This window comes from Rhizobium sp. GR12, from assembly GCF_036596185.1.
GTDB lineage: Bacteria > Pseudomonadota > Alphaproteobacteria > Rhizobiales > Rhizobiaceae > Agrobacterium > Agrobacterium nepotum.
Genome location: NZ_JASXTH010000016.1, coordinates 1 through 54290, shown reverse-complemented (window position 1 = coordinate 54290; position 54290 = coordinate 1). Strand labels below are relative to the sequence as shown.

The window sequence follows — 54290 nt, the reverse complement described above, 5'->3', positions numbered from 1 at the left end:
TCCGGCGCGGCGCCGTCATGGCGCGGCAGGTCGAGAAACAGCACCTCCGGGGCAAAACCTTCCGTACCGGTTCCACCACCCGTGCGCCGTTCGTCCGCAGCGCCTGCGAAAACGGAGAGGCCAGCGGAAAAGGCGCGCGCTTCCACCTGACGCACATTGCCGTCTTCGATCCGGCTGACCAGAAACCGTCCTGCCGGAGCTTCCGCAAAAACGCCTTGCGGAAGGCGGATGCAATCGCCGGGTTCCAGAGCGATATCTCCAGGCGGCAGGGCAAAGCGCAAGCTGCGCCGCGCCTGCCGGTTGTCGCGCAACAGGGCCTCAGCCGCCGCTTCCGCCGTTTCCGCCGAGAGGGCAGCGTTGAGATCGAGCCGCATCACCCGGCTGCCGGCATCATCGATGCGACGCGAACGCACGCTGGCCTGCTCGTAATCAAGCGCGGGATTGAAGGAGGTCAGCACGGCTTCAGCAGCGAAATCGCTGTCATGGCCGCGATTTTCCGACCACAACGGCTCGTCCTCCAGATCGGCGACCAAGGCCACGTCACGAACGGGCAGCACCGCCGAGTTGCGGGAACGGAAGCGCAGGGTTCCGCCATCTTCAGTGGCATCCACCTGAAACGCGGCCATCAACGGTTCCAGCAGGTTGCGGGCGGAGGTGACGTCGCCCTGCACATAACCGGTCAGGTCGCCGCTGACGGCGGAGACGTCGAAACCGGAAAAGCCGTGATCGGTGAGGATTGCCGCAATCGTATCCGCAAGCGTCGCGGTTCCGAGCCTCCCGTTCAGCCAATGGCCGGTGCGCCAGTTTGCGCCGTCGCTCCAGGCCGCTCCATTCTGCGGAAAGGCCGGAAAAGGCCGCGCATCCCAGGTCCACAGGTAAACCCGGTTTCTGTCCACCATCGCGGCATCGTCTTCGCCCGTCCAATGCTCAAGATGTGCTTCCAGAAACCGCCGCTGCTGGCTGTCGGCGCGGCCCCTGCGGGAAAAATAGGGAAAGGCGTTTTCCGCCGATTTCGGATCGGGAAAGACATTCGGGCGCGTCGCACTCTTGTCCACCGCCGGGCAGCCGAGTTCGGTGAACCAGACCGGCTTCGATCCCGGAACCCATGCGGTCGGTGTGGTTTTCTCTGCGCCCTTCACCCGCTCGTAGTGGGCGTTCAGCCACCAGTTTCCGATGTCCTTGTAACGGAACACCCATGGCTTGCCCTTCAGCCCATCGGTGATGGCCGTGCGCCGCCGCGCCACGCGATCCGCGTCGCTGGCGTAATACCAGTCGAAGCCTTCGCCTGCCGTCATCGCACGGCGGAAGACGCCAGCATCGTCCGGGCCGCTCATGCCATCAGGATTGCCGTTTGCGACGTCCTCATCGCGCCAGTCGGAAAGCGGCATGTAATTGTCGATGCCGATGGCGTCGATATCGGGGCTTGCCCACAGCGGATCGAGATTGAAGAACACGTCGCCCGAACCGTCCGCCGGCTGGTAGCCGAAATATTCGCTCCAGTCCGCGCCATAGGTCAGTTTCGTCTCCGGCCCGACAATGGCGCGCACATCCGCCGCCAGCCGCACCAGTTCCTCCACGAAAGGAAAGGCATCGTTGCGGTCGCGCAGGCCTGTCAGGCCGCGAAACTCCGAACCGATCAGGAAGGCGTCAACGCCGCCCGCCTTTGCCGCAAGTGCCGCGTAATGCAGCACCATGCGGCGATATCCTTCTTCGCGGTTGCAGAAGGTGGAAATTTCCGCCCGTGCTGCCTCGCTGCGGTCGGGCGAACCTGCCCTACCGGGGGCCGGAAAACAGGTGATGCGCCCGCGCCAGCCATAGGCGTCCTGCTCGCCTTTGCCATAGGGGTCAGACAGGCCGTTGCTGGCCGGCACATCCATCATCACGAAGGGGTAAAGGCAGACCTTCAGCCCACGCGCCTTGAGGTCGGCTATCGCCTGCACCACGCTCGCATCATCCGGCGTGCCGCCATAGGCCGGTCCGCCATCGTGGTGGCTTACCAGATGCGCCTCCCCACGTGACAGGCCGGCGACGGACCACGGGGCGCTTTCCCGGTCGCGGTCGGCCACTTCCACGCCCGGCAGAATGCGGCATTCGCCCGCCCGCATGTCAGTGCCGAACCAGCTCACCACAAGGGCCACATTGCGAAGGTTGGGGCAAAGCGCCTGCAATTCGTCGATGGCCGCCTGCCAGTCGGTCGAAGCCGTAAGACCGTTGCGGTTCATGATGCGGCTTTCACCCAGGCCGGTACGTTCGGAAACCTGCGCCGTGGCGTAGCCGTGTTCCGTCGCACCGGGGATGATGGTGATGGCACGGATGGCTTTTTCCAGCCTTCCGACCGGCCGCACCACCTCGAACTGCATGAGCGGAATGCGATTGCCATAACCGTCGAGCGGCAGGCGTTCGAACACGACATAGGCCAGCCCCCGAAAAGCCGGCGCGTTGCCCGCGCCCTGTTTCGCCTCGATCAACGGATCGGGCAGCTGGGTTTCGCTGCCGGGATAAAAGCGCATCTCGATGTCTGTCAGGTCCAGTTCCCGCCCATCGGCCCAGACGCGCCGCACCATGGCCGCTTCGCCTTCGCATAGCCCGACGGCAAGATTGGCGAAGTATCGATAGGTTTCCACCTTCGGGCCGCGATTGCCCTTGCCGCCGCGGCGTTCCACCTCCACGCTTTCCTCGAAGCGCGTCGCCCAGATGAGCGTGCCGCCGATCCTCGCCGTGCCGTAAAGCCGGTTGATGGCGGCGCCCTCGTCCGCACCGGGAATCCGCGCCGTCGAAAGCCTTGCGCCCGATACGGTCCGTCCGTTCGAAAGCAACGCACGGTCGACGGCATTGCCCGCCAGCGCACCGGCCGCGCGGCCGATAACGGCTCCTAGAGGGCCGAAAACGCCGCCGAGTGCTGCGCCCGCCGCCTGAAAGATAATGGTCGCCATGGGTCGCCTCGGAAAATATCAGGGATCGGGAAAACGGAAGACGCCGGCAATGCGCCGCTTCCAGCCCGGAACGAGGGCGGAGCGCACCACCGCCGCCTGTTCATAGGCGTGGATGAAATGTTGCTGTCCGGCGAAGATGCCGAGATGTTTCGCCGCCGCGTCGCGCCGCCAGCGGAACAGCAGGATGTCGCCCGGCATCGCTTCGTCCATGTCGCGCACGGTCGCGAAATAGCGCTTCGCCGCCGCCATCAGCCGGTCTTCGCCGCCGCGCTCCGCCCAATCAGGCGCATAGGGCGGTGGCAGTTCGGGCTCTTCGCCATAAAGCGTGCGCCAGATGCCCCTGACGAGGCCGAGGCAATCGCAGCCGACGCCCTGCAATGACGCCTGATGCCGGTAGGGTGTGCCAATCCAGCCTTGCGCCAGCGCCAGCACTCTTTCTCCAGTCCCGTTCATGGAAACAACGCCTTGCCATCATGGGTCTGGCTGCCGCTGGCGTAGGAATAGGCGAAGTCCGCGCCCGGCAGATGCGGAAAGCCGCGAAAGTTCAGATGATTGGCGAATTTCGTCTTGCAGGTCGCAAAGCTCTTGTCGCATCCGGCCGTGACTTCGAAAACGTCACCCGGTGACGGCGCCTGTTCCGGGGCCAGCCAGAAGGACAGAAGCGTGTCGCCACCGCGCTTCTCGTGCCCATCGAGATCGAAACTCTTGCCGGTGAGCCGTCCGCTCAGGAACCTCATCTTGCCCCGGCTGAAGAAACCGTCCGTGAAAGCCTCAAGCCCTGTCGCCAGCAGATTGCCCGCCGTATCTACGCCCGTAACCTTGCCGCCGCCGGTAAATCGCTTGAGATCGACGCCGCATCGCCTGTCGCCAAGTGCGGCATCGCAGCGCCGCCCATAAACCCTGCCCTGCGGCTGGCCGAGGCGATGGGCGATGCTGCGCAGCTCGGCGCGAAATGCGCCGCCCGCCCGTGTCACCTCGCCGATTTCCCGCATGTTCAGCAACAGATGCTGTTCGGGCACCTGCCAGTTGACGAGGAACAGCGCCACCTGCGCGCCATCGAAACGCCCGGCAGCGAGATCGTTTTCCGAAATCGCCTCGCTGGAAAAACCGCCCGCCACCTCGCCCGCACTCGCGCCCAGCCCAACCTCGCTGTCGCCATCGCTCGCCCCAAAGCCGCTTGCGGCCAAGTAGGCCGTACCGCCGAAGGACAGGGTCTCGTCATGGTCGGTAAAGCCGATCAACACACCGTCCTTCAGCGTCACCTGCCAGCAATGGCAGGTGGTGGTGGCGTCGCCTTCCAGATGTTCGGCAAGGGCGGGAGGAATGGTCTTCATGGCAGGATTTCCATCAGTGGAATGGAGGGAATACGCCCCGCCTCGAAGGCAGTCAGGTTGATGTCGATGCGATCGATCGCGAACCGCACCGGCACGTCGAATTCGTAACCGGCGCGGATGGCTACGCCGGCAGGCGGCACCTGCCCAGCGCGAAACGTCACCATGCCGGTTGAATGATCGACCGAAAAATCCGTTGCCGAGGCTTTCACCCCTGCTATGGAAACGACGACAGAACCCTCGACCGGCTTTTCCAGCCGACGGGTGAAGGCGCCGCCCGCATCGGCATAGGTCTTCAACAGCTGAAAACTTGCAGTCATGCCATCGCCGGTGCCGATCCGCTGGTCGGTAGCGGCGGGTGTCGCGCCTGGCGGGCAGGATTTAAAATCTACCGGATCGCGAAAACGGAAGCCATAAAGTTCGCCGCGACGCGCCTCGAAAAAGGAAAGCACCTCGTAAAGATCGGCGACGGAGCGGATGCCGGATCCGGCGTCATAGGCGCGTCTGGCATTCTTCCAGCGCTGATTGCGGTTCTCCCGCCCGTTGGAAAGGTTGACGATATCGGTCCGTCTCACCGGCCCGCCGCTGGTGCCGAGCGCCAGCCGCAGCGGAAACCGCACTTCATGAAATGCCGCCATGTCGTTGTTCCACGAATCTTTTTGCTGTGTTGGGAAATACGTCGCGCGCCCGAAGGGGCGTGCAGCGCCTCACAATCCGCGCTGGCCGCGCCCGACACTGCGGGCGAGCATGGCGGCAATCTGGCCTTCGCTTTTCCTGAAGCTCGCCGCATCGGTCGCAGTCACATTGAAGACGATCTGCGCTCCGCCGCCGCCTGCGGGTGCAGCAACACCCAGAGCCCCATCCGAACCGCGTTTCAGCGGCAGGATGGCCTCCGCGCCCGCCTCGCCCATCAGGCCTAGCCCCGCCCCCATCGGAAAGAAGGCGGGGCTGGAGACGACGCCGCCATCCGCAAAAGGCGTGATACTGCGTCCCGGCACCCCGCCATCGGCGAAGGCAAACAGCGAGCCGCCACCGTTCAAAAGCCCGCCGACGGCATTGCCGATCATGCTCTCGAGCGGCTTCAGCCCGGCGGAAAGCGCCATGCCGGAGAGCTTTTGCCCAAGGCCGCGCAACACATCGTCCAGCCCCTTACCGCCCGTCGTCGCCGCCTGCATGGCGGAGGTCAGCGCCGCCCCGAACCGCTCGGAGCGCCGTTCGAGATCGCCCATCACATCCGCGAGCGCTTCCGCCTCCTCGCGGCTCCCCGCAATCGATCCTTCGCCTGCCATCGCGCTTGCCTTTCTGATTCAAAACGGAGCCGTATATTTTTGAATTGCCCGGTGGTTTTCACGAAAAAATGCGCCTCCAAAAAAAAGAAACCACAATTCACCCATCCGGAAACCGCCGTATCATCGCCTCCATCGCCGGACGGTCGATAGTGCTGGAAATGGCGCGTGTGCCGCCTGTCATCGCGAAGAACTCCCTTGGTGTCAGCCGCCAGAAGGTTTCGGAGGAAAGCCGCAGCAGGCAGAAGCCGGTGTGGATCACCGCCTCCCAGGGGAAAGGACGCGGTGTCACACTCTCCGCCTCGCCTGCTGCGGCGCTTAGGGGTCCGGTGGCGTCTGCCCTTTCGGACCGGCGAAAGTCGCGGTCAGAAGATCGGCGACGATGACGGCGTGGCCGGCGATGCCGCCCTCGACGGTGGCGGCGGCGACATCCTCATCGGAAAACACATTGCCCGCGCCGCGCAGACCCGCGCCGATCACCCGGATCATATCCGCCGCCTTCATGCGCCCGCTTGCGAAACGTTCGGCGAGTGCAGTGAGATCATCGGCCTGAAAGGCGGTTTCGAGTTCGGCAAGCGCGCCGAGCGTCAGGCACAGAATGCGCCGCTCCCCGTCGATCAGCGCCTCGATCTCGCCGCGATGACGGTTGGCCCGCCCGTAACGCAATCCCTGCGGCATCAGATCGCTCCGAAGGTGAGGAGACCGGCCGATTCCAGCGCGATCTCGAATTGCACTTCTCCATCATGGCGGCCGGAATATTCGAGCGCGACGATCTGAAACGGCCCGGCGACGGTGCCGAAATCGGGAATGACAATCTGCCAACCCGGAATTGTGCCGGCGAAAAACGCGCCGCGTACCAGCGCATCGCTTGCCAGATCCTTGAAGATGCCGGAAGCCGTCAGCGACGCCCGCTGCACGCCGGCACCGGCCAGCAATTCTCGCCAGCGCCCAGCACTTTCACCGTCCGTTATGTCCACGGTCTGGGCGTTGAACGCCAGCCGCTTGGTTCTCAGCCCCGCCACGGTCGTGTAGGCACCGGAATTGTTGATCTTCAGCAGCAGGTCCTTGCCCTTTTGCGCCACCATTCGTGTTCTCCTTGTTGTCTCGATTGATGTTGCCGCCCTGCTAAAGGCCTGCTACCAATAGCTTTCCAGCCCCTCGCACTTCCGATTTTCATCATGTCCGATGCCTCCCCTCCCACGTCTCGTGCGCGCCTTATCGGCGTGCTTGCGGTTGGGCAGGTCGTCAGCTGGGGCACATGTTTCGACATGCTGGGCCTGCTCGGACCCAGGATCGGCCAGGAACTGGCAATCACGAACGAGATCGTTTTTGCCGGCCTTACCGTCATGATGACGATAAGCGCGCTGTGCGGACCGCTTCTGGGAAGAACTCTCGTGCGCCACGGCGCAGCACCCGTCCTTGTGGCGGGTTCGTTGCTCTTCACCGCCGGTTTTATCGTGCTGGCCTTTGCAGGCGGCGTAAAAAGCTATGTCCTCGGCTGGGTCGTGATGGGTTTTGCCGCAGCCTGCGGCCTGACGACGGCTGCCCACACCGCCGTGGTGGAGCGTGTCGGCGCTGAAAGCGGACGGTCGCTGACGCTTCTGATGTTGTTTACCGGGCTTTCGGCGGCGATTTTTCTGCCCGTCACAGCATTCGCAAATCAGCACTTCGGCTGGCGCAGCATCCTTTTCGGGTATGCCTGTCTGCAATTTTTCGTTCTTCTGCCTCTTTACGTCTTTGCTCTTCCCGGGCGACCGACGCGCAGAGTGGCGAAGCCGAAGGACGCAACCGCCATTTCACCGGCGCCTGCCGATACACGACGCGCCTTTGTGCTTCTGGCGGCAATGACGACGATCAGCGCCTTCACGACCTTCGGCCTGTCGCCGCTCCTGCCCTTGCTGCTGGTGCAGGCGGGCGCTTCGCAATCGCTTGCCGTGCAGCTGGCGGCCGTGCGCAGCATACTTGCCATCACGGCGCGCGGGCTGGATTTTCTGCTCGGAAAACACGGAGGCCCTTTCGTCACCGCCGTGATCGGCTTCTGTCTGCTGCTCGTGTCCTTCATCCTGCTGATCGTTTTTGCCCCGGCCATGCCCGCTTTCATCGGCTTCATCGTTTTCTTCGGCTTTGGCGCAGGCGTACTCACCGTCAGCCGGGCCGTATTGCCGCTGGCGGTATTCTCCCCGGAGCAATACGGCCTTCAGGCCGCGCGCATTTCCCTGCCGCAGAACCTTGCCATTGCCGTGGCCCCCGTCATTTTCACGCTGGCGCTGGATCGTGGCGGGGTATCGGCCATGCTGACCATTGCCGCCGTGCTGATCGGCATTTCGTTTCTGCTGCTGATCATCCTCTGGAGAGCCGTGCGCAAACAGGCTTCCTGAGCCGGCCCTATTCCGTCACCGCCCTGAAACGCATTTCCGCAAGGAAATTCCGCGTCTTCGGCTCGCGCCGCGAGCGGGTGGAGAGAAATTGCAGATTGACGAGCGAGATGCCGGTGAGCGGAAGGGCTGCGTCGTCGAGCAGGATTTTCACCCGCTCGGCGATTTCCTCCGCACGTTTGCGGCCATTGGCCTCACCATATTTGAAGCGACAGAAAATGCTCCTCGGCCTTTTCCGTCGCCGTCGAATAATCGCGGCTTTCGAGATCGCCAATGACGATTGAGGGCAAGAGCCCGCGCGGCAAAAGCCGATCAACGACGCCACCTGGGGTGAGCGCCACCAGCGCGACATCCCCGGCAAGCCGCACGAAGATTGCCTTTAGAAGCGGGTTTGCGGCGCTCACGGGCTTTCCTCCTCGCAGCGACAGACGATGAAGCGGCCGGTTTCGTCCGGGTCCATCACGGTGCGGATCGCCAGAATACGCCGGCCCTTGCGAAAGCGCATGCCGGCGGCGATATCGCTGCGCCAGGCCAGCCAGACGCGGTGGGTTATCGTCACGCCCTCGGCGGAGGCCCGTTCGTGGGACGTATCGGACACGGGTTCGATCGCGGCCCAGAGCGAGCGCAGGACATTCCAGCTTTCCGCAGCACCACCTTGCCCATCCGGCGTTTGCGTGCGCACGTCCAGTTCCAGCCGCGCCGTCAGCTTGCCGTTGTCGAGAAAAACGAGGTTCATGGCTTAAAGCCCCACACGGCAGAAAGGCGACACCAGCCGCTCATAACCGGCGGGAACACCAGCCGGCTGGTTTTCCAGAGCAACGGCGCCACGAAAGGCGAACATCTGGGCCACATGCATCAGCATGGCTCGTTTCAGCGTATCGGGCACATCCGTTCCCGCCTCGCCATAACCGGCAGCGAAGTCGATTTCGATGCCGTTCATCGCCCGCCCAGGCGCTGGCGGATCGCGCAGCCACAGCCTTGCGGGCCGCGCCTCGCCGTCGAGCAATCTGTCGGCGGCGGCGATGTCGGTCGCGCGCCCCTTACCATCGAAAACGACAATCGTTTCGATGGCTTGCACCGGTCCCTTGCCAATCGGAATCACGCCGCTCGGCGGCCATCGGTCGAGATAAAGCCGCCATGTCTGACGTATGAGGCAAAGCCCGGTCGTGCGTTCCAGATGTTCGCGGGCGGTACGGATCAGCGCGGCGAGAAGCGCGTCCTCATCGGCGGTATCGAGACGCAGATGCGCCTTGACCTCGGCAAGCGTCAGCGGCTCCGCCTGCGGCGGATGAATGAGGGCATAGGTCATGGGGTCTCCGGAGAAGATGGCAATCGCGTGAGTGAGTGAGTGGGTGGGTGCCACTTGTTTCTTCTCCCCGCCGGGGAAAAGGTCGCGGCAGCGGGATGAGGGGGCGAGGTCGGTGATAGATCGAGAGGTTGCCCCTCATCCGGCCCTTCGGGCCATCTTTTCCCCAAGACGGGGAGAAGAAACGGGCCGAGACATCTACCTTCAACTCACCCCGAACTTCACCAGCTTGATCGCCTCGAAGTTCTGCACGCCGCCGCCCACACGTTTGGTGGTGTAGAACAGCACATAGGGTTTCGCCGAATAGGGATCGCGCAGGATGCGGACGCCGGTGCGGTCGACGACGAGGTAGCCGGCGCGGAAATCCCCGAAAGCGATGCCGAAGCTGTTTGCCGTAACGTTCGGCATATCCTCGGCTTCCATCACCGGGAAGCCCATCAGCGAGGCGGGCTGGCCGGCAGCGGCTGGCGGATGCCAGAGATAGGCGCCGGTCGTGTCCTTGAAGCGGCGCAGCGCCCCTTGCGTCTTGCGGTTCATCACGAAGTTGCCGTTCTGGCGATGACCCGCCTTCAGCCCATAGACGGCATCCAGCAACACGTCCATCGGCCCGGCGGAAGCAAAGCCGCCCGCAACACCGGTCGCGACATAACCGATATTGCCCCAGCTCCAGTTGTCGTTGGTAACGGCCGTATAGGACAGGAAACCCTTCGGCCTGTTGACGCCGTCGCCGGTGACGAAGGCGGCGGCCTCCTGCTCGGCAAAGGCGATATCCACTTCCGAAGCGATCCAGGCATCGATATCGACGGCCGCGTCATCCAGCAGACCCTGCGTGGCCGCAGGCATGGCGTAGAGTTCCATGGTCGGGAAGGAAAGTTCGGCCAGCTGCGGCGTCGCCGTCTGCGGACGGGCCGCCGTTTCGGAGACCCAGCCGGTTGCCAGTCCGCCGGGCGAAAACGGCTTTTTCAGCACGGCGGTGGACACCTGCCGCACGGTCGCCAGTGATCGGATCGGCGAAATCGCCGTCATGCGGCGGCCGATCTCGCCATCCGTCTCGGTCGGCAGCAGAAAACCGCCATCAGCGCCGCTTGATCCGGCAAAGGCCTTGGCCTCCAGATCGCGCAGTGCACCCTCCTCGCCCCGGCGGATATAGGCCTCGAAGGCGGCGTTGTGCTCATCCATATCGGTGGAGTGCGCCTGCTTGCGGCCAAGTGCCGGACGCGCCTTCTTGAGCGCCAGATCGTCCATGATCCTGCGGTTGTCATCGAGCGCCTTGTCGATGCGGTCGAGCTTGTCACGGGTCACGACATCAGCGCCCATCTTGCGTTCGATATCGGCAAGCCGCTGGTCGTTGGTGTCGCGGAAGACCTCGAACGCCTCCATGAATTCATCGAAGGCCGCCGTCATCGTGTCGGGCACGGCCTTTATCTGCGGTGCAACCGTCATTGCGGCCGGTCTGGTGGTCTGGTCTGTCATGTCGCCATCCTTGTGTCGGAAGTGTCTGTCGGGAAGTCAGCGTTTGAAGGCGGTGTCGAAAAGCGAGCGCGCGGCGCGGCGCATGGTGCGCACCAGTTCGGTCTCGCGGTCGCGAAAGAAGCGGGCGTGCTTGACGTCGGAGACCCTGGCCGACGGCAGCATCGGAAAAGTCACGACGGAGATTTCCCAGAGATCGGCTTCCAGAATGCGCCTGACGCCGGAACGTGCCGCCTTGCCGGAACGCCCCTCCTTACTGGAACGTATAGTGCGAAAACCGATGGACAGCCCGTCCAGCGCGCCCGTCTTCATCAGCGAATGCACCTCGCGGGAGCGGGCGACGCCGGGGGCCAGAACGCCCTCGACGTAAAGGCCGCGCTCATCCTCGCGGATGGTGCGCCATGCGCCGATAGGCTCGGCCGGATCGTGCTGATAGAGCATGCGGATGCCGGCCGCGCCGCGTTCCTCGATCGAGCGGCGGAAAGCACCGCGCTCGATCACGTCGCGACCGAGATCGACCTCGCCGAAGACGCTGGCATAACCGGAAAACGTGCCGTCGCCGGATATGCCGCACAGTTCCAGATTGGCGAATTTGCGCGTGGCGGGGCGCGGCCCGCGATAGACGTGCATGGGAAACTCCTGCGATGTGAAGAAAGGGGAGCCGCGTGGAGGCTAAGCGCGCGGACGGGCGTTGTAGCGGTCGGCTACGCGCACCAGCAGGCCAAGCCCCCACCAGGCCACCATGCTGGCCGCGGCCGAGCCCGCCACCATGATTTCGCGGCCGGAAAGCGCGCCGGCGATATCAAGCTGCTGCACGATCCACAGGCCGACCGGCCCGCCGAAGATCATGCCGCAGGAGACCCCGGTCACGAAACGGCTCGCCGCTTCGCGTTTGCTTTTCGGCAGGAGATAGACGAGCGACACACCCGCGCCTGCCACGGCACCGGTGATGCGGGCGGCCCAGATGCCGGCCTCATTGGCGAATTCAGACATGGGTAATCATTCCGGTTTAAGATGTGAAAAGTCGGACAGACGCGCCGCGTCGCCCTCGGGTCAGTTGCGCACTTTCAAAACGCCGTTTCGCGAGTCTTCAGAATCGCTTGGGCGGCAGACCTCACAAAACGATTCCGCTGGTTCATAAATTGCTCGAAGATGCGATCCGCTACGGCGGCCTCGCCGCCTAGTAGCCGACCGCCTCCCGTTTTTCCTCGTCGGTCAGAAACGACGCCGCGCCGATGCGCGTCCACAACGCGTCCCGCTCGCCGGCAAGCCCGGCGATCCTGTCGAGATCCGGCTCCAGCCTCAGCCCTGAACCGAACACCGGCGACAGCCAGCCGCAGAGCCTTGCCGCCGTGCGGTTGACCAGCGGCAGCACGGTGAGGCGATAGAAGGCGCGGTTCGCTTCCTGGTAATTGGCATAGGTATTGTCGCCGGGAATGCCGATCAGCATCGGCGGCACACCGAGCGACAGCGCGATGTCGCGCGCGGCACCGTTGCGTGCTTCCAGAAAATCCATGTCGCGCGGCGAAAGTCCCATCGCCTTCCAGTCAAGCCCGCCTTCCAGAAGCAGCGGCCGGCCCGCATTCATCGCGCCCTGATAACCTTCCTCCAGCTCGCGTTTCAGCCGTTCATACTGCTCGGTGGAAAGATTGCCGCCTTCCTTCGGCTGGTAGACCAGCGCGCCGGAAGGCCGGGCGGAATTGTCGAGCAGGCGTTTGTTCCACTGGCTGGCGGCATTGTGCAGATCGAGAGCGGCCCCCGCAGAGGCGAGCGGCGCGAACCCCGCGCGATCATCCAGCGGGTGGAAAAGCTTCAGGTGCAGCAGTCCCAGCCCGTCACGATCAGTGGCGATACGCCTGATGGCGCGGCCTTCGGCACGGTAATCGTAACCCACCGGCCAGCCATCTGCCCCCTCGACGATGCTGACCCGGTCGGGCCGCAGAAGATGCAGTTCGCGCAGGCGCTCGCCGATCAGCAGCGGCTCGACATAGGCGTTTCCGGCCAGCATCAGATGGCCGTACAGCGCCTCGAAAAAATCCGGCCCGCCCATATGGGCGCTCGGCTTGGCCAGAAGCGTCAGCAGCGGATGATCGCCGATCTCCTCATTGCCATCGTAAAGCAGCCAGCTGACCGACGCGGAGGCTTCCGCCACCATGCGGGCGGCACGGTGCGCCACAGGGTTTTTCATGAAGCCCTCGCGGGCAAGTGCGGCATAGGATCGGCCGGACCAGAAGGCCTGCCCACCCTGCGCCGCCACCGCCATGAAGCCACCCGTCGCCGTTTTGCGTTCGGGCACGGCTCTGCCATCCGCCGGGCGCCGCCACGGCAGGGAAAACGGAAATCGCATGGAATTGTCCTTGTTTTGTCGCCGTGCGGCATCTGCATGCCGTCACCCCGGACTAGATCCGGGGTCCAGCGCGATCAAATCCTTGATCGCGTAAGACTCTTCTCACGGCGCAGACGCGCCGTGGCTGGATGCCGGATCTAGTCCGGCATGACGGAGGAATAGTTTACGCCTATTGTCCGCAAACCGAGCACAGATGCGCCCCCGCCCTCTTTGAGGAAAAGAGAACGCTTACCGGATCGGCGCTTTTACCGCCGTATCGCTGTTGAAATCGGCGGCCACACGGGTTTCACGCAGCGGCTTTACCGTGCGGGTCGACAGATCGTAGGCGGGGTCGGCCTTATAAGCAGCCAGCGCCGCCTCGTTTTCAAACTCGCCATAGACGATGAAATCGACCGAATTGCCCCATTGGTCCTTCTTCACGTTTTCGCCGATTTCCAGCTTCAGCGAATGCGGTATCGCGGTGAGGCCGGAAAGCCCCTTGCGCACGGCGTCGCGGTTTTCCTCGGGAACGGTGAAAAAAACGATATGGCGGATCACGGTGTCACCTGTCATGCAAAATTCGAATTCGGCCTTGCCGGCGCAAATAACGGGTTATCATCTGGCCCGCGCCGGTTCAATCCGCGCTGCGACAAGGGCGCGATGAAATGCCCGCCCGTAATCGCCGACAAGCCGCGCCCGGTCATTGCCGTTGATGATGGCGCGCGCACCTTCCCAATCCTCGCGCTCACCGCTGAAGAAATCGGAAAGCCTGCGGCCGGTAAAGCTGCCGGCCGCCATGCCGTGGATCAGGATCGCGGTTGCCACATCCGGCTCCATGGCCCGCTCGGGGCGTGCCAGCAGGTCAACTCCTGTCAGCGCCGACATGGCCTCGTAGTTGCGGCGATGCGTCAGTTGTACGAAGCCGCGCCCCAGCCAGCTTTTGCCTTCAGCGTCCGGCCGCCAATAGGGTTTGCGCACCATCGGCAGCCGGCCCGCCGCAAAAGCCCGGTCGAGCCTTGCGATCGCCTCCGCATCGTTTGCCGCCAATGTTTCGCGCACCGGCTGCATGGTCGCCGCCGTTTCATGAAATGTGGTGGCCAGCATATAGGCCAGAAAGCGCGGATCGCCGCCTGGTAGCGCCTTATCGAAACCCGCCAGTATCGTCCTCGTTCCGGCAAGCTGTGCGGCGCGCAGACGGCCGCTAAAGATGGAAATTCGTACCGACGCGACGAATCGCGCCTCGTCATGGGCCATAGCCGGCTCCTGAAAATCGGGGGCGATCACCCTTTCAAGTTTTTCCACATGACGGCCGTCAGAACTAAATCGATTTGAAAAAATCCTAATCGATTTTAATCCGCAGGCCGGGGTTTCGAGGTAAAAAATTTCTTGAATTCCGCAACCTTGGAGCGCTAACTCCGTTCATCGCGCAATTGTGCAGCGTTGATCATTCAAGGAGGAATGCCACCATGACAGCGACAATCCCCCAGACCGTTTATGACCGTCTCGAAAACGAGTGGCGCCAGATGCGCGAAACTGGCTCTCAGCCGAAACCGGCGCAATCTCCGAAGAAATAAACGCCGCTCGCGTTTATCGCTAAACGCATTTGCGCATTCGACATTGTCCCCGGCAGGTTCTGACCGGGGCGAACATGTGTCGATTGTGGAGATTTGGCACGGCATCATCGCGTGGTTTTGGCCGCCGAAAAAGCTGCCGGAATAACAATAGGGCGGCGGCGTTCGGACCGGAGGGGTGCTCACATCCCCCGCACCCTCGGCTCGCCGGCAACCGCCGTCGTCAGCGCCGTTATCGCCCAGACCAGCGCATCCAGCCGGTCGGGCGAGCGTCCTGACGAAAGACCGCCGGGTCCGAAATCCGCCATCTGATCCTCAAGCTTTTCAAACCGTGCGGCGTGGCGCACCCTGCCCTGTTCGTAAAGTGCGGCCACCGGCTCGGCGCGGGTGAACTTGCCCCGGCTTGCCCGCACCAAGGTCAGCGGCAGGTTGGCGTCTATGCTCTGCAGCATCGCCCGCACCATCTCGCCGCCCTGATTGACCTCGGCCACCACCCGGTCGGCCTCATGATGACGGGCGGCGGCGACCACGGCCCGCGCCCAGCCGGCCGGCGTTTCGCCTTCCACCGAACAATCCGCAAGCACCACCAGTTTGCCAGACATGCCAAGTCCGGCCACGACGATGCCGCAGCAGGAATTTTCACCTATACCGGCGGGCGGATCGACCGCCACCACGATCCGCGCCAACGGCTCGTGCGCCGCGTCCACGATCGCTTCCAGATCGGCCCGTTTCCACAGCGCGCCTTCGCGCTCATCGATCAGTTCGCCGCCGATTTCCTGACGCCCCAGCCGCGTGCCGCCATAACGATCATGCATGGCTTTCAGAAAACCCGGCGAAAGATTTTGTGCATTCATCGCCGTCGGCATGCGCGCCACCCGGCTCGAGGGGTCGGCGAGGAGCGCCTTCAGGAGCGGAATGGGCCGTGGCGTCGTTGTTACCAATTGCCGTGGGGCCTCGCCCAGACGCAGACCGAATTGCAGCATGTCCCAGGTTTCCTGCGGATATTTCCATTTTCCCAGCTCATCGGCCCAGGCCATGTGGAATTGCGGCCCGCGCAGACTTTCGGGGTCTTCCGAGGAAAATATCTGCGCCATCGCCCCGTTTGGCCAGACGAGCCGTCGGCGCGTGACCTCGAAGGCGGGACGGCGGCGGCGCGCGATGCGGCAGATGCCGGAAACGCCGTCGATCATCACCTCACGGGCATCCCCCAGCGTTTCCGCCACCAGCGCGATACGCAAATCCGAATGTTTCTCACTCGAGGCGATCCTGTGCACCCATTCGGCCCCGGCGCGGGTCTTGCCGGAACCGCGCCCACCGATCAGAAGCCATGTCCGCCAGTCGCCCTCAGGCGGCTGCTGCGGCAGGTTGCCGATGAAACGCCAGTCACGCAGAAGGGTAAAGACCCGTTCCTGCAGGCGCGGTTCGGGCGAAAGACCCCTCATGCACTGGCCCCCGACGGAGCACTGGGCATCCGTGTCGCTTCCGCCTCCAGTCTTGCGCGGCATTTCTGCTCGGCCAGTTCGTCGATACGCTTAAGGAAATGCGCCACAGCGGCTTCGTAATCCTCGGTATCGGTGTCATCCTCTCCGGCAAGTGCCGCCCGTTCTTCCGCCAGCAGACGTTGCAGAGCGTCGATCCGTTCCAGCGTGCGGACGACGACCGAAAGCTGGTCTGTCGCAGCCTTCACACCGGCACGCGCCTGCTTGCCCGGAGCATCCTCCGTCGCCGACAATAATGCCGCCTCGCTCGCCTGCCGCAGATTGCGATACATGTGGAACTGATCGCGCATCTCCACCGTCAGTTCGTTCAGCATCTGCCGCAACTCGCCGTTGCGCGCCGCATCTTCGGCGGCCAGCTTGTCGGCCCGCGATTTTATCTCAGGTGCCGTTTCCAGCCTCGCCTCGCCGCCATAGGCACATCTTTCCAGCCAGACGCCGTGCAGCGCCAGATCGCAATTGCGGAAATTCGTCATGAGGTCGACCTGCGAGAGAAATAACATGATGCGCACGAGCACACCGGTTGGGGAAATACCACCCTCGGAACCGGTTCAGATTGCAGACAAAGTCTGAGCGCCCTCCATCGTCATCCTCCTTTCGGAGACGAACGAGGCATGGGCATCATCCAATAAATGATGCCCCTCACCAAACACTCCGACGTCATCCTCGGGCCTGTCCCGAGGATCTGCAACGTCTTGATTTTATCGGTGTGTTTAGATCCTTGGGACAAGCCCAAGGATGACGTCGAGAATGGCGGCACGTTTGTGACCAAACCCGAACGCAACCTGCCAAACCGGCTATTGCCGTTCAACCGCAAATCTCCGACTGTATCCAAACACTATCAAACCACCGTCACGCTGTAAAGGATTATTTTCCTATTACGATGATTTTTATCCTCCCCGAGGGGTTTGCACCCTCGCCCGCCGCATACTACACTCTCGCGAAAGCGGTGAGGCAAAGGGGCAGGTCAAGTTGTTGAAACAATGGGTTGGACGGTTGTTCTCGGGTCTTTCGGCAACCGGCATCGTCTTCGGCACTATTCTGTTCTGCGCTTCGCTCACACCGTCTCTTCTGCCGCGCACATGGCTGATGCAGGGTGTGCTGTGCGGATTTTCCTTTGCCATCGGCTATCTGATCGGCGTGGCGCTCACCGCGATCTGGACCTATCTGGAATTGCCCCATCCCTCGCGCCATAACCGGCATGGCATCCGTTTTCTTATAGCGCTTGCCAGTGCGGTTACGGCGATAGCCTTTTTGTGGCAGGCGAAAGACTGGCAGAACTCCATCCGCATATTGATGGAACTCGATCCGCTGCCCAGCGCCCATCCCACCAAGACCGGCGGCGTCGCGGTGCTGGTCGCCACCCTCCTCATCGGCGCGGGCCGGCTTTTCCAGCTCATTCGGCGGTTCTTCTCGGCCCGCAGCCGTCATTTCCTGCCGCGCCGGCTCGCCAATGTGCTCGGCATCGCCGCCGCAATCGTACTGTCCTGGATGCTGCTGAACGGCCTGATCTTCGATATCGGTCTGAAGTTTGCGGATTCCTCGCTGAAACAGGTGGATGCGCTGATCGAACCGGATGTGCCGCGCCCTTCCGACGCGCTCAAAACCGGCAGCAGCGCTTCCCTGATGACGTGGGAATCGCTTGGCCGCAGAGGCCGGGAATTCGTGGTCGGCGGGCCGGAGGCACAGGAGATTTCCACCTTCACCCACCGCCCCGCCAGGGAGCCGCTCAGGGTCTATGCGGGCTTAAATTCGGCATCGACACCTGAGCAAAGAGCGTCCCTTGCACTGGAAGAGCTGAAACGGGTCGGCGGTTTCGAGCGCAAGGTGCTGCTGGTCGTCATTCCCACCGGCACCGGCTGGATTGATCCGGAAGCGCTCGACACGGTCGAATATCTGCATGACGGCGATGTCGCGAGCGTCGCCGTACAATATTCCTATCTTTCGAGCTGGATAGCACTTCTGACCGAACCGGATTACGGCGTGGAAACGGCACGCGCGCTGTTTCAGGCGGTCTACGGTTATTGGACGACCCTGCCGAAGGAAACGCGACCGAAGCTTTATCTGCATGGCCTCAGCCTCGGTTCGCTGAATTCGCAAAAATCCTCCGATCTTTACGACGTGCTGGCCGATCCCTTCCAGGGCGCGCTGTGGAGCGGCCCGCCCTTTTCCAGTCCCACATGGCGCATGGCCACCGATGGCCGGGTGGCGGGTACGCCGGAATGGCTGCCGCGTTTCCGCGATTCCTCCGTCATCCGCTTCGCCAACCAATATACCACCGCGCACATGCCCGATGTGGCGTGGGGGCCGATGCGTATCGTCTATCTGCAATATGCCAGCGACCCGATCACCTTTTTCGAGCCCGCCTCGCTTTACCGGCGTCCGCAATGGATGAGCCATCACGGACAGGATGTCTCCACATCCTTCCGCTGGTTCCCGGTCGTGACCTTGCTGCAGCTCGGTCTCGATGTCGCCGCCGCCACCACGGCGCCGATCGGTTACGGCCATGTCTATGCGCCGGAACATTACATCGATGCGTGGATGGAGGTGACCGGGCCTGAAGGCTGGAACGCCGAGGATATCCAGCGGCTGAAGATGTTCTTCAAGGCCCGCCGCGGCTCCACCGATCCGGCGTAGGCGCGGCGAGCGTATCGTTTCCGGCGTCAGTCTTTCAGCACGTCCACATGGTCGGCCACATAGGTCTCCAGCGAGTGCGGCGCGTGGCCGGTCAGCGTCTCGACATCACCGGTCACCGCCGACGTCCAGCCTTCGCGCACGGGATGGAAGATCGAGGCGAGGAAGGACGCATAATCCTTCGGAACGCCCGCACCGGTGAGGATGCCGATGAAGACTTCGTCCGAAACGGGACCGTAAGAGACCGGCTTGCCGATTGCCTGCGAAATGATCGCGGCCGCCTCGCCGTAACCGATCGCCCGCGGGCCGGTCAGGTTGAACGCCTTGCCGTCGAAGGCATCCGTAGTCAGTGCCGCCGCTGCGCTGCCGGCAATATCGCGCACATCGATGAAGCTCGTTTTGCCCTCGCCCGCCGGAACGGCGATCTCGCCGTGTTCGATGCCAGCCTTCCAGTAGCTGTGGAAATTATCGGCAAACCAGTTGGGACGCAGAATGACGTAAGGCACGCCGGAAGCGATGATCTTCAGCTCGACCTGGCGATAGGGAATGGAATCGTCGGCATCGACGCCGAAGACGCTGAGGAACACGATCTTCACCTTGCGGCGAGCAGCCTCCTCGACCACCGGCGTCAGCGCGTCGATGATATCCAGACGCCCGCCTGCCAGGATCAGAAACAGCCGGTCCACGCCGTCGAATGCGTCCGCGTAGGTGGAGGCATCGGTATAGTCGAAACGCACCCCTTCCGCGCCGTCCGCCGCATTGCCGGTGCGCGAGGCCGCCTTCACCTTTTCGCCCTTGGCCAAAAGCGCCTTTACCAGCGGCGTGCCGATGGTGCCGGTGGAACCGATCACAAGTATCTTGCCAGTCATCTCATATCTCCGTAGTATCTAATTGAAACCATGTTTCGAAAACACACATACTGCGTGTTAGAAATCATGAAAAGAGAGCACTTTCCGGTTATCTGGTATCCTTGCGGAAACCTGTCCGGCCCTGAAACAAGAGGATGACATCGATGGAACGCATCTTTGACGTTTACGAGGACCGCTGCCCGACACGGATGGTTCTGGACAGGATCGCCGACAAATGGGCGCTGCTGATCCTTGACCGGCTGCGTGTGGAAGCGGTGCGCTTCAACCTCCTGCGGCGGGAGATCAAGGGCATTTCGCAGAAGGTCCTGTCGCAGACGCTGAAGAAACTGGAGCGCGACGGGCTGATTTCCCGGCAGGCCTTTCCAACGGTTCCGGTCACGGTCGAATATTCGCTGACGCCACTTGGGCGCACGCTGACCGAAACGGTGGCGGCACTCGCCCACTGGGCGGAGGGCAATATCGATGCCGTGCTGGCGGCGCAGAGGGCTTATGACGGTAAGGTTGCGGCTTAGGCGCCGCTCCCTTCCGTCATACCGGCCTTGAGCCGGTATCCAGTCAGCCCAAGTCCTTGGGCTGAAAAGAGTCTTTCTCGCCGCGCAGACGCGCGTCGGCTGGATGCCGGATCGAGTCCGGCATGACGGAAGTCGGGTTTACCGCACTTCCCAACCACCCCACCAACACCCTACCGCGAAATCCGCGTCGAAAGAATGATCGAAGAAAGCGTGCGCTCCACGCCATCCAGCGCGCCGATGCGGTCGATCAGCCGGTCGAGATCGAGGATGGAGGGCGCGGCGAGAATGGCGATCAGATCAAAGGTGCCGCTCACCGAATGCAGCGTCGTTACCTCCTTGATGGCGGAAAGTGCCGCCGTCACAGCGGGCAACGCCTTCGGGCCTATGGTGATCAGCACATGGGCGCGCACCAGCCCGGAAAGATAGCTTTCCGAAAGCCGCAAACCATAACCGGCAATCACACCGTCCGCCTCCAGCCGCTCGATGCGGGCCTGCACCGTGGTGCGCGAAAGGCCAAGTTTGCGCGCCAGTTCCGCCACCGGCATGCGGGCATTTTCGGAAAGCAGGGCGAGCAGCGCCCGGTCCTTCTCGGCTATCGTCATAGTGACCAATCCTATCGTCTAATTGCGCAATATTAACCCACTATCCGCACATAGTGAAGCTGCGAATCGCTAATAAAAGCTGTCATTCTGCCTTAGAAGCGCATCCTGTGCGCGGAGATGTGCGAATTTACTGCGGGGAACAAGAACATGAAAAACATTGTCGTTATCGGCGCGGGCAATATCGGCTCGGCCATCGCCTGGATGCTGGCCGTCACTGGCGATTATCGCATCACGGTTGCGGATCGCTCGGCAGACCAGTTGGCGAATGTGCCGGCGCATGAGCGTATCGACACCGAAATCGTCGACATAGCCGACCGCCCGGCGCTGGAAGCTTTGCTGAAAGGCAAATTTGCCGTGCTGTCCGCCGCCCCGTTCCATCTGACGGCGGGCATCGCGGAAGCGGCCGTCGCTGTCGGCACGCATTATCTCGATCTCACCGAAGACGTCGAATCCACCCGCAAGGTCAAGGCACTGGCGGAAACGGCACAGACCGCGCTCATCCCGCAATGCGGCCTTGCACCCGGTTTCATTTCCATCGTCGCTGCCGATCTTGCAGCCCGGTTCGACAAGCTGGACAGCGTGCGCATGCGCGTCGGCGCTTTGCCGCAATATCCCTCCAACGCGCTCAACTACAACCTCACCTGGAGCACGGACGGGCTGATCAACGAATATATCGAGCCCTGCGAAGCGATCGTCGAAGGCCGCCTCACCGCCGTTCCGGCCCTTGAGGAACGCGAGGAATTCTCACTCGACGGCGTCACCTATGAGGCCTTCAACACCTCGGGCGGTCTCGGCACTCTTTGCGCCACGCTGGAAGGCAAGGTGCGGACCATGAATTACCGCACCATCCGTTACCCCGGCCATGTGGCGATCATGAAGGCGCTTTTGAACGACCTCAACCTGCGCAATCGCCGCGACGTGCTGAAGGATCTGTTCGAAAACGCGCTGCCCGGCACGATGCAGGACGTGGTCATCGTCTTCGTCACCGTCTGCGGCACCCGCAACGGCCGTTTTCTACAGGAAACCTACGCCAACAAGGTCTATGCCGGCCCCGTTTCCGGCCGGATGATGAGCGCCATCCAGATCAGCACCGCCGCCGGCATCTGCACGGTTCTCGATCTGCTGGCGGAAGGCTCTTTGCCGCAGAAGGGCTTCGTCCGTCAGGAAGAAGTGACGCTGCCGCATTTCCTCGAAAACCGGTTTGGCCGATATTATGGCGCGCATGAGCCGCTGGCGCGGGTAGGGTGAGTTAAGGGCATCTATGGCGCGTGGCGTTGCAGCTTGTTTCTTCTCCCCCGCCGGGGAGAAGGTGGCCCGAAGGGGCGGATGAGGGGGGCGACGCCAGTGATGGACCGCACCCTTGCCCCCTCATCCCGCTGCCGCGACCTTCTCCCCGGCGGGGAGAAGAAAGTAAGCCGCATCCGCTCGGTCCAGCGCGCCCATCAGCTTTTACGCTACGTCCCGCAAAACGTCCGGAACACCCTCTCATCGCTCATCGGCGGCTGCATGTAGACGAAATTGTCCGGCCGTTCCTCGAAGGGCGTCGCAATCGCGGTCAGCATGGCGTGGAAGGGTTCGAAATCACCGTCCTCCACCGCCGCCGCGATCAGTTCCTCGATGCGGTGGTTGCGTGGAATGATGGCCGGGTTGATGGCGAGCATCGCCCGTGACCTCTCAGTGGTGGAGACGTTTTCCAGCCCTGCTCTCGCCTGCCAGCGCGCCAGCCACTCGTCCGCCGCCGCGATATCGATGAACATGCCGCGAAACGGCTCGGCATCGCCGTCTACCGCGTGGGAAAGACGCCGGAAGGTCTGTGTATAATCGGCTTCCGATGCCTGCATCAGCGCCAGAAGCGCCTGCACCAGCTCGATATCCCCCTCTTCCTCACCCGTCAGACCAAGTTTTTCGCGCATGCCGGCAAGCCAGCGTTTGGGAAAGGCGGCGGCGAAATTGGCCAGCACGGCATTGGCAAGTTCGGCGGCTTTCTCCACTTCCGGGTCGAGCAGCGGCAGAAGGCATTCCGCCAGCCTTGCGATGTTCCATTGGGCGATGCCCGGCTGGCTGTTGAAGGCGTAACGCCCCTGCGCATCAATGGAAGAGAACACCTTGTTCGGGTGGTATTCGTCGAGAAAGGCGCATGGCCCGAAGTCGATCGTCTCGCCGGAGACCGCCATATTGTCGGTATTCATCACGCCATGGATGAAGCCCACCATCATCCAGCGGGCGATAAGCTCGCATTGCCGCTCTGCAATGCCGCGAAGCATCGCAAGGTAAGGATTGTCAGCGTTTTTCGCTTCGGGATAGTGGCGATCGATCACATAGTCGGCGAGGTTCTTGATCGCCTCGTCATCCTCGCGCGCGGCGAAGAACTGGAAGGTGCCGACACGGATATGGCTTGCCGCGACGCGGGTGAAAACGCCGCCCGGCAGGCCGACCTCGCGCTGCACCCTTTCGCCGGAAAGGACGGCGGCCAGCGCCCGGGTGGCGGGAATACCGAGCGCAAACATCGCTTCCGACAGGATATATTCGCGCAGCACCGGGCCGAGCGCCGCGCGCCCGTCACCCCGCCGCGAAAACGGCGTCGGGCCGGAGCCTTTAAGCTGGATATCGCGCCGTTTGCCGTTTCTGTCGATCACCTCACCAAGAAGAATGGCGCGGCCATCACCCAGCTGCGGCACGAACCCGCCGAACTGGTGGCCGGCATAGGCCATGGCCAGCGGCTCGGCCCCTTGCGGCACCACATTGCCGGAAAAGATCGCCGCCAGCTTTTCATCGTCGAGGCCCGATACGTCGAGAAGAAGCTCGTCGGCCAGCCCGCGATTGAAGGCGATGAGGCGCGGCGCTTTCACCGGCGTCGGCAAAACCGCAGCGCTGAACCGCTCCGGCAGGCGGGCATAGGAATTGTCGAATTTCATCACAGATAAACTCCCTGCTTTTGCCTGATATGGCGTTTTTAGCGGCTCGTTGCGAGAGGGAAACATCCTGTGTTGAACTTTCTTTCGTCCCATTCGTTGCGTTTCCTGAACCAGAATAGCCGCAACGAAAAGGAACGGGAATGACCATCGTTGACGCCGTAACCGCCGAGCCGGAAAGCGCAATCCGCACAATTCATACCGACCTGCCGGTCAACGCCACCTTCCATGTCTGGTTGAAGGCGAAAAAACCGGCGGAACCGGGCGCCGTCTCCTTCTCCAACGCGAATGGCAAATTCGCTGAAGTTTCAAGCGTCAACACGGAAGAGTTCGGATTTAGAATCTACCAGGTCTTCGGCGGCGGCCATGTGGAGCTGAGCTACGACACGGTCACCACAGCCGTTTCCGTCATCTACTGGTTCACCGCCGCCGACGTGCTCGAAACCGGGATTACCGTCGTTCATAGCAAGCCGGACAATGCAGCCCCCGATCTGCCGGGCAGCTATCACTTCCGCCCGCCCTTCGGCTGGATGAACGATCCGAACGGCTTTGGCCGTTTCGAAGGCCGGCCGCACCTGTTCTACCAGCATTATTCGCACGGGCTGCGCTGGAACACCATGCATTGGGGCCACGCCGTCTCATCGGATTATCTGCGCTGGCGGCATCTGCCGATCTTCCTGTTCCCCTCCGAGGACCTGACGACGCGGCCGGACAAGCGCGGCGGCGCCTATTCCGGCTCCACCATTCCGCTAGTCGAAGGAACCGGCATCCGGGTGTTCTTCACCGAGCAGGTTCAGGACCGCATACCCGAACAGCAAATCCAGCTCACCGCCACCTCCTCCGATCTGATCATGGCCGGGCAGGCCGAGGTCATTCTGGGAACCCGTCCGGACGGACAGGGGCTGACGCCGGATTTCCGCGATCCCCATGTCTTTCGCGGTCCGGACGGGCTTTGGAAAATGGTGCTGGGCAGCCAGAGCGAGGGCGGCGGCGTCATACTGCTATACGAGACGCTCGACCCCACCGCCGCCTCGGGCTGGACCTATGTGGGCAAGCTATGGGTGGAAACGCGCTATAAGACCACCGCCATAGAATGCCCCTGTCTGCTGCCGCTCGACGGCCCGGCCAATGCCCGCTCCACGCGCTGGGTGCTGGTTTACGGACTGATGCATTCGGAAGACCCGGAGACCGGCCGCAAGAACCTGACCATGGCCGATGTCGGCTGGTTCGACGGCAAGGTCTTCACCAAGGAATTCGGTCAGGAGCTGGATTTCGGCACTGACAATTATGCCTTCCAGGCGTTTCTGGATGGCGACAGCATCATCGGCATCGGTTGGCTCGCCAATTGGGCGGATGCCAATCCGGAGATCGATTTTCCCACATCCATGACGCTGCCACGCCGGCTCCATTATTCGAACGGCGAGCTTCTGACCCCGCCGATCGGTGCGGCGGAAAGCCTACGCAGCCATATTCTCGACCGCACGCGTCTGGCGGCCGGCGAACGCGTCACCTTCATCAACGGGGCGGTGGAGATGCTGATCGAGCTTGCCTCGCCAGGCGCGCCTTTCGAGCTTGCGCTCGATCATCCTGCGGTCGAACTTGGCCTCGTTTCCGATGAAACCGGTCTGTGGATTCGCCACGAGGACGGGCGCGACGGCCCCTCGCCTCACTATATCGCCAAGGGTGCAAGGGCCTCGCGCATCCGCATCTTTCTGGATTACGGCTCCATCGAGGTCTTCGCCAACCGGGGCCGGTACGTCGGGACAAAACGTATCGAGGGTTTCGAACCCGTGCGTTCGGCCCTCCTCACGGCGGCGCCCGGCGCGGTGGTCCACGCCACCACCTGGGCGCTGCGTCCATGAGGAACCTTTTGGCGGAGCTGGCGGTTGATAATTCAGAAACCGCCAAAAGGAGAAACGGCATGACCAAGATCCGCGATACCCGCGACCCCATCCTGTTTCCGACTGAAGCCAACGAAAACAAGGCCGAGAAAAAACGCGCCGGCAAGGGCATCGTCATCGTTATCGGCGCGATCGCGATCATGTCCTTCGTCGTCTATCTGGTGGCGATCACCATCGCCACCACCCAGTCGTAACCGCGCGCCGTAGAGGCGTTAGCGCTGGCCGCTCCGTAGCCCGCGGGTGGTCAGGATCGCAAGCAGCGACACGATGACACCCAGCCCGTAAAGATAGACCATCGGCATCGTTACATCCGCAAGATCGATCTGCGTGACGAGATCGGTTGCCGCAGCAACCGTACCGCTTGCACCCGCACCGGCCGCAGCACCGAGCGTCGCGACGGTGGGCAGCAATGCGCCGGTCATTTTGCGCTCCTCTTCCGGCGCAGCCTCCATGGCCGCCTGGCTGATGCCGGCCCAGGACATTCCGAAAGCCGAACCGATCAGGATTTGCCCGGCAAGCATTTCCGGCCAGTTTCCCGTCGCCAGCCCAAGTCCGAGCAGCGCGCAGCCGGGCACCATCTGGTAAGGGCCATAATGCAGGCAAAGCTCCCGCAGGCGGCTGGAACGCACACTGCCGATGAGCATCGCCACGAAGCTCCAGGCAAGCGGCATCGTCACGACGATGAAACCGGCGAAGGTCGGCTCATGGTGCCAGAAATTGATGGCGACATAAGCGAGATAGACGCTGCCCAGCGCATGGGCATAGGACATCAGGAACAACACCCAGAAACCGCTGCCGAGCACCGTTTTCAGCCGGAAAGAATCCTTCGGGAACAGGCCGGCGGCAGGGCGGGTGCCCACCTTCAGCGAGGCCCACAACAGTGCCGCCCCGGCAAGCAGGGAGGCGATGCGCAGGCCGGCATCCTCAAAGGCGGAGGGTGCGGAAAAGGCCAATGCGCCGACAAGGCAGAGAAGCAGTGGAACCAGCGGTTTGCGCGTCGTCGCCACCGGCCGCTGCTCCGCCGAGACGGCAATCGCCGTATAGGCCAGCAACAGCACGATCAGCGGCGCGGACAGGAGGAAGGTCGCGCGCCAGGAGATATGCTCGGTTGCAAAACCGCCGGTCAGCGGCCCGACGAAGGACGCGACCGCCCAGATGGCCGCCTCTATGGCGAAGACCTTCGGCAGCAGGGCCGAACGAAAACCGGCGGGTATGAGACTGTAGCAAACAGCCACGATCAGGCCGTCGGCAAGCCCCTGCAACGCCCGGCCGATGACGACCCATAAAAAGCTGTCGGCGAGCGCCGACATGACGGAGCCGAATGAAAAGATCAGGCAGCACAGGAATAGAACACTGCGTGCGCCAAAACGCTCGCGAAACAGAACGGCGGTAACGCCACCCGCCACGGAACCGACGAAATAGAGGCTGTAGGCCCAGCTATAGAAGGCCGCGCCGCCGATTTCGCGCACGGCCACCGGCAAGGCCGTCACCACCGCGAACTGGTTGAAGGCGTGCAGGCCGATACCGGAGGAAATAACGGTCAGAAGCGAGAGGTTCGCCCCACCAAGCAATTCCGTCCAGCTATTTTTCTCCGTCATTTCCATACTCGTCAAAGCCGTATCCTTTCCTTTTTTGCGATACGGCCGGCAAACTAGAACCTCAAGCACCATTGAGGTCAAGGCGCCTTTTTCACTATTCCCGTTTGCGCGAATTAACCGGCGTCAGGAACCCTCTGCGCGCGCCGGTCGTTTGTTCAGTGACACTGACAGAAAGGATACCGTCATGGACCGCAAGAAAATCATGCCCCGCAACGAAGATGCCATGGACGAGGACCTGCTCGATCTCGACATCGACGCCCTTCCGGCAAAGGGAGAAATTCCGCAGTCGATCGAACAGGAAATCGAGGAAGAAGAGACCGAGACCGAGGACGATCCCTATCAGGAAAGCGACGAAGCTCTTCCCGACGACGCGGAAGAGCGCGTCATCAACCGCAACCCCTCGCGGGAAGGCGGCGCATTCGACGAGGTTTAGGTAAGACTGTCGGCGGAGGATGCAAAGCGCTTCAGCATATGGCGCAGATGGTCCTGACCGCCGAAAAACACCACGAGAATACGAACGGTCTTTTCGCTCTCATCGACATCGAAATAAAAAATCGCCTGATTTTTCGTTACCCGGCGAAGGCCGGGCAATATTTCGGGTGACAGCGTCCCCTGAAAAGGCGCTTTTTGAAGAGCTTCCATATCCGCTTCAATCGAGCCCACGCGCCGCGCAGCTCGCGTAAAAGCTCCTGGCAAGGCGTCGCCAAGGTCGAGATATGACTGGACGAGATGATCCAGAATGAGGCCGAGGTCCTGATCCGTTTCCGTCGAACGCAGCACCTTAAAGGCCATAGCTGGCCTTTTTGGCTGCGATCATCGCCGCCGTTCTGTCCTTGCCATCTTCGACGGAGATAAACTCCCCCTGCCCGCGCTCAGCCAGCAACTCGCGAAGGACGGCAAGCTCGGCTTCCTTCAATTCGGTTTCCTGCCGGAGCAATTCCAGTCCGCGCTGGACCACGGCGCTGAGGCTGGCATAACGCCCCTCCTCCACCAACCTGCGAGCGAAAATATCCTGCTGATCGGAAATGGAGACAGATGCTTTTACGGACATAGCGGTGGTCCCGTTTCAAGAGAATGATGCTACTCAGCAGCACATCTTCCACACTCGTTCCACCGACTATGACTGCCCGTCATGTCCGCAACGTGAAAATTCATGGTGTTCGCCAGTCGATGTCAGTGGGTTCTCGCGGGCTTGTGGGCGGTCTTTTCGACGCCTGCCGCAAGATCGTCGAGGATCGGGCAATCGGGCCGGTGGTCGCCGCCGCAGCAATGGGCAAGGTGGGACAGCGTCTTCACCATGCCCTTCATCTCGGCGATCTTCTGTTCGAGATCCGCGATATGCACGAGCGCAATATCCTTCACCGCCGAACTCTCGCGGCTCTTGTCCTGCCAGAGTTTCAGCAGCGTTTCGGTCTCTTCCAATGAAAAGCCGAGCGTGCGCGCCCGCTTGATGAAGCGCAGATTGTGCACGTCCTGCTCGCCATAGACCCGGTAATTATTGCCGGTGCGGGCGGCGGGGGTGATGAGGCCGATCTGCTCGTAATAGCGGATCATCTTGGCGGAAACGCCGGATGCTTCCGATGCCTGTCCGATATTCATAGTGTTACTTCCCTATAGGCGACCATTGCCCGTTTCGAGACCCTATGTAGGGATTCCCATCATGGGAAGGTCAAGGGAAGAGGATGCATTTTATTGCGCACAGAAAAGTGAGTGCGGTCGCCAGCTATGAACGCATGCGGGCAACACAGTCATGATCGTTGAAATTGGTGCTCAATTGAGCTACATACGAGATCTGAAAAAGGAGGTCGATCATGACCGCAAATGCATATGTGAGAGCGCGTATCGATCAGGCAATCAAGGACGATGCGACTGCCGTGCTTGATAGTCTGGGGCTGACTGTTTCCGATGTCATGCGAATGATGTTGACGCGAATTGCCCGCGAAAAAGCGCTGCCGATAGAACTGACGCGCCCGAATGCTGAAACGCTTGCCGCGATTGAAGACGCTCGTGCTATCGCCGCCGCGAAGCGCAATCGTTTCGGCAAGGCAGATTGAGCTTTTCAAGTAAACACGCGATCTGAACGATCCCGGTTGACCCTGCTACCTGTGCACCGCCAGCCGGGGAATATCGCGCAGGAAGGCGTCGCGCACCAAAGGGCCGAGCGCTTCGTTCGATGGCTTGTCGGCAACGCGCAGCCTTGCGAAGACGATGTGCTGACCTTCACGCTCCGCCCAGCCGACGAACCAGCCGAAGGGGCGGTTGCGGTCGGGGTTGCCCTTTTCATCACGCATGTAGCCCGTGCCGGTCTTGCCGTGCACGCTCCAGCTCTCCGGCGCGTCGAACACCGGCACGATCGCGCGGGTCTTTGCCTGCGCATCGCGTGAGAGCGGCAGATTTCCGGCCAGCAGGCGGCGGATGAAGCCCACCTGTTCGACCGGCGAAACGGTCAGCGAAGCGCCGAGCCATGAATGGGTGAGGCCGTTATTCTTGCCCGGCTCGCCGGATACATCGGCGTTGCCGTAACCGAGGCGCTTCACATAGGCGGCGAATTTTTCCGGGCCAAGCCTACGGGTGAGTTCGCGCGAGTACCACAGCACAGAATCCTGTTCCCATATGGTCGGATCGACCGTCTTGCGGTCCTGCGCGCGGGCCTCCGTGCCCGGCTTCCAGTCCCATGCGGGCGTCTTCTCATCCAGCAGGATACCGGCATCGTAACCGATCAGCGCCAGGGGCACCTTGAAGGTGGAGGCCGGCGCCACGCGCTGGTCACAGGCGCCCTGCTGGTTGATGACCGCGCCGGTTTCGATGGAGGTGACCAGCGTGCATTCAAAGGCCTGCGATTGCTGGGCCGAGGCGGAAAACGGCAGGATGCCCTGAAGGGCAATACACGAAAGAATGATGGCGGGCAGCCGATAGCGCATGCGTTTTGATGTCCCTCGTCCGCATTTTGCGGATCATTTGCCGGAATGGCTGAACGACGGTCCTTGTTTTGGACCTGCCGTTCGCCCGAAACCGCGGCACACTTTCGGGCGACATGCCTTAAGAGAACGATGGGGCAGGAATAGGACCAAAGCGAAAATTGACGCTTTCCGTCATCCGTTCGCCTTTTCGCCCGCCGTCTCACCCACTGTCAGCGGCCAGTCGACCACATAATCCTCGAAGTCGTCAACATCCACATCCAGCTCGTTGACGGTGCGGCCACGCGCGGAAATACCGGCCTGATGCACGGTGTTCACGTCACCGGAGACGAGATAGTGCCACCAGTACAAATCCTTGCCGTCACGCACCAGCGCATAGGCGCAGGTGGGCGGCAGCCAGCCGATTTCGTAGACCTTCTTCAAATCCAGCTGGATACAGTCCGGCACGGTGGCGCGGCGGTTATCATAGTCGGAACACCGACAGCTTTCGCCGTCGAGCAGCTGACAGCGGACCGACGTGAACGCCACCTCGCCGGTGTCCCAGTCCTCCAGCTTGTTCAGACAGCACAGGCCGCAGCCGTCGCACAGGCTTTCCCATTCCTCGCCGGTCATTTCCTCCAGCGATTTGGTTTTCCAGAACGGCGCGTCATTCATCGTTAACATTTCCGTTCCATTTTGATCTATTGGAGGGCAAGGTTTAACCGTTCCCTAATCCTTAATATCGTATCGCCAAGGGCTGGTTTGTACGATATTTTAGCATTTCGGCGGGTGGCAAACGGTCATTGGCCCGGGACAAGCCGCCGCGTCAAGCAATTCTGGCAGAACCATGCCACGGTTTTGCGTCCGGAATTGGGTGAAGCGCAGAAACATCGACGGTCCGCGTTGCGTTGAACAGGAAAACATCGCCAGGTGCAGGAAGAAAAAGACGATAAGAACGGTCGCAAAAAGCGACACACCCTGCTGAGAATCGATAGCTTCATCGACTCCGGCCTGTGGACGGCTGCGGCAAGGCTGGTGGATTTCTGGGAAGACGTCACCATCGCCTCGCGCAAACTGCATGTGCGCGGCTGGAAGAAACTTCTCGTCAACCTGACCGGCGACGCACTGACCTTCGGAACGGCGGGCTGCGTCGTGCTTCTGGCGCTTGCCATGCCCGCTTTTGAAGAAACCAAGAAGGACTGGCGTTATCGCGGCGATTTCGCCGTGACCTTCCTTGACCGTTACGGCAACACCATCGGCCATCGCGGCATCATTCATGAAGATTCCGTCCCGATCGACCAGATGCCTGATCACTTCATCAAGGCGGTTCTGGCCACCGAAGACCGGCGTTTCTTCGACCATTTCGGCATCGATTTCATCGGCCTTGCCCGCGCCATGAGCGAGAATGCCCGCGCTGGCGGCGTGGTGCAGGGCGGCTCGACGCTGACGCAGCAGCTTGCCAAGAACCTGTTCCTTACCAATGAGCGCTCGCTGGAGCGCAAGATCAAGGAAGCCTTCCTCGCGCTCTGGCTCGAGACCAACATGTCGAAGAAGGAAATCCTCAGCCTTTATCTCGACCGCGCCTATATGGGCGGCGGCACCTTCGGGGCGGCGGCGGCGGCGCAATTTTACTTCGGCAAGAACCTGACCGATGTGACGCTTGCCGAATCCGCCATTCTGGCCGGCCTGTTCAAGGCGCCTGCCAAATATGCGCCGCATGTCAACCTTCCGGCAGCGCGTGCGCGCGCCAACACCGTGCTTTCCAATCTGGTGCAGAGCGGGCTGATGACCGAGGGTCAGGTGATCGGCGCAAGGCGCAACCCGGCCACCGTCATCGACCGCGCCGATGTGAAGGCGCCGGATTATTTCCTGGACTGGGCCTTCGACGAGGTGCAGCGGCTGGCGGCGCAGGGCAAGTTTAAGGATCACACCGTCGTCGTGCGCACCACCATCGACACCGGCCTGCAACAGGCGGCCGAACAGGCGATGGAAATGAGCCTGCGCGAATTCGGCGAAGGCTACCGCGTCAAGCAGGGCGCGATGGTGATGCTCGAAAACGGCGGCGCATTGCGCGCCATGGTCGGCGGGCGTGATTACGGCGAGAGCCAGTTCAACCGCGCCACGGCGGCGCTGCGCCAGCCGGGGTCCTCCTTCAAGGTCTATACCTACTCGGCCGCCATGGAAAAGGGCATGAAGCCGGAGACGCTGATTTCCGATGCGCCGGTGACCTGGCGCGGCTGGTCGCCGCAGAATTACGGCCGCTCCTATGCCGGCAAGGTGACATTGCAGGTGGCGCTTGCCAAATCCTACAATACCGTGCCGGTGCGGCTCGCCAAGGACGTGCTCGGCACGCAGGTGATCGTCGACACGGCCAAGGCGATGGGGGTGGCCACGCCGCTGCGCAGCGACAAGACCATCCCGCTCGGCACATCGGAATTGACGGTTCTCGATCAGGCAACGGCCTATGCCGTGTTCCCGGCCGACGGCATGCAATCGCGCCGCCACGGCATCGAACAGGTGCTGGATTACGAGGGCAAGGTTCTCTACGATTTCGGCCGGGACGAGCCGCCCGCCAAACGGGTGCTTTCCGAAGATGCCAATTCGAAGATGAACCAGATGCTGGTGACCATTCCCGTCATGGGTACGGCCCGGCGCGGCGCGTTGGAAAACGGCATCGTTTCCGGCGGCAAGACCGGCACATCGCAGGCTTACCGCGATGCCTGGTATGTGGGCTTCACCGGCAATTACACCACGGCGGTCTGGTTCGGGAACGACGATTTCACGCCGATGAACAACATGACCGGCGGCGCGCTTCCGGCCATGACCTATAAACGGCTGATGGATTACGCCCATCAGGGCATGGAGCTACGCCCCATTCCCGGCATCCAGAACCCGCTGCCGACAGGCACGCGCCCGCAGCCCTCGGCCGAAGTCGCCGCCGCATCCGCCAGCGCGCCCGCCATGCCGGCGCTTACGCGCCCGCGTTCGCTTTCGGCAGAGGCAACGCGCGTCATCCGCTCCATCGCCAAAAAGATGAAGGAAGCCTCGCCTTTGACCGTGACGACGCAGAAGGTGGCGGAAGCTTCGTTGCGGGATGGCAAAGATCAGGCCGGCCGACAGTAAAGGCCGCGTACCTTGCCTTAGTAGGTTTCTGCCGGAGCGCGAGGTTTACCCCCCTCTGTGCCGGGCATCTCCCCCCAAGGGGGGAGATCGGCAAGCGGCGCTACCGCCACTTCATTCACTGACGTTGAGACGGGCGAGACCTCGCCTCGGGTCGATCTCCCTCCTTGTGGGGGAGATGTCCGGCAGGACAGAGGGGGTGAGCCACACGCTCCACAGCCCCCTTCTCTGCAAATCGAGCGCCCAATGCTCAAGGCATCAGCGCCGCCCTCGCCGTTTCCACCACCGAGGCCGTCAGCCCCGCCAGCCGGTCGGCGGCGAGCCGGTTGACCTGCCAGTAGAGCGGGATATCGAACGGTGTGCCGGGAACGACTTCCACCAGCCTCCCCGCTTTGATGTAATCATGCACCAGCTGCACCGGGTTGAGGCCCCAGCCCATACCGGCGAGGCTCGCCTTCACGAAACCATCGGTCGAGGGCAGCCAGTGGGTGGGATAGGAGACATCCTCACCCAGCGCGTTTCTGATCCAGCTGGCCTGCAGCCTGTCCTTCTGGTTGAAGGTGAGCCCCGGCGCGCGGGCAAGCGTGGCGGGCGTAACGCCATCGGCGAAATAACGCGCCATGAAATCCGGGCTGGCGGTGGCGTGATATCTGAGCACGCCAAGCGAAGTGACCCGGCAGCCCTGCACGGGCTTTGCATGGGCGGTGACGGCGGCAAGCACCCTGCCCCCGCGCAGCCATTCCACCGTGTGGTCCTGATCGTCCACCGCAATGTTGGCGAGGTAGTCGCTCGCGCCGGTGAATTTTGAAACCGCATCCAGAAACCATGTACCGAGGCTGTCGGCATTGGTGGCGATGTTGAGCGTGACGCGCTCCGGCACCTCCCCCGCTTCCGCGAGAGCCGGAAGCTGCCGGAACAATTCGCTCTCCAGCATGCCGACATGGTCCATGTGCCGGCAAAGCCATTCGCCCTTTTCCGTCGCCACGCAAGGGTTGCCGCGCACGATCAACACCACGCCAAGCCGCTCCTCCAGCTGCTTGATACGCTGGGAAACGGCCGACGGCGTGACGCACAGCACCTGCGCCGCCTTTTCGAAACTGCCGGTCTGGGCCACGAGCGCGACGGCCCGCATGGAGGGATAGTCCAGCATCAAAGGCCTCCTTGTAGAGGTTGATATGGGCGTGGTGGGCGGGAAGCGTCCGGGCGGTAGTACTCTCCTCCCTCATTCCTGTGCTCGTCACAGGAATCCAGTCGACGCGCGTCTGCGCGGCGGGAGAGCCCTTTCAGCCCAAGGACTTGGGCTGGCTGGATTCCTGTGACGAGCACAGGAATGAGGGTGGAGAGGAGACAACGTCGTAGAAAATCGCCCTGTTGTATGGTTTGACCGATCATTAGTTTTTCTTATTTTAGCTGAATTTGTTTAATTTGATTAAGCCACGTGAACGAAATATCAAAGCACTCTGTTTGGAAGTGGTGGCATCGGCCATCCGCACAGGCACGGGGCAGCAGCCAGCATGGACATACAGATATTTTTCACCGGCCTGACGATGGGTCTGAGCCTCATCGTCGCCATCGGCGCGCAGAACGCATTCGTTCTCAAACAGGGGCTGGCGCGCTCGCATGTGTTTGCCGTGTGTTTCACTTGCGCCGTTTCCGACGCATTGCTGATCACTGTCGGCGTTTTCGGTTTTCAGCGCATAAGTGCGGTCATGCCGGCGCTCGATCCCATCATGCGGTATGCCGGTGCGGCCTTCCTCATCTGGTATGGCGCCAAAAGCCTGCATTCGGCGCTGCGTTCATCGGAGGCGCTCTCGGTCGCGGAAAAGCGTGAGGCGAGCCTGTGGCAGACGCTCGCCATTTGCCTCGCGCTGACCTTTCTCAATCCGCATGTCTATCTCGATACCGTCGTGCTGCTCGGCACCATCTCCACGCAGTTTCCCGGCTTCGAAAAGACCTTTGCGGCGGGTGCCGCCACCGGCTCGCTGCTGTTCTTCTTTTCGCTGGGTTATGGCGCGCGCTGGCTGCGCCCGATCTTTGAGAAGCCTTCCGCCTGGCGCATCCTCGAAGGCATCATCGCCGTCACCATGTGGGCCATCGCCTTCAAGCTGGTCATGGGTGCCTAAAGCGGCGGGCTATCCCCCTCTCCGATATCCCAATAAAGCCCGGCCATGATGGCAGAGCCTCGCGGGCAATCTCCTTCGGCAGATGTTCGTTCGGCGCATGCTGCGAGCAGCCGGGATAGGAATGCGGCACCCAGATGGTGCGCAGTTTCAGGATATCGACGAAGATATGGCGGCTTGTCGCGACATGATGGAATCCCTCTTCTGATCATTTTCACAAAGACTAAACAAGCCGCGCCATTTTCCAAACAGGGAATCAGTGATAGTCCTCGACCTGTTCAAAAACGGGAAAACAGCGTGTTCCGAGTTCCATTCCTTGTCGGCATCGCCCTACTGATCGCCTTTGGCGGCGGCATTGCCGCGACGCTGGCCGCACTTGAGGCGACATCCGGCTTCGGCTCGATCCGCATCGGCTCGTGGGACGCCTTTCCGGAAGCGCAGACGATCGAGGCCGATCCCTACGCCAAATCGCACCGCGCGGATGCCGGAAAGCTGCTTTACGGAACGGCCGAGGGGCTGGCCTTCACCGCCTCCGTCGACAGCGACGGCCAGCGTCTGACCGGCGAATGCCGCTACCGGCTGGCGGGGGCCGTGCCGCCCTCGCGTTTCTGGACGCTCTATACCGCCGACCAGCAGGGCAATGTGCTGGCCGAAGATGCCGGGCGGCCCTTCGCGCTCAATTCCCGCACACTTCTGCGCAGTGCGGACGGCGGTATCGACATCACCATCGCCCCCGATGCCCAGACCTATAACTGGCTGGCGGTGCCGCAGGGCCAGACGTTCAAGCTCGTCATGACGCTGCTCGACACGCCGGTCGCCGGCAGTTCCGGCCTGATCGACATCGCCATGCCGCAAATCCGCAAGCTGGGGTGTGGCAATGCTTAGGGTCCTGCTCGCCATCCTCACCGGTCTCGTCGCTGCTGCCGTGCTGCATGTCGTCATTCTTCTGGCGATACCGCATTTCAGCAATCGCGACGCCTATACCCGCGCCTTGGCGGAAGGAAAGCCGCATCTGTTTCATCTTCTTGAGGAGACGACGGAAAAAAAGACGCTGGGAAGCGGCGATCCCTTCATGCGGGTCGCGGTCTGCACCTTCAATATCGAGGAAAAGCCGGTCAGGCTCACCGCCATCGGCGCCGTGCCCTTCTGGTCCGTCGCGGTTTACGACAAGGCGTCGAACGAGGTGTTCAGCATGAACGACCGCACCTCCGCCGCTGGGGTGATGGATATTCTGGTGGCCGATGCCGTGCAGATCGCGGCGATCCGCAAGGCGCAGCCGCCGTCGCTGTCACAGGCCATTCTGGCGGAATCGGATCAGACGGAAGGGTATGTGGTGTTGCGCACGATGGTGCCGCAGCCAAGTTTCGGGGAAGAAGCGGAACGGTTCCTGAACGAGGCAAAATGCCAGCCGACGCCGTGGAAATAACGCCGGTCTATCAAGCGTAATCAGGATTTGAAAACGGTTTCCGGTGCGGGCTTGCGCTTGCGCGCATCCTTGCCATCCGGCTCCGTATCGCGTTTTTCATAACGCACGCCGGTAAACAGCACGACCTTCGCCGGACCCATCACCTTGCCGACCACGCCGGCGGGGCGCAGGCTTCGTCGGGCGTCGCCGATTGGAATAATAACTGCCATGCTCGTCTCCTCTTCGGGAGTCAATGTTGTTCATGGGAACCGCGCAAGCCTCGTCTTGCGTCGGGAATTTCATCACCATCACATTGCGCATATTCCAGTCCACGGACTGGTTTTCGCACGACCCTGAAACCGATAACGATTTTATACGGGATCATGCGCAGATTACGGCTTCGGCATGCCATTTTCGGGTTTATTCCATGGATCAGAATAACATGGAATCCTAATACTGCCCATGAAATTAGAGACAGACAGAGGTTAATGATCCGTTAACCCTAATCGCCGGGCGCCGACTTATCCCTCACAAAGCCACATCCGTTGGAAACAAAGGCGATGCGGCAAAGTTCCATGACATTTTTCCCGTCATGAAGGTTTTAAAAATTCCTTGTTGATAACAGCAGAATATCGCTTGCAACCCCCCATAGTTAACAGGGTGTCAACGGATTTGCTCTAATTTGAACCGATATTGTGTTTGCGTTTGTTGGGTAGTGCGTTGACCGACCGGTTTCGAGAACTTGAGAGGCCAAGAGCCGTGAGGAAGAAAGATGTGGTGCTTATGGCCACGGTGACGAATTTCGAGACTGTGTCCCATCCGTCAAAAACGGACCTTCGGCAGTTCGCTGAGCTTTTCATGCCGCTTTTCAACGCCTCCACCGAAGAAGCCAAGCGGGAAGCGATCGCAGCGCTTTCCCAGCATCCGAGCGTGCCCTCGGCGGTCGCCTTCTTCATCGCCTGCCAGCCGATTTCGATTGCCGCCCCGTTCCTCATTTCTTCGAAAAGCCTCGACGACGACACGCTGATTACCATTGCCCGCACGCAAGGGGCTGCCCATGCCCGCGCCATCGTCCGGCGTGACGACCTTTCGCCAACCGTCATCGATGCGCTTGTCGGCCTGCGCCACACCGAGGACCTGAAGCGGCCCGACGAGGAAACGATTGCCGTCGCTCCGCAGCCGGTGGTCAGCACCGTAGAACCGAAGGTGGAAGAAGACGCAGGCACTGCGACCGTATCTGCGCTCGAAGAGGAAATGCGCCAGCGGATCAAACAGATGGCGCATCATCTCAACCGCCCGGAAAGCGATGTTCTTGGTCTTCGACGCCTGGGTGACGTGCAGGAAGCCCTGCTCGTGCGTTTTGCCCGCGAGCGCGATGCGCGGCAGTTTGCGGTGGCGCTGGCGGATTCGCTATCGTCCAGCTACTGGCTGTCCGAGCGGATCATGCTCGATATATCAGGCGCACAGCTCGCCACCACACTCATCGGGCTCGGCATGGAATTTTCCGAGGCCGCCTTCATCCTGCAATGTTTCTATCCGCATCTTGCCGCCGCCGAAGGCGACATGAGCCGCGCCGAAGCCCTGCTCGACCGTCTCGATACCGTGGAATGCGAAGAGCGGGTGGAAAGCTGGCGGCGCGCCGACAGCTACACGCATTGCCGCGAACGGCCGAGCCACAGCGCACCGGTCGTTCACAAAACGGGGACGTGAGGTTAAGCAAGCCGGCCTGAACCTGAAGCAATTCCGGACCTCGCCGGGGTTCTCCGTGGATCTGTCAGGTCCGTTCTGAACCAGACGGCCCCTGACCTAAGGCTGATCCACCAGCGTCAGAAGAGTACCGATCTCGTCCGTTTCGATCTCGACAATCCACAGATCGCTATCGAACCGCCGTTCCTTTTCCAGAAGGGCGGCGGTTTCCTCGCCATCGACGCCGGCAAGGCGTGTCTCGAAGCGGCGCTCGGCGCGAATTTCCTCGTCATCGGCAAAACTTTGCGGCGCGGGTCCGTAGAGGTTTTCGCGGCCATCACGCAGACGTTGACGCACGAAGATTGCCCCCGCCGCCTCCGCACCCTTCTTTTCGACGGCAGCAAATCCACCGGCGGAAAAGACGCGCCGGACGAGGGCTGAGACGAAGATTTCGGATTTGAGGCGCATCGACGAGGCCTTTCCGGGCAAGCGTATACGGGGCCGAGAGGTTGCCCCCTCATCCGGCCCTTCGGGCCACCTTCTCCCCGGCGGGGAGAAGAAACAAGCGGCAACGTCCTGCCTTGACGTCTAAAGCGCCCCAATCGATTTCAGCTTCTTCAGCACCGCTTCGCTAGGCTCGCCGGTTTCCGGCAGGCGGTAGTGCTTTTCGAAATGGCGGATGGCGTTGCGGGTCTGCTCGCCGGCTACGCCGTCGACCTTGACCTCGGCATAGGCGATATTGACCAGTCCCTGCTGGATTTTGGCAATCAGCTCGCGGTTTACCGGCCTTGCGGCAGAAGCCCCGCCCGTGAGGGAAACCGGCTCGGCCTTGACCTGCGGTTTTTCCGCCTTGCGGATGGCTGCGGCGACGGGGTCGATCTCGATGCCGCCGCTGGCGTTGGCATCGGAAGGCCGGTCCCGGGGGATCGCGGCCACGGTTGCGCCGTCGATCCTGAGCGCTGCCAGCACCCGTGTCGTCGGCTCGCCGGTCTGCTCCATGCCGAGCGTTTCCTCGAAGAACATGATGGCGGCGGCCGTGCGCGGTCCCATCCGGCCATCCGCCTCGCCTTCGTAAAGTCCGCGTTTTTTCAGTTCGGCCTGAATGTCGGCAACGATCTGCTGCGGCTTCTGGTTTTCAGCTACGAGCGGCGTCGCGGGCGGCGCCGTTTCGGCTGCCAGTTGCGATGCCGTGTCGGTCTCGCTGGGACGTTCTATCCGGAAGGTGGTGACATTGCCCTGCGTACCGAGCGGCTCCGCCGCACGATAACCGGCAATGCCGTTCGGATTTTCAGCATCCCGCGTGCGCAGGAAAGGCGACGGGTGGACGCCCGGCTGATACCACAGCGCATTGGCGGCGACAAAACCGAAGACGACGGCAAAGGCGCCTGAGCCGCCCACCAGTTTCGGACGGCGCAGGAGTTCGCGCCCGATGGCCGAAACCACCAAGGAAACAATCCCGGCGCCGATCTGGGCCGTTGTTTTCTTAGGCGATTTTCGCTTTCGCGGGGCCATCGTCACCATCCTTTTTCATAATCGCGGCCATTTCGCCGAGCTGCCTGATGCGCGGCGGAAACTCCACCATACACTCGGTTTCAGCGTTTTCGCCACCTGCCATGCCGGAACCGTCGGCAGGCAACATGATCGTTACGACTGTCCCGTCGCCGGGCTGGCTGGTAATGGCGAAAGTGCCGCCATGCAGCGCCACCAGCCCCTTGACCAGAGACAATCCCAAACCCGTGCCCTCATAGCGACGGGTATATTCATTCTGAATCTGCATGAAGGGCTGGCCCAGCAGGTCGATCTTGTCGGAAGCGATGCCGATGCCGGTATCGCTGACCGTCAGCTTCAGCATCCTGCCTTCGCGCGCCGCATCGATCGAGATCACGCCGCCCGCATCGGTGAACTTGATGGCGTTGCCGGTCAGGTTGATGAGAACCTGGCGGAGGGCGCGCTGGTCGGCGGCGATTTCGCCGATACCGCGCTGGATGCGGCTGGTCAACGTCAGGCCTTTTTCCTTCGCCTGCAGACCGAGCATGGCCTCACAGGACGCAATGGTTTCCGCAATCGGGAAGCTTTCCATCATCAGCTCGTAACGGCCGGCTTCCAGCTTGCTCATATCCAGCATGGTGTTGACCACCGACAGGAGATGCGCGCCGGACTGGCGGATCAAGCCGACATATTCCCGCTGGCGGTCGTTTTCCAGCCTGCCGAAATATTCACCCGCCAGAATGTCGGAAAAGCCGAGGACGGCGTTGAGCGGCGTGCGCAGCTCGTGGCTGACGGCGGCGAGGAAGCGCGACTTGGCGTCATTGGCCGATTCCGCCTCCGCCGCCTTGCGGGCGACATCGCGGCGCAGCAGCTCCATCTCGGTGACATCGGAGAGCTGGGCGATGACGCGGCGCAGCCGGCCGGTGGCGGTGCGGATCGCCGTCATTTCCATACGCGCGTGAATGAATTGCACCGGGCGCGATTTCGCACCGGTTTCGAACCGCAGTTCCGCGCCGGCCTTGTCCTCGCCCTGCCGCAGAAGGTCGAAAGCCTGCATCAGCTCGATACGATCCGAGACATAGACATATTCGGCAAAGACGTGACCCTTGCAGGCCTGAAGATCGGCCGGGAATGTTTCAAGGTCGCGGCCGGAGACGCGCTCGACGAGACCGTTTTCATTGATGGTGAGCACGAGGCCGGGCATCTGCGAGGCCGCAACGAGGTCGTCGTCGCCGGCATGGGCGGAGAGCGACGCCGCGACACGCGCGGGACGCGAAAAGGCGATCAGCAGGGCGGCTGCGGCCAGATAGAGCGCCAGCACCAGGGCTGCGCCAATGGGCAGCGCGATGGCGGGGCTGAAGACGAGGCTGAACAGGGCGGGCACAACCAGAAGGCCAACGGCGCAGAAGGCAAACAGGCGGCGCAGGCGCGCAATGGTTCCGGCGCGCCTTTCGGCGTCCTCCTCCATACGCGCAAGCCATCTGCCCGCGGCATGGTCGACCAATGCGACCGCTTTTTTTCTCATGTTACGCAATACCAATACCGAATCCCTGAGACGGATCTAACAGCCCGACAATAGAAGGCCCCGGCTTAAGGAATGGATAAAAAGAATGGCGGCAAACGCCCGTGAAATGCGCCTCAGTCCCATTACGGGGCATTTCACGCAAGCTTTGCCAATCATGGTTAATGACGGGTAAGCGACGGATTTCGCTTCATTTTTGTCATCATGTTAACCTTTGTGGCAACACGACCCCCAGCTTTTGCCCGGAACAGGCGGCATCCGTCGTAATTATGCTTAACATGGACTGTTAAAATGCGAAGGAATTGCTGGCCGACGTCCCGATGCGAGGAGAATAGATACAATTTGAATTAAATTGCGTGGCTTTTTGCAATCGGCTGTTCGCCGGTCGCGTGTAGCTTCTTCCCAAGCCCGAAAAACGGGACAAAGGCCGATGACCCGAAACGGGCGGGGCTTCAAAACAAAGATCATCTGGCAGGGTGTCTGACAATGTGGTTTCTGATCAAAGGAACATTCTGGTTTTCGCTGGTGCTCGTGGCGCTGTCCTATTTCGGCAGCAGCAACGATCCTACCAAGGAACCTTCGGCATTCGATATTCCCAGCGCCGTTTCGGCAGCCGGTGAGGCCTATCGTTATGTCAGCGCCATCTGCATTGAAAAACCCGATGTCTGCGTCAAGGGCGCCGAAACCTTCCACGCGCTCGGCGAACGGGCAAAGGAAGGCGCCAAGGTCGCCTATGAATTGCTCGACGCCCAGCTCGCCTCCGGTGACAAAACGGCTCCCGCCACCGAGCTTGCCAGCGAGAGCGAAAAACTGGCCGAAGCGCCGGCAATCAGCGTCGAATTTCCCAAGGATACCGACATGCTGAAGACCGGCACTGTCATTCCCCTGCCGCAGAAGCGCCCCGCACCCTGAATTTTCCCGGCGGCACAGCGCCGCGCGATCCATTTTCCGCAGCCGGTTATGTCCGTCTGCGTGACTGCCTGCCTGACTTGCCCACGGAAACCTGCTTTCCGTGGGCTTTTTCATGGCCCGCATGGTTCAAAACCGCGCTTACTTGCCCTATATCGTAGCCAAGACATGCAATAACGAACGATACGGCGCAAAACATGGCCTCTCTCGACACGATCCTTGACGATTTCGCCTTCCTCGACGACTGGGAGGATCGCTATCGTTATGTCATCGAACTCGGCAAGGCGCTTCCCGATCTATCGGAGGACAAGCGCACGCCTGAGAACAAGGTGCAGGGCTGCGCGAGCCAGGTCTGGCTCGTCAGCCACAGCGACGGCGCGGAAGATCCTCTCATGACCTTCGAGGGTGATTCCGACGCGCATATCGTGCGCGGCCTCGTCGCCATCGTTCTCGCCGTCTATTCCGACAAAAGGGCCTCCGAGATCGCCGGTCTCGACGCCATCGAAGTGTTCGACAAGATCGGGCTGGTGGAACATCTGTCCTCGCAGCGCGCCAACGGCCTTCGTTCCATGGTCAAGCGTATCCGCGAGGAAGCGCGCCTTCTGGCCGCCTGACCCCTCACCCCGCCATCATCGTTCTTGTCATCGGAGGGCGATAATCTTCGTCGCCCCAGTGATGGCTTGACCGCCTGGCGCGTTGCGTCTGCGGCGCATAATGCCGGACAAGCGACAGCAGGGCGGCCCGCAGCAGCAGTTTTGCCGAACGCGCCGGCCATTGCCGCTCCCGCTCCACCGCCTCAAGCCCTTTTTCGAAACAGCAGACATCGATGGCGACGCCGCAGAGTTCTGGCCCCATGGCGTCGGCCGCGCGGGAAAACCTTGCCCGTGCAGCCATCGCCGCCTCGGTGAGATCGAGCCCGCCACTTGCCTCGCCCCTGGTGCGGCTCGTTATTTTCGGCTCCCATGTCGCCGTTACCCTGGGATTGAGGTGCGCGCGGTGGAAATCGGCGGCAAGGCGTTCGCCCGCCTGCAGGGCATCCGGGGGAAAGAATGCCGTGCCGTCCTTCTCCTTCAGACGTGAAAGGCTCGTCAGGATAGAGGAGTTGAGATTGCGCCGGGCCGACTGCCTGCCCTCGCCGGCATCCACGATCACCGACTGCAAATCCCAATGCTGGTCCTGAAAAATCTCCTCGCGGTCCTTGGCCATGGCCCGCTTCAGATAAGCGCCGAGTGGTGGCGCAGCGGAAAGCGTGGTTTCCTGCCTCTCGATCAGCCCCGACGAGATGGCGAGCCGGACCGTTGCGGCCGGAAAACGCGGGGCCGGACGCGCTGCCCTTTCTTTTTCTTCTCCGGGCCGGCGCAAGACCATATCGTCGCCGTCCTCCGAGATCTCGGCCTTGCCCGCAGCAATGGACCGCAAGAGCCGCAACAGAATAGGGTCCGAAGGCAGGCCCGCAGCGCTTTTCGCCTCACTCATCGCGGACCCCTTTCATCACGTTGAAAATGCTGCCGGTAAGCCGCTCCAGTATGGCGACGAACTCGTCAAAGGCCGGTTCGTCGCGACGATCCTCGACCACCTGGCAGGCATGGCCGACCGTGGTTCTGTCCCTGCCGAAACAGGGGCCGATATCCGACATGGGGATGCCGAGTTGCACATGGCAGACATACATGGCGATCTGGCGGATATGGCATTCGCGGCGCCGCCTGTCCCGGCGCGCAGCCAGACGATCGCCGGTCAACTGCACCATCTCCCCAGTCAGTTGCCGGACCAGCTGGCAAGCCTGCGAAATCTCATCCCGTCCGGCCACAGGCGGAAAACGGCGAAAGTTATGACCGCTGGCCTGCACGCAGGGCCGCAAGGGGGCAGGCAAAGAAACTATGTCCGGCGGCATATGCAACTCCTTTACGAATAGGAATTAATTCATACATCCGAGGACTGCTATGGGGAAGTGCAAATTTGACATGAAAAATCATGCGATTGATTTCGTTTAATTTTTGAAGAAATGCGAGACCCGACAGAGGATTTTTTTCCTCTTTCGAAATTATGCGCGGCAATAAAAAAGCCGGTCAAGAGACCGGCCGGCGAAAGGATCGAGTGTTGCGGCATGCCCTGCCGCCTTCTCCCCGCCGGGGAGAAGAAACGGCCGACATGATTCGTCTTTAAAAAATCAGCGGTTCGCCTTGCGGCGCTGACCGAGACCCATTTCCTTGGCAAGCCGCGAACGGGCTTCGGCATAGGCGGGAGCAACCATCGGATAGTCGGACGGCAGATCCCATTTTTCGCGATATTCTTCCGGTGTCATGCTGTGATGCGTCGTCAGGTGGCGCTTGAGCGACTTGAACGAGCCGCCGCATTCCAAACAGACGATATGATCGTCCTGAACCGACTTGCGAACGGACACGGCAGGCTTCTGCTTTTCAACATTGACCGCCACCGATGCCGGCGCCGATGTTCCGCTGAGTGCCGTATGAACATCCGAAATAAGGCCGGGAAGCTCTGTTACCGGAACGACGTGGTTGCTAACATAGGCAGCCACAATATCCGCCGTCAGTTCGACCAGCAGATCCTGGGCGTTACCGTATGCAGTTTCCGTCATTTAAGTATCTCCTGTTATTGATCCCCTGACGCGGGCAAACGCCGCATCGAGCGATGTGAAGTTACCCGGTGCCCCACCTTCGCCCTGTTGAAACCAACGTGAAATCTACCCCTAGATTTCAAGCGAAAACCGGAAACGAATTGATCCGAGATTCAACTTGTGGCCCGCGACATGGGCAGCAATGGCCTGACAGACCATAGATTAGACATTAATAAAATGCCTATGCCGACTATGAAGAGGCTAGATGCAAGTCACGACTAGCAACTTTACACTTAATTTGGATAGCATCAAAACAGCAAAAGTCAAATTCCTATTATGAATTTTTCAGTTCAAAACAGTCTAATTCGAATACAAAAAATTACGGGTAATAAAATACTATGCCAAGTAGTAATGGAAAACGAACACCCCCTGTTATTGAGGGGTAATTCAACTTCAAATTTTCTTTAGGTCATCAACTACCGATTTATCGGACAGTGGATAACCTGCCTTGTGTGCAGCCATGGCAAGAAGATGTGCGGAGACCGGCGCTGTCAAAACAAAGAAAAAGAAACCGGCGAGCGCCCGCGCCAGCGTCGATAGTTCCATGGAGTGAATGCCCACGGCCAGAAGCAGCAGGCCGGAGCCAACCGTGCCGGCCTTGGAGGCCGCGTGCATGCGGGTGTAGACATCGGGCAGACGATTGAGCCCGATCGCCGCGATCAGCGAAAAAGCAGCGCCTGAGAGGGTAAGCGCCGCAACCAGAATAGCCAAGAACCAGTCCATCATCGTCCGCCCTTTCTCTTTCCGCGACCTTGCTGGGGTCTCCTGGGGCTTTCATCGGCTTCCGACGCCCGCTCACCGTCCAGCACCGTTTGCGATCTGCGCCGGCCATCCGCGCCGCGCGACAGCACGAAGCGGGCAAAGGCCACCGTGGCCAGAAAACCGACCAGCCCGAGCGCGATGGCGATATCGACATAAAGATCGACGCCGGTGCGGACGGCGATGACCGCAATGAAGCCGATGGCGATGCCAACCAACATGTCGAGCGCGACAATCCGGTCCGGCAAGGTGGGGCCAACAACAACGCGATATACTGTCAGCAAAAAGGCGGCTGAAAGGACAACCGTGGCAAGTATAGTTGCAAATGAAACGATGTGTTCCGGCGTCATCCCTGAAACGCCTCCATGATCTTTTTTTCGAAACCGTTCCTGATGTCGTTCTTCGCGGCTTCGATATCGCTGCAATCGATCGCGTGGACGTAGAGCGTTTTTCTGTCCTCGGAAATATCGACCGAAAGCGTACCGGGGGTCAGCGTGATGAGGTTGGCGAGGAGCGTGATCTCGAAATCGGTCGCCACCGCCAGCGGATAGGCGAATATGCCGGGCTGCACGTTCAGCTTCGGCCGCGTCACCATAACGGCAACCTTCCAGGCCGACAGCGCCAGCTCCTTGAAGAACAGCAGCAATAACGACAGCACGCGGACAGGACGCAACCGGCGCCCTCCACCTTTACCCCCACCGCCGCCGGATATCTGGTGGCGGATAAGGCCGAGCGCCAGCAGCGAGACGATGAAACCGAAGAGGATGTTCGCCAGCGTGACGCTGCCGGTTACGGCAAGCCACACGGCGACGAACAGGAATTGCACGACATAGAGGCTCATGGTCTGCCTCCCTCGGAAAACACCGACTGGATATAGGCTTCAGGATTGCCCAGTCCCGCCGCCGCCTGCTGGCTGAGATTGAGCAGGCTTTCCGGAAACAGGCCGAAAAACACCACCAGCAATGTCAGCCCGACCAGCGGCGCGAAAGACGGGACAGCCAACGGTGACGTTGGCTGTGCCGGAGGCTGGCCGGTGGATGCTACCGCCGGTCGCCAGAAACACAGAAGGAAGACCCGCCCGAAGGCGATGGTGGTGATGAAGCCGGAGGCGAGAATGGCGGTGGCGAGCCACCAGGCGCCGATATCGATCGCCGATTTGACGAGAACGACCTTCGGCCAGAAGCCGGAAAAGGGCGGCAGGCCGGAGCCTGCGAAAAACAATGCGAGCGCAAGGCCCGAAAACCACGGAGCCTGCCGATAAAGACCGCTCAGCGACGACAGGGTAAAGCCGCCGCCGAGACGCGCGGCATGACCGGCGGCCAGATAAAGCGCCGTCATCAGCACCATGGAGTGCAGCGCGTAAAAGATCGCGCCCGCGACACCGGAAGGCGTGCCGATGGCGATACCCGCCATCATGTAGCCGATGCCTGATATGACGATGTAGCCGAGCATGCGGCGGATGTCGTTCTGGGCAAGCGCGCCCATGGCGCCCAGCACCATCGTCAGCGCCGCAGAGGCGGCAATGACGATGCTCAGCTCCTCCCGCTCCACCGGAAACAGCATGACCATGACGCGCAGCAGCGCATAGATGCCGACCTTGGTGAGCAGGCCACCGAACAGCGCGGAAACCACGATGCGCGGCGTGTGATAGGATGCGGGCAGCCAGAAATTCACCGGGAAAGCCGCCGCCTTCATGGCGAAGGCGAGAGTGAAGAGGCTGGCAAGCGTCATCAGCGGTGCAGTGTCCCGCAGCCCGGTCGCCTTCAGCGCGATATCGGCCATGTTGAGCGTGCCGAAGATGGCATAGAGATAACCGACTGCGATCAGGAACAGCGTCGTGCCGATGAGGTTCAAAATGGCGTATTTCAGCGCGCCATCGATCTGCTCGCGCGTGGAGCCGAGTACGATCAGACCGAAGGACGAAATCAGCAGCACCTCGAACCAGACATAGAGGTTGAAGAGGTCGCCGGTCAAAAATGCGCCGGTGACACCCGCCATCAGCAGCATCAGGAAGGGATAAAACCCGTATCGCCTGCCGCTGGCGTCGATATCGGCGCTGGCATGGATGGCAGCCGCAAGCGCGACGATGGCGGCCGCGAGCGACAGCAGCGTGCCGGTGAGATCAGCCGTGAACGCGATGCCGAAGGGCGGCAGCCATCGGCCCATGACCATGGTGAACGGCCCCTCGGTCACGACCTTCCACAACAGAGCGGCATCGAGCAACACCAGCAGGACGAGCGCCGTGATGGCAATGGGCGCATGCCAGCGCATGGCGTGGCGCAGCATCATCAGCACCGCGCCTGCGCCGATCGAGAGCGCGACGGGAAGAATGATCAGCCAGTCGGACAGCGGCACGGGCGCGACGACGAGTGCTGCGGAAAGATCGGATATTGCGGAAGTGGTGGATGAAGCCATGTGTCTGTGCCCCGCCCGCTCAATAACCGAGCGGCGGCAAAGGCTCGCCTGCCGGTTCTGCGGTGCGCATTTCGTCCGTATCGTCCGTCTGCAATTCCTGGAACGCACGCCAGGTCAGCACCAGAAGGAAACAGAAGAAGGAAAAGGAAATGACGATCGCCGTCAGGATCAGCGCCTGCGGCAGCGGATTGGCCGCGCCCGCGGGAAGGACGTCCATGCCGGGCGGAATGATCGGCGGCACTTCGCGCGTCAGCCTGCCTGCCGTGAACAGCAGAAGGTTGACCGCATTGCCAAGGATCGCGATGCCGAGCAGCATGCGGATGCTGTGGCGCGAGAGCATGAGATAGATCGCCACCGAGAAGAAGATGCCGACGAGAATGGAGAAGACCGCTTCCATCAGTCGCTGTCCCTTTCTTCCAGCGCAAGCGCAATGGAGGTGATGGCGCCGACCACGACGAGGTAGACGCCGATATCGAAGGACATGACGGTGGAGAGCGGCATCTCGACCCCGAGCAGGCTCGGATAGACCCAGAGCCCGGTCATGAAGGGCACGCCTGCGGCAATCGAGACGAGGCCGGACAGCATCGCCATAAGCAGCCCCGCGCCGGCGATGGCGAGCGGATGAAACACGATGGCGCGCCGGACTGCCGCCACGCCATAGGCGATGCCGTAGATCGCCAGCGCCGAGACCGCGATCAACCCGCCGATGAAACCGCCGCCAGGTTCGTTATGGCCGCGCAGCAGCACGAAGATGGAAAACAGCACCATGAGGCTGGTGACGACAGGGGCAACGGTGCGCAGTATAAGCGTGTTCATGCCCGTGCTCCCTTCTTCTTCGCGGTTTTGGCCGGTCCCTTGACGGCGGCCGGGCGGATGCGGATGAGCGCGAGGATGGCAAGGCCTGTTATCATCACCACCGCGATCTCGCCCAGCGTATCCGTGCCGCGGAAATCGACGATGATGACGTTCACCACATTCGCCCCATGGGCGATGACCTTGGAATAGGTGTTGTAGAAATCGGTGAGGCGATTGTCGAACGACGCTTCAGTCGCCCGCATCAGGAACAGGGCGAAGCCGGTGCCGCAAGCGATGGCGATGATGCTGTCCAGAAGCTTCTGGCCACGGCCGCGATGGTCTGACGGCGACAGGCGAAGCCGCGTCATCACCAGCGTCAAAATGACGACCGACAGCGTCTCGACCATGAATTGCGTGAAGGACAAATCGGGTGCGCCGAACAGCAGGAAGGTGACCGCCACGGCAAAACCCTGAATGCCGAGCGCGATGATGGCGGTAAGCCGGCTGGAAGCCGTCAGCACTGCGACAAGGCCCGCAACCGCAATGGCGATGAAGGTCAGCTCATGGATCTTCATGTCGCGCGGCCATGCCGGCATGGTCGGAAGTTCGCCATAGAGAAACAGCGGCGCAAGCAGCGCGGCGGCGACGATGGCGAATGTGGCGGTAACGTAAAATTCCAGCCTGCCGGGCTGGATGAGCCGCGTCACATGGAACGAGATTTTGACCAGCGCCGCGATGAAAACATCGAAGCCCCTGTCCGGCCCCGGCCCCAGCGCCTTGAAGCTGCGCACCATCAGGCCACGGACAGTGGATAGCTGCGTATAGAGGACGACGCCGAGCGCGATCGTCAGCAGCGACAGGCCGAGCGGCACGCCGATATGGGGAATGAGCGAGATTTCCACCGGGCGCGCCTCGCCCGCGATAGCGCTCGCCATGGGTGTCGAAACGTAGAAATGCGCGATGCCGGAAAAAAGCGCGATGGTCAGCCCCTTCACCGCCAAGAGCGCCGGGCCGAGCCAGAGCAGGATCGGCCCCTCATGCGCGTGTTTGGGGGTCTTGACCGGCCTGCCGATGAAGGGTTTCAAGCCCACGGCAAAGGCGACGGCGAACATCAGCGCGTTGCCGAGAATGGCGACGCCGGTGAACAGCACTGCGCGGGGATTGCCATGCGCCAGCGCATAATAAATCTCTTCCTTGGCGAGAAAACCGAAGAAGGGCGGCAGGCCGGCCATGGAAATCGCCGCCGCCAGCGCCGCCGCAAAGGTGATCGGCATGGCCTTGCGCAAGTCGCCAAGCTTCGTCACGTCACGGGTGCCGGTTTCATGGTCGATGATGCCGGCGACCATGAACAGCGCGCCCTTGAACAGCGAATGCGCCACCAGATAAAGCACTGCCGCCTCGATGGCGTGGTCCGAACCGAAGCCGGTCAGCATGACAAGCAGGCCGAGCGACGACATCGTGGTATAGGCCAGCATCAGCTTCAGATCGGTCTGGCGCACGGCCAGCAGCGCGCCGGTGAGCATGGTCAGCCCGCCGAAGAACGGCAGCAGGATCTGCCAGGCGGCGGTATCACCGAGAACGGGATTGAGGCGCATCAGAAGATAGACGCCGGCCTTCACCATGGTCGCCGAATGCAGATAGGCGGAAACCGGCGTTGGCGCTTCCATGGCGTTGGGCAGCCAGAAGTGGAACGGAAACTGCGCCGACTTGGTGAAGGCGCCACCGAGAACCAGAAGCAGCGCGGCCAGATAGAACGGGCTGTCGCGCAATATATCGCCGCCGCGCACCAGCATCGACAATTGCGTCATGCCGCTCATGTCCCAGATGAAGATCAGCCCGGCCAGCAGCAGCAGGCCGCCGCCGCCGGTCACCACCAGCGCCTGCAAGGCGGCACGGCGTGCGGCGGGACGCGTATGATCGAAGCCGATCAGCAGGAAGGAGGTGATGGAGGTCAGCTCCCAATAGACGAACAGCATCAACAGGCTGTCGGAGACCACGACACCGAGCATCGCGCCCATGAACAGGAGCAGGAAAGACAGGAAGCGGCCCTGTTGCGGATGCCCCTTCATATAGCCGCCCGCGTAAAGCACGATCAGCAGGCCGATTCCGGTGATGAGAAGCGCAAATGTCAGCGACAGGCCGTCGATGAACCAGGAGAAGCTGAGGTTGAAACTCGGAACCCAGGCGTAACCGCCTGTCACCACGCCGCCCGCCGCCACCTCCGGCAGCATCAGCGCGAAGTGCACGAAAGCCAATGCCGGCGCGATCGCCAATATCCACGCGGCATTGTGACCCAATTTTTTCACCAGCACCGGTGCGGCGAGCGCTGCCAGAAACGGCAAAAACAGCGACAAGAATGTCAGCGGCGTGACATCTGATGTCATTCACATCTCCCGGGGTGTCCCCCACCCCTGCGCGCCAATGAATGGCGTTCTTTTTCAAATCGGATTTTTCAGTTAAGGCATAGGCACCGCTATCTCAACCCAAATCGACTCTCGCCCCCCGCACATAACGTACTCGTTATAACATTTAGCCTCTTTCAATCGGCCGCAGCGATGACTATTTCTGGCAGGAACAGAAAGGATCATTCCATGAGCGATCTGACATCTCCCAAAGTGAACAAGAGCGATGCCGACTGGCGTGAGCAGCTGACACCGGAGCAATATCGCATCCTGCGCGAGCACGGCACCGAGCGCCCCTTCACCGGCCCCTACTGGGATACATTCCAGAAAGGCCTCTACCGCTGTGCCGCCTGCGACGAGCCGCTGTTCCTCTCCGACACCAAATTCGATGCGGGCTGCGGCTGGCCGAGCTATTTCGAGCCGGTGAAACCGGGCGCCGTGACGGAACATCGCGATGCGACGCTGGGCATGGTGCGCACCGAAATACGCTGCGCCAATTGCGGCGGCCACCTCGGCCACGTCTTCCCGGACGGCCCTCCGCCCACCGGCCTGCGTTATTGCATCAACGGCCATTCGATGGTGTTCGAGCCGATTTGATAAAAGAGGCTTGATAAAAGACAGGTGAAAGGCCGGCTTCCTCGCCGGCCTTTGTATTTGATGCCGCCGTCTCGACAGCCGGGCCGGAGAGTGAGATCATCGTCATCTCACTCTTTCCGGATCACGACCATGGCGCTCGAAACCATCCTCATATTCATTCCCGCCTGCTTTGCCCTGAACATGGCGTTCGGGCCGAACAATCTTCTGTCGATGACGGTCGGTGCGCGATACGGCATGGCGACGGCGGTGATGGCGGCGAGCGGCAGGCTCGTCGCTTTCGCAGGCATGATCGCGATTGCCGCGCTGGGGTTAGGCGCGCTTTTGATGGCGTCCGAGATGATGTTTTCGTTGATCAAATGGATCGGCGTTCTTTACCTGCTGTGGATCGGTTTCAAGCTCATACGCTCAAAGGCCGACATTACCGCTCCCGATGTATCCTCGGGCAACGGCAATGTTCTCAGGACCTATCTGCGGCAGGAGTTTTTCGTCGCCTCCGGCAATCCGAAGGCCATCCTGATCTTCACGGCCTTTTTCCCGCAATTCATCCAGCAGGACGCCTATTGGCAGAGTTTCGCCACGCTCGGCGGGATATTCCTGCTGCTCGAAGTGGTGGCGATCACCGTCTATGCCTTTGTGGGTTCGCGACTGTCCGGTCTCATGCGCAATGCACGCGCCCTGAAGCGCGTCAACCGGATCAGCGGCTCGATGATGATGGCTTTCGGCGTCATGCTCGCCTTCGCCCGGCGTCCCGCCTGACTGACATCCTCGCCGAGGTGTTAGCTTAGTCTCAGCTCCATGCAGGTCAGGTCCAGCCAGCGGCCGAACTTGGTGCCGACTTCCGAAAACCGGCCCGCGACCGTGAAACCGAGGCTTTCATGCAGGCGGATGGAGGCTGCGTTTTCCGATTCGATCGCGGCGATCAGCACATGCACGTCATTGCCTGATGCATGGTCGATGAGCGCCCGCATCAGCCGCTTGCCGATGCCGTGGCCGCGGGCGTCCTTATGCACATAGACCGAATGTTCGCGGGTGTGGCGATAACCGTCGAAGGCGCGCCAGTCGCCATAGGAGGCATAACCGGCAACCTTGCCGTCGAGAATGGCGACGAGGACCGGAAAGCCGCGCGACTTACGGGCGGCGAACCATTCCTTGCGGTTTTCCAGATCGACCAGCACCTCGTTCCAGATCGCCGTCGTATTCAGGACCGCGTCGTTGTAAATCTCCATGATGCCGGAGAGATCGTCCACGGTCGCATCGCGCAGTTCCACGCTCATTATCGTTCGCCCTCGTTCTTGCCTGCACCGCGCCGGCAGTCTTGCCGTCGCGATCTTCAGGCGAGCATTAGGCGATGGCGTGGATGGCTGTCCAGTGCCCCGTTGGTATCAGGAAGCACTCTTCAGGATGTGAGGGGAACGAGGCTGAACGAGGTAACCACCGCGACATAGTGGACAACGGCGGCGGCAACGACGAAGCCGTGCCAGATGGCGTTCTGGAACCGCAGCTTTTCCCAGACGTGAAAAATCACGCCCAGCGAATAGATGACGCCGCCGGCGACGATCAGCCAGAGCGTGACGGGCGCCAGATGCGACGAGAGCGGCTGCACCACCATGATGCCGCTCCAGCCCATGGCGAGATAAAGGCCGATGGCGACGCGGTCGTAACGGCCGGGAAACACGCATTTCAGCAATATGCCGCAGATGGCGGCAAGCCAGATCAGCCCCAGCATTGTGGCAATCAACGGCTCGTGAATGCCGCGCATCAGGAACGGCGTATAGGTGGCGGCGATCAGGATGAAGATCGCCGAGTGATCCAGCCGGCGCAGGAACCATTTTACGTTGGAGTGCGGCCAGATATTATAGGTGAAGGACACGGAGAGGCAGGCAACCAGCCCGAGACCGTAAATCCAGGCGGCCGCAATGGCGCTGAGGCTGCCCCAGGCGGTGGCGTAAAAAATCAGCGCCGTGGCGCCCACCAGCGCGAACACGATGCCGACGCCGTGCACAATGCCATCGGCGACGATCTCGTGAAAATCATACTGGCGCCCAAACCGCCACACGTTACTCATAATCCATACCCGTTTGCCTGCTTGTGACAAAGCATGACGGCAATTTTAGACAGGAACAAGACAGCGGCAGGTTAACGGCGATCAAATTGCGTTCGTGGCTGTTGCGAAATGAGAGGTTGGGCGATGCCGCTAACCCGAGCGATCGCCTGTGGAACAGGCGCATGCCGCTTGTTTCTTCTCCCCGTCCCCGCCTGGGAGAAGGTCGCGGCAGCGGGTTGAGGGGGGCGAGGGTAGAGATATTCGGCAACGTTGCCCCCTCATCCGACCCTTCGGGCCACCTTCTCCCCGGCGGGGCGTGTTGCAAAACACCTTGTTTCGGCCGTCTGACAGGGGGGAAGGCCGTGTTTTGGCCC

The 54290-nt window shown here is 61.5% G+C and carries 61 protein-coding genes and 2 pseudogenes (1 of these 63 running past the window's edge); 17 read left to right on the top strand and 46 right to left on the bottom strand.

Annotation, left to right across the window (positions count from 1 at the left end):
• The 8 genes from QSK43_RS23310 to QSK43_RS23275 form a co-directional block, all read right to left on the bottom strand.
• Positions 1–2933 carry the 5' portion of a baseplate multidomain protein megatron gene (locus QSK43_RS23310; RefSeq protein ID WP_332305468.1) on the bottom strand. 871 nt of this gene lie to the left of the window's left edge, so 2933 of the gene's 3804 nt are visible here — the first part of the coding sequence; its start codon is at positions 2931–2933; its stop codon lies beyond the left edge, outside the window.
• Positions 2934–2951: 18 nt separating this feature from the next.
• Entirely contained in the window at positions 2952–3386 is a 435-nt protein-coding gene (locus tag QSK43_RS23305) for a C40 family peptidase (RefSeq protein ID WP_332305467.1), read from the bottom strand.
• A complete protein-coding gene (locus QSK43_RS23300; protein WP_332305466.1) occupies positions 3383–4267 on the bottom strand; it encodes a DUF2163 domain-containing protein in 885 nt (294 codons plus the stop codon). The genes QSK43_RS23305 and QSK43_RS23300 overlap by 4 nt, the downstream gene beginning before the upstream one ends.
• Complete coding sequence (locus QSK43_RS23295) at positions 4264–4902, bottom strand: TIGR02217 family protein (RefSeq protein ID WP_332305465.1); 639 nt, start codon at positions 4900–4902, stop codon at positions 4264–4266. Before QSK43_RS23295 ends, QSK43_RS23300 begins: the two co-directional genes overlap by 4 nt.
• Positions 4903–4971: 69 nt before the next feature.
• On the bottom strand, positions 4972–5553 hold the full coding sequence (locus tag QSK43_RS23290; RefSeq protein WP_332305464.1) for a phage tail tape measure protein: 582 nt from the start codon (positions 5551–5553) through the stop codon (positions 4972–4974).
• 97 nt (positions 5554–5650) lie between these two features.
• On the bottom strand, positions 5651–5842 hold the full coding sequence (locus QSK43_RS23285; protein WP_332305463.1) for a rcc01693 family protein: 192 nt from the start codon (positions 5840–5842) through the stop codon (positions 5651–5653).
• 26 nt (positions 5843–5868) lie between these two features.
• Positions 5869–6228: a gene transfer agent family protein gene (locus QSK43_RS23280; RefSeq protein WP_332305462.1), complete on the bottom strand. Its 360-nt coding sequence runs from the start codon at positions 6226–6228 to the stop codon at positions 5869–5871.
• Positions 6228–6635: a phage major tail protein, TP901-1 family gene (locus QSK43_RS23275; protein WP_332305461.1), complete on the bottom strand. Its 408-nt coding sequence runs from the start codon at positions 6633–6635 to the stop codon at positions 6228–6230. Before QSK43_RS23275 ends, QSK43_RS23280 begins: the two co-directional genes overlap by 1 nt.
• Positions 6636–6728: 93 nt before the next feature.
• Here QSK43_RS23275 and QSK43_RS23270 point away from each other — a divergent pair, with 93 nt between their 5' ends.
• Complete coding sequence (locus QSK43_RS23270) at positions 6729–7928, top strand: MFS transporter (protein WP_332305460.1); 1200 nt, start codon at positions 6729–6731, stop codon at positions 7926–7928.
• A gap of 7 nt (positions 7929–7935) precedes the next feature.
• On the opposite strand, the pseudogene QSK43_RS23265 reads toward QSK43_RS23270, so the two are convergent.
• The 11 genes and pseudogenes from QSK43_RS23265 to QSK43_RS23215 all read right to left on the bottom strand — a co-directional run bounded on the left by QSK43_RS23265 (position 7936) and on the right by QSK43_RS23215 (position 16570).
• Positions 7936–8329 (bottom strand): annotated as a pseudogene (locus QSK43_RS23265) (DUF3168 domain-containing protein).
• Positions 8326–8661 carry a phage head closure protein gene (locus QSK43_RS23260; RefSeq protein WP_332305459.1) on the bottom strand — a complete coding sequence of 112 codons (336 nt, stop codon included), beginning with the start codon at positions 8659–8661 and terminating at the stop codon, positions 8326–8328. The pseudogene QSK43_RS23265 and the gene QSK43_RS23260 overlap by 4 nt, the downstream one beginning before the upstream one ends.
• A gap of 3 nt (positions 8662–8664) precedes the next feature.
• Positions 8665–9234, bottom strand: coding sequence for a head-tail connector protein (locus tag QSK43_RS23255; RefSeq protein ID WP_332305513.1), 570 nt, complete (start codon positions 9232–9234; stop codon positions 8665–8667).
• A gap of 201 nt (positions 9235–9435) precedes the next feature.
• Positions 9436–10704, bottom strand: a complete 1269-nt coding sequence (locus QSK43_RS23250; protein WP_332305458.1) for a phage major capsid protein — start codon at positions 10702–10704, stop codon at positions 9436–9438.
• Positions 10705–10740: 36 nt separating this feature from the next.
• Positions 10741–11331 carry an HK97 family phage prohead protease gene (locus tag QSK43_RS23245; protein WP_332305457.1) on the bottom strand — a complete coding sequence of 197 codons (591 nt, stop codon included), beginning with the start codon at positions 11329–11331 and terminating at the stop codon, positions 10741–10743.
• Between the two features lie 42 nt (positions 11332–11373).
• On the bottom strand, positions 11374–11694 hold the full coding sequence (locus tag QSK43_RS23240) for a DUF6107 family protein (protein WP_332305456.1): 321 nt from the start codon (positions 11692–11694) through the stop codon (positions 11374–11376).
• Positions 11695–11881: 187 nt separating this feature from the next.
• Positions 11882–13048, bottom strand: a complete 1167-nt coding sequence (locus tag QSK43_RS23235; RefSeq protein ID WP_332305455.1) for a phage portal protein — start codon at positions 13046–13048, stop codon at positions 11882–11884.
• Between the two features lie 228 nt (positions 13049–13276).
• Positions 13277–13600 carry a Dabb family protein gene (locus QSK43_RS23230; RefSeq protein WP_003512096.1) on the bottom strand — a complete coding sequence of 108 codons (324 nt, stop codon included), beginning with the start codon at positions 13598–13600 and terminating at the stop codon, positions 13277–13279.
• A 42-nt stretch (positions 13601–13642) separates the two neighbouring features.
• Positions 13643–14281, bottom strand: a complete 639-nt coding sequence (locus QSK43_RS23225) for a hypothetical protein (protein ID WP_332305454.1) — start codon at positions 14279–14281, stop codon at positions 13643–13645.
• Positions 14282–14780: 499 nt separating this feature from the next.
• On the bottom strand, positions 14781–16040 hold the full coding sequence (locus QSK43_RS23220; RefSeq protein ID WP_332305453.1) for a DNA-packaging protein: 1260 nt from the start codon (positions 16038–16040) through the stop codon (positions 14781–14783).
• Positions 16037–16570, bottom strand: a complete 534-nt coding sequence (locus QSK43_RS23215) for a hypothetical protein (RefSeq protein ID WP_332305452.1) — start codon at positions 16568–16570, stop codon at positions 16037–16039. The genes QSK43_RS23220 and QSK43_RS23215 overlap by 4 nt, the downstream gene beginning before the upstream one ends.
• A 520-nt stretch (positions 16571–17090) precedes the next feature.
• On the opposite strand from QSK43_RS23215, the gene QSK43_RS23210 reads away from it, so the two are divergent.
• Entirely contained in the window at positions 17091–18731 is a 1641-nt protein-coding gene (locus QSK43_RS23210) for an alpha/beta hydrolase (RefSeq protein ID WP_332305512.1), read from the top strand.
• A gap of 26 nt (positions 18732–18757) precedes the next feature.
• On the opposite strand, the gene QSK43_RS23205 is transcribed toward QSK43_RS23210, so the two are convergent.
• Positions 18758–19597: an SDR family oxidoreductase gene (locus QSK43_RS23205; RefSeq protein WP_332305451.1), complete on the bottom strand. Its 840-nt coding sequence runs from the start codon at positions 19595–19597 to the stop codon at positions 18758–18760.
• 143 nt (positions 19598–19740) lie between these two features.
• On the opposite strand from QSK43_RS23205, the gene QSK43_RS23200 reads away from it, so the two are divergent.
• The gene (locus QSK43_RS23200) at positions 19741–20109 is read left to right on the top strand and encodes a winged helix-turn-helix transcriptional regulator (RefSeq protein WP_332305450.1); all 369 of its coding nucleotides are present in this window, start codon (positions 19741–19743) and stop codon (positions 20107–20109) included.
• Between the two features lie 170 nt (positions 20110–20279).
• Here the strand turns inward: QSK43_RS23200 and QSK43_RS23195 are convergent, their stop codons facing one another.
• Entirely contained in the window at positions 20280–20711 is a 432-nt protein-coding gene (locus QSK43_RS23195) for an Lrp/AsnC family transcriptional regulator (RefSeq protein WP_332305449.1), read from the bottom strand.
• A 147-nt stretch (positions 20712–20858) separates the two neighbouring features.
• On the opposite strand from QSK43_RS23195, the gene QSK43_RS23190 reads away from it, so the two are divergent.
• A complete protein-coding gene (locus tag QSK43_RS23190) occupies positions 20859–21959 on the top strand; it encodes a saccharopine dehydrogenase family protein (protein WP_332305448.1) in 1101 nt (366 codons plus the stop codon).
• 206 nt (positions 21960–22165) lie between these two features.
• On the opposite strand, the gene QSK43_RS23185 is transcribed toward QSK43_RS23190, so the two are convergent.
• Positions 22166–23626: a protein adenylyltransferase SelO gene (locus QSK43_RS23185; RefSeq protein ID WP_332305447.1), complete on the bottom strand. Its 1461-nt coding sequence runs from the start codon at positions 23624–23626 to the stop codon at positions 22166–22168.
• Between the two features lie 140 nt (positions 23627–23766).
• Between QSK43_RS23185 and QSK43_RS23180 the strand changes: the two genes are divergently transcribed.
• Both QSK43_RS23180 and QSK43_RS23175 read left to right on the top strand, forming a co-directional pair.
• Positions 23767–25485 (top strand): glycoside hydrolase family 32 protein, encoded by a 1719-nt coding sequence (locus QSK43_RS23180; protein WP_332305446.1) that lies wholly within the window; start codon positions 23767–23769, stop codon positions 25483–25485.
• Positions 25486–25544: 59 nt separating this feature from the next.
• Positions 25545–25718 carry a hypothetical protein gene (locus tag QSK43_RS23175; RefSeq protein ID WP_332305445.1) on the top strand — a complete coding sequence of 58 codons (174 nt, stop codon included), beginning with the start codon at positions 25545–25547 and terminating at the stop codon, positions 25716–25718.
• 18 nt (positions 25719–25736) lie between these two features.
• Here the strand turns inward: QSK43_RS23175 and QSK43_RS23170 are convergent, their stop codons facing one another.
• The gene (locus QSK43_RS23170; protein WP_332305511.1) at positions 25737–27128 is read right to left on the bottom strand and encodes an MFS transporter; all 1392 of its coding nucleotides are present in this window, start codon (positions 27126–27128) and stop codon (positions 25737–25739) included.
• A gap of 178 nt (positions 27129–27306) precedes the next feature.
• Between QSK43_RS23170 and QSK43_RS23165 the strand changes: the two genes are divergently transcribed.
• The gene (locus QSK43_RS23165) at positions 27307–27555 is read left to right on the top strand and encodes a hypothetical protein (protein WP_045017342.1); all 249 of its coding nucleotides are present in this window, start codon (positions 27307–27309) and stop codon (positions 27553–27555) included.
• Here the strand turns inward: QSK43_RS23165 and QSK43_RS23160 are convergent.
• The 3 genes from QSK43_RS23160 to cueR form a co-directional block, all read right to left on the bottom strand.
• Positions 27552–27914 (bottom strand): type II toxin-antitoxin system RelE/ParE family toxin, encoded by a 363-nt coding sequence (locus QSK43_RS23160; protein ID WP_332305444.1) that lies wholly within the window; start codon positions 27912–27914, stop codon positions 27552–27554. The two genes, QSK43_RS23165 and QSK43_RS23160, sit on opposite strands and share 4 nt — an antisense overlap.
• A complete protein-coding gene (locus tag QSK43_RS23155; RefSeq protein ID WP_332305443.1) occupies positions 27904–28173 on the bottom strand; it encodes a ribbon-helix-helix domain-containing protein in 270 nt (89 codons plus the stop codon). The genes QSK43_RS23160 and QSK43_RS23155 overlap by 11 nt, the downstream gene beginning before the upstream one ends.
• Positions 28174–28295: 122 nt before the next feature.
• Positions 28296–28721, bottom strand: coding sequence for a Cu(I)-responsive transcriptional regulator (gene cueR / locus QSK43_RS23150; RefSeq protein WP_045017161.1), 426 nt, complete (start codon positions 28719–28721; stop codon positions 28296–28298).
• A gap of 212 nt (positions 28722–28933) precedes the next feature.
• On the opposite strand from cueR, the gene QSK43_RS23145 reads away from it, so the two are divergent.
• The gene (locus QSK43_RS23145) at positions 28934–29176 is read left to right on the top strand and encodes a type II toxin-antitoxin system RelB/DinJ family antitoxin (protein ID WP_332305442.1); all 243 of its coding nucleotides are present in this window, start codon (positions 28934–28936) and stop codon (positions 29174–29176) included.
• A 45-nt stretch (positions 29177–29221) separates the two neighbouring features.
• Here QSK43_RS23145 and blaOXA read toward each other — a convergent pair whose 3' ends face one another.
• Entirely contained in the window at positions 29222–30043 is an 822-nt protein-coding gene (gene blaOXA, locus QSK43_RS23140; RefSeq protein WP_045017167.1) for a class D beta-lactamase, read from the bottom strand.
• Between the two features lie 171 nt (positions 30044–30214).
• Complete coding sequence (locus tag QSK43_RS23135; protein ID WP_045017169.1) at positions 30215–30694, bottom strand: YcgN family cysteine cluster protein; 480 nt, start codon at positions 30692–30694, stop codon at positions 30215–30217.
• A gap of 255 nt (positions 30695–30949) precedes the next feature.
• Here QSK43_RS23135 and QSK43_RS23130 point away from each other — a divergent pair, with 255 nt between their 5' ends.
• A complete protein-coding gene (locus QSK43_RS23130; RefSeq protein WP_332305441.1) occupies positions 30950–33142 on the top strand; it encodes a transglycosylase domain-containing protein in 2193 nt (730 codons plus the stop codon).
• A gap of 247 nt (positions 33143–33389) precedes the next feature.
• Here QSK43_RS23130 and QSK43_RS23125 read toward each other — a convergent pair whose 3' ends face one another.
• Positions 33390–34289 carry a LysR family transcriptional regulator ArgP gene (locus tag QSK43_RS23125; protein ID WP_332305440.1) on the bottom strand — a complete coding sequence of 300 codons (900 nt, stop codon included), beginning with the start codon at positions 34287–34289 and terminating at the stop codon, positions 33390–33392.
• A gap of 364 nt (positions 34290–34653) precedes the next feature.
• On the opposite strand from QSK43_RS23125, the gene QSK43_RS23120 reads away from it, so the two are divergent.
• Complete coding sequence (locus tag QSK43_RS23120; protein WP_332305439.1) at positions 34654–35262, top strand: LysE/ArgO family amino acid transporter; 609 nt, start codon at positions 34654–34656, stop codon at positions 35260–35262.
• On the opposite strand, the pseudogene QSK43_RS23115 reads toward QSK43_RS23120, so the two are convergent.
• A pseudogene (locus QSK43_RS23115) lies at positions 35259–35428 on the bottom strand (M20 peptidase family dipeptidase); the annotation flags it as partial. The gene QSK43_RS23120 and the pseudogene QSK43_RS23115 overlap by 4 nt on opposite strands.
• Before the next feature lie 128 nt (positions 35429–35556).
• Between QSK43_RS23115 and QSK43_RS23110 the strand changes: the two are divergent.
• Positions 35557–36144, top strand: coding sequence for a DUF1214 domain-containing protein (locus QSK43_RS23110; protein WP_045017981.1), 588 nt, complete (start codon positions 35557–35559; stop codon positions 36142–36144).
• On the top strand, positions 36137–36685 hold the full coding sequence (locus QSK43_RS23105) for a DUF1254 domain-containing protein (protein WP_332305438.1): 549 nt from the start codon (positions 36137–36139) through the stop codon (positions 36683–36685). Before QSK43_RS23110 ends, QSK43_RS23105 begins: the two co-directional genes overlap by 8 nt.
• Positions 36686–36705: 20 nt before the next feature.
• Here the strand turns inward: QSK43_RS23105 and QSK43_RS23100 are convergent, their stop codons facing one another.
• Positions 36706–36894, bottom strand: coding sequence for a hypothetical protein (locus QSK43_RS23100; RefSeq protein WP_332305437.1), 189 nt, complete (start codon positions 36892–36894; stop codon positions 36706–36708).
• 553 nt (positions 36895–37447) lie between these two features.
• Here QSK43_RS23100 and QSK43_RS23095 point away from each other — a divergent pair.
• Positions 37448–38374, top strand: coding sequence for a DUF2336 domain-containing protein (locus QSK43_RS23095; protein ID WP_332305510.1), 927 nt, complete (start codon positions 37448–37450; stop codon positions 38372–38374).
• A 96-nt stretch (positions 38375–38470) separates the two neighbouring features.
• On the opposite strand, the gene QSK43_RS23090 is transcribed toward QSK43_RS23095, so the two are convergent.
• The 3 genes from QSK43_RS23090 to QSK43_RS23080 form a co-directional block, all read right to left on the bottom strand.
• On the bottom strand, positions 38471–38818 hold the full coding sequence (locus QSK43_RS23090) for a DUF1491 family protein (RefSeq protein WP_332305436.1): 348 nt from the start codon (positions 38816–38818) through the stop codon (positions 38471–38473).
• Positions 38819–38938: 120 nt separating this feature from the next.
• Positions 38939–39862 carry a peptidoglycan-binding domain-containing protein gene (locus tag QSK43_RS23085; RefSeq protein WP_332305435.1) on the bottom strand — a complete coding sequence of 308 codons (924 nt, stop codon included), beginning with the start codon at positions 39860–39862 and terminating at the stop codon, positions 38939–38941.
• Complete coding sequence (locus tag QSK43_RS23080) at positions 39834–41363, bottom strand: sensor histidine kinase (RefSeq protein WP_332305434.1); 1530 nt, start codon at positions 41361–41363, stop codon at positions 39834–39836. The genes QSK43_RS23085 and QSK43_RS23080 overlap by 29 nt, the downstream gene beginning before the upstream one ends.
• A 483-nt stretch (positions 41364–41846) precedes the next feature.
• Here QSK43_RS23080 and QSK43_RS23075 point away from each other — a divergent pair, with 483 nt between their 5' ends.
• Both QSK43_RS23075 and QSK43_RS23070 read left to right on the top strand, forming a co-directional pair.
• Positions 41847–42272: a DUF5330 domain-containing protein gene (locus tag QSK43_RS23075; protein WP_332305433.1), complete on the top strand. Its 426-nt coding sequence runs from the start codon at positions 41847–41849 to the stop codon at positions 42270–42272.
• A 194-nt stretch (positions 42273–42466) separates the two neighbouring features.
• A complete protein-coding gene (locus QSK43_RS23070; protein ID WP_332305432.1) occupies positions 42467–42883 on the top strand; it encodes a SufE family protein in 417 nt (138 codons plus the stop codon).
• A gap of 4 nt (positions 42884–42887) precedes the next feature.
• Here QSK43_RS23070 and QSK43_RS23065 read toward each other — a convergent pair whose 3' ends face one another.
• From QSK43_RS23065 to QSK43_RS23020, 10 genes are all read right to left on the bottom strand, one after another.
• Positions 42888–43745, bottom strand: coding sequence for a DUF6456 domain-containing protein (locus QSK43_RS23065; protein ID WP_332305431.1), 858 nt, complete (start codon positions 43743–43745; stop codon positions 42888–42890).
• Positions 43738–44160, bottom strand: a complete 423-nt coding sequence (locus QSK43_RS23060) for a helix-turn-helix domain-containing protein (protein WP_332305430.1) — start codon at positions 44158–44160, stop codon at positions 43738–43740. The genes QSK43_RS23065 and QSK43_RS23060 overlap by 8 nt, the downstream gene beginning before the upstream one ends.
• Positions 44161–44436: 276 nt before the next feature.
• The gene (gene ros / locus QSK43_RS23055; RefSeq protein ID WP_045017199.1) at positions 44437–44865 is read right to left on the bottom strand and encodes a MucR family transcriptional regulator Ros; all 429 of its coding nucleotides are present in this window, start codon (positions 44863–44865) and stop codon (positions 44437–44439) included.
• 432 nt (positions 44866–45297) lie between these two features.
• Positions 45298–45630, bottom strand: a complete 333-nt coding sequence (gene mnhG, locus QSK43_RS23050) for a monovalent cation/H(+) antiporter subunit G (RefSeq protein WP_045017201.1) — start codon at positions 45628–45630, stop codon at positions 45298–45300.
• The gene (locus tag QSK43_RS23045) at positions 45627–46013 is read right to left on the bottom strand and encodes a cation:proton antiporter (protein ID WP_332305429.1); all 387 of its coding nucleotides are present in this window, start codon (positions 46011–46013) and stop codon (positions 45627–45629) included. The genes mnhG and QSK43_RS23045 overlap by 4 nt, the downstream gene beginning before the upstream one ends.
• A complete protein-coding gene (locus tag QSK43_RS23040; RefSeq protein WP_045017206.1) occupies positions 46010–46504 on the bottom strand; it encodes a Na+/H+ antiporter subunit E in 495 nt (164 codons plus the stop codon). Before QSK43_RS23040 ends, QSK43_RS23045 begins: the two co-directional genes overlap by 4 nt.
• Positions 46501–48078: a Na+/H+ antiporter subunit D gene (locus QSK43_RS23035; protein ID WP_332305428.1), complete on the bottom strand. Its 1578-nt coding sequence runs from the start codon at positions 48076–48078 to the stop codon at positions 46501–46503. The genes QSK43_RS23040 and QSK43_RS23035 overlap by 4 nt, the downstream gene beginning before the upstream one ends.
• Before the next feature lie 19 nt (positions 48079–48097).
• On the bottom strand, positions 48098–48475 hold the full coding sequence (locus QSK43_RS23030) for a Na+/H+ antiporter subunit C (RefSeq protein WP_332305427.1): 378 nt from the start codon (positions 48473–48475) through the stop codon (positions 48098–48100).
• Positions 48475–48894, bottom strand: a complete 420-nt coding sequence (locus QSK43_RS23025; protein WP_045017212.1) for a Na+/H+ antiporter subunit B — start codon at positions 48892–48894, stop codon at positions 48475–48477. The genes QSK43_RS23030 and QSK43_RS23025 overlap by 1 nt, the downstream gene beginning before the upstream one ends.
• The gene (locus tag QSK43_RS23020) at positions 48891–51257 is read right to left on the bottom strand and encodes a putative monovalent cation/H+ antiporter subunit A (protein ID WP_332305426.1); all 2367 of its coding nucleotides are present in this window, start codon (positions 51255–51257) and stop codon (positions 48891–48893) included. Before QSK43_RS23020 ends, QSK43_RS23025 begins: the two co-directional genes overlap by 4 nt.
• A 207-nt stretch (positions 51258–51464) precedes the next feature.
• Between QSK43_RS23020 and msrB the strand changes: the two genes are divergently transcribed.
• Both msrB and QSK43_RS23010 read left to right on the top strand, forming a co-directional pair.
• On the top strand, positions 51465–51872 hold the full coding sequence (gene msrB / locus QSK43_RS23015) for a peptide-methionine (R)-S-oxide reductase MsrB (protein ID WP_003512009.1): 408 nt from the start codon (positions 51465–51467) through the stop codon (positions 51870–51872).
• A gap of 129 nt (positions 51873–52001) precedes the next feature.
• A complete protein-coding gene (locus QSK43_RS23010; RefSeq protein ID WP_332305425.1) occupies positions 52002–52628 on the top strand; it encodes a LysE family translocator in 627 nt (208 codons plus the stop codon).
• Positions 52629–52648: 20 nt separating this feature from the next.
• Here QSK43_RS23010 and QSK43_RS23005 read toward each other — a convergent pair whose 3' ends face one another.
• Both QSK43_RS23005 and trhA read right to left on the bottom strand, forming a co-directional pair.
• Positions 52649–53146, bottom strand: coding sequence for a GNAT family N-acetyltransferase (locus QSK43_RS23005; protein WP_332305424.1), 498 nt, complete (start codon positions 53144–53146; stop codon positions 52649–52651).
• A gap of 122 nt (positions 53147–53268) precedes the next feature.
• Complete coding sequence (gene trhA / locus QSK43_RS23000; protein ID WP_332305423.1) at positions 53269–53937, bottom strand: PAQR family membrane homeostasis protein TrhA; 669 nt, start codon at positions 53935–53937, stop codon at positions 53269–53271.
• Positions 53938–54290: the final 353 nt, after the last annotated feature.

Excerpts from the sequence above, each read along its gene's own strand:
- QSK43_RS23305 (WP_332305467.1), bottom strand. The coding sequence starts at position 3,386 with ATGAACGGGACTGGAGAAAGAGTGCTGGCGCTGGCGCAAGGCTGGATT.
- QSK43_RS23300 (WP_332305466.1), bottom strand. The coding sequence starts at position 4,267 with ATGAAGACCATTCCTCCCGCCCTTGCCGAACATCTGGAAGGCGACGCC.
- QSK43_RS23295 (WP_332305465.1), bottom strand. The coding sequence starts at position 4,902 with ATGGCGGCATTTCATGAAGTGCGGTTTCCGCTGCGGCTGGCGCTCGGC.
- QSK43_RS23290 (WP_332305464.1), bottom strand. The coding sequence starts at position 5,553 with ATGGCAGGCGAAGGATCGATTGCGGGGAGCCGCGAGGAGGCGGAAGCG.
- QSK43_RS23280 (WP_332305462.1), bottom strand. The coding sequence starts at position 6,228 with ATGCCGCAGGGATTGCGTTACGGGCGGGCCAACCGTCATCGCGGCGAG.
- QSK43_RS23275 (WP_332305461.1), bottom strand. The coding sequence starts at position 6,635 with ATGGTGGCGCAAAAGGGCAAGGACCTGCTGCTGAAGATCAACAATTCC.
- QSK43_RS23270 (WP_332305460.1), top strand. The coding sequence starts at position 6,729 with ATGTCCGATGCCTCCCCTCCCACGTCTCGTGCGCGCCTTATCGGCGTG.
- QSK43_RS23260 (WP_332305459.1), bottom strand. The coding sequence starts at position 8,661 with ATGAACCTCGTTTTTCTCGACAACGGCAAGCTGACGGCGCGGCTGGAA.
- QSK43_RS23255 (WP_332305513.1), bottom strand. The coding sequence starts at position 9,234 with ATGACCTATGCCCTCATTCATCCGCCGCAGGCGGAGCCGCTGACGCTT.
- QSK43_RS23250 (WP_332305458.1), bottom strand. The coding sequence starts at position 10,704 with ATGACAGACCAGACCACCAGACCGGCCGCAATGACGGTTGCACCGCAG.
- QSK43_RS23245 (WP_332305457.1), bottom strand. The coding sequence starts at position 11,331 with ATGCACGTCTATCGCGGGCCGCGCCCCGCCACGCGCAAATTCGCCAAT.
- QSK43_RS23240 (WP_332305456.1), bottom strand. The coding sequence starts at position 11,694 with ATGTCTGAATTCGCCAATGAGGCCGGCATCTGGGCCGCCCGCATCACC.
- QSK43_RS23235 (WP_332305455.1), bottom strand. The coding sequence starts at position 13,048 with ATGCGATTTCCGTTTTCCCTGCCGTGGCGGCGCCCGGCGGATGGCAGA.
- QSK43_RS23230 (WP_003512096.1), bottom strand. The coding sequence starts at position 13,600 with ATGACAGGTGACACCGTGATCCGCCATATCGTTTTTTTCACCGTTCCC.
- QSK43_RS23225 (WP_332305454.1), bottom strand. The coding sequence starts at position 14,281 with ATGGCCCATGACGAGGCGCGATTCGTCGCGTCGGTACGAATTTCCATC.
- QSK43_RS23220 (WP_332305453.1), bottom strand. The coding sequence starts at position 16,040 with ATGAGGGGTCTTTCGCCCGAACCGCGCCTGCAGGAACGGGTCTTTACC.
- QSK43_RS23215 (WP_332305452.1), bottom strand. The coding sequence starts at position 16,570 with ATGACGAATTTCCGCAATTGCGATCTGGCGCTGCACGGCGTCTGGCTG.
- QSK43_RS23205 (WP_332305451.1), bottom strand. The coding sequence starts at position 19,597 with ATGACTGGCAAGATACTTGTGATCGGTTCCACCGGCACCATCGGCACG.
- QSK43_RS23200 (WP_332305450.1), top strand. The coding sequence starts at position 19,741 with ATGGAACGCATCTTTGACGTTTACGAGGACCGCTGCCCGACACGGATG.
- QSK43_RS23195 (WP_332305449.1), bottom strand. The coding sequence starts at position 20,711 with ATGACGATAGCCGAGAAGGACCGGGCGCTGCTCGCCCTGCTTTCCGAA.
- QSK43_RS23190 (WP_332305448.1), top strand. The coding sequence starts at position 20,859 with ATGAAAAACATTGTCGTTATCGGCGCGGGCAATATCGGCTCGGCCATC.
- QSK43_RS23185 (WP_332305447.1), bottom strand. The coding sequence starts at position 23,626 with ATGAAATTCGACAATTCCTATGCCCGCCTGCCGGAGCGGTTCAGCGCT.
- QSK43_RS23180 (WP_332305446.1), top strand. The coding sequence starts at position 23,767 with ATGACCATCGTTGACGCCGTAACCGCCGAGCCGGAAAGCGCAATCCGC.
- QSK43_RS23175 (WP_332305445.1), top strand. The coding sequence starts at position 25,545 with ATGACCAAGATCCGCGATACCCGCGACCCCATCCTGTTTCCGACTGAA.
- QSK43_RS23170 (WP_332305511.1), bottom strand. The coding sequence starts at position 27,128 with ATGGAAATGACGGAGAAAAATAGCTGGACGGAATTGCTTGGTGGGGCG.
- QSK43_RS23165 (WP_045017342.1), top strand. The coding sequence starts at position 27,307 with ATGGACCGCAAGAAAATCATGCCCCGCAACGAAGATGCCATGGACGAG.
- QSK43_RS23160 (WP_332305444.1), bottom strand. The coding sequence starts at position 27,914 with ATGGCCTTTAAGGTGCTGCGTTCGACGGAAACGGATCAGGACCTCGGC.
- QSK43_RS23155 (WP_332305443.1), bottom strand. The coding sequence starts at position 28,173 with ATGTCCGTAAAAGCATCTGTCTCCATTTCCGATCAGCAGGATATTTTC.
- cueR (WP_045017161.1), bottom strand. The coding sequence starts at position 28,721 with ATGAATATCGGACAGGCATCGGAAGCATCCGGCGTTTCCGCCAAGATG.
- QSK43_RS23145 (WP_332305442.1), top strand. The coding sequence starts at position 28,934 with ATGACCGCAAATGCATATGTGAGAGCGCGTATCGATCAGGCAATCAAG.
- blaOXA (WP_045017167.1), bottom strand. The coding sequence starts at position 30,043 with ATGCGCTATCGGCTGCCCGCCATCATTCTTTCGTGTATTGCCCTTCAG.
- QSK43_RS23135 (WP_045017169.1), bottom strand. The coding sequence starts at position 30,694 with ATGAATGACGCGCCGTTCTGGAAAACCAAATCGCTGGAGGAAATGACC.
- QSK43_RS23125 (WP_332305440.1), bottom strand. The coding sequence starts at position 34,289 with ATGCTGGACTATCCCTCCATGCGGGCCGTCGCGCTCGTGGCCCAGACC.
- QSK43_RS23120 (WP_332305439.1), top strand. The coding sequence starts at position 34,654 with ATGGACATACAGATATTTTTCACCGGCCTGACGATGGGTCTGAGCCTC.
- QSK43_RS23105 (WP_332305438.1), top strand. The coding sequence starts at position 36,137 with ATGCTTAGGGTCCTGCTCGCCATCCTCACCGGTCTCGTCGCTGCTGCC.
- QSK43_RS23100 (WP_332305437.1), bottom strand. The coding sequence starts at position 36,894 with ATGGCAGTTATTATTCCAATCGGCGACGCCCGACGAAGCCTGCGCCCC.
- QSK43_RS23095 (WP_332305510.1), top strand. The coding sequence starts at position 37,448 with ATGGCCACGGTGACGAATTTCGAGACTGTGTCCCATCCGTCAAAAACG.
- QSK43_RS23090 (WP_332305436.1), bottom strand. The coding sequence starts at position 38,818 with ATGCGCCTCAAATCCGAAATCTTCGTCTCAGCCCTCGTCCGGCGCGTC.
- QSK43_RS23085 (WP_332305435.1), bottom strand. The coding sequence starts at position 39,862 with ATGGCCCCGCGAAAGCGAAAATCGCCTAAGAAAACAACGGCCCAGATC.
- QSK43_RS23080 (WP_332305434.1), bottom strand. The coding sequence starts at position 41,363 with ATGAGAAAAAAAGCGGTCGCATTGGTCGACCATGCCGCGGGCAGATGG.
- QSK43_RS23075 (WP_332305433.1), top strand. The coding sequence starts at position 41,847 with ATGTGGTTTCTGATCAAAGGAACATTCTGGTTTTCGCTGGTGCTCGTG.
- QSK43_RS23070 (WP_332305432.1), top strand. The coding sequence starts at position 42,467 with ATGGCCTCTCTCGACACGATCCTTGACGATTTCGCCTTCCTCGACGAC.
- QSK43_RS23065 (WP_332305431.1), bottom strand. The coding sequence starts at position 43,745 with ATGAGTGAGGCGAAAAGCGCTGCGGGCCTGCCTTCGGACCCTATTCTG.
- QSK43_RS23060 (WP_332305430.1), bottom strand. The coding sequence starts at position 44,160 with ATGCCGCCGGACATAGTTTCTTTGCCTGCCCCCTTGCGGCCCTGCGTG.
- ros (WP_045017199.1), bottom strand. The coding sequence starts at position 44,865 with ATGACGGAAACTGCATACGGTAACGCCCAGGATCTGCTGGTCGAACTG.
- mnhG (WP_045017201.1), bottom strand. The coding sequence starts at position 45,630 with ATGATGGACTGGTTCTTGGCTATTCTGGTTGCGGCGCTTACCCTCTCA.
- QSK43_RS23045 (WP_332305429.1), bottom strand. The coding sequence starts at position 46,013 with ATGACGCCGGAACACATCGTTTCATTTGCAACTATACTTGCCACGGTT.
- QSK43_RS23040 (WP_045017206.1), bottom strand. The coding sequence starts at position 46,504 with ATGAGCCTCTATGTCGTGCAATTCCTGTTCGTCGCCGTGTGGCTTGCC.
- QSK43_RS23035 (WP_332305428.1), bottom strand. The coding sequence starts at position 48,078 with ATGGCTTCATCCACCACTTCCGCAATATCCGATCTTTCCGCAGCACTC.
- QSK43_RS23030 (WP_332305427.1), bottom strand. The coding sequence starts at position 48,475 with ATGGAAGCGGTCTTCTCCATTCTCGTCGGCATCTTCTTCTCGGTGGCG.
- QSK43_RS23025 (WP_045017212.1), bottom strand. The coding sequence starts at position 48,894 with ATGAACACGCTTATACTGCGCACCGTTGCCCCTGTCGTCACCAGCCTC.
- QSK43_RS23020 (WP_332305426.1), bottom strand. The coding sequence starts at position 51,257 with ATGACATCAGATGTCACGCCGCTGACATTCTTGTCGCTGTTTTTGCCG.
- msrB (WP_003512009.1), top strand. The coding sequence starts at position 51,465 with ATGAGCGATCTGACATCTCCCAAAGTGAACAAGAGCGATGCCGACTGG.
- QSK43_RS23010 (WP_332305425.1), top strand. The coding sequence starts at position 52,002 with ATGGCGCTCGAAACCATCCTCATATTCATTCCCGCCTGCTTTGCCCTG.
- QSK43_RS23005 (WP_332305424.1), bottom strand. The coding sequence starts at position 53,146 with ATGAGCGTGGAACTGCGCGATGCGACCGTGGACGATCTCTCCGGCATC.
- trhA (WP_332305423.1), bottom strand. The coding sequence starts at position 53,937 with ATGAGTAACGTGTGGCGGTTTGGGCGCCAGTATGATTTTCACGAGATC.